The sequence below is a fragment of the Rhodopirellula sp. SH410 genome, from assembly GCF_055811895.1.
On record NZ_CM147949.1, the window covers coordinates 7913328 to 7970998 of the forward strand.

Below are 57671 nucleotides of genomic sequence, written 5' to 3' on the forward strand. Positions count from 1 at the left end.
CGGCTTGGCGTCAGATTGAGCAGAGCCGGCGGTCATAGCTTCGCCACCAGTTCGGCGCGTACGATCGACCAGACTTTCTCGAAATCAGCAACGATCGCTTTTTCATCGTCCGTGATTTCAGAATCGTTGCGCTGCCGATAAAGATTCAGGTAATAGCTCACCTTGCGATCCACCTCCGACAAACTGGACGGATCGCGTCCCCACGCTTTCAGGATTTCCTCCAGCGTTGGCGACCACCATGCCGGCCCCTGCGACCGCGCATACGCCGCAACCTTAGCCGTGCCATCCCAACGGCCTCCGCCGTCACCGGGAGTCGCACCGGCCAGCAGACCACGCACGGATTGGAAGAATGTTTTTGGATCCAAGTATCTTGCCAATGCTTGTTCGTCACGCTCAATACCGGGAGGCGGATCAAGAGGGCATCGCTGAAGCCAAGCCGTTTGCAGATCGCCCAACGACAATCGGCACGCGATCAATTCAGTCGCATCGCCAGGTGTAATTCTTGGCAATGACAATTGTGTTTCACCACGCGTCCAGACGACCCATGGCCCGCTGATAGGAGCAACCTCCAGTTGAATGTCGCCCTGCATTGGATTTGGGTCAGCATCGGCGCTGAGCACAGGAACATCGGTTTGAATCGCTTGGGTCACGCTCCATGACGCGGCCACTTCCGACCTCGCTTGATCCAAACGTTCTTGACTCTCATCAGTCTCCGGCGGCTCGTTCAGTTGGGATGCCTGGACAGTGGTCGCCGACTGTCGCACGAACGCCCACACGCCAGCTAGCACTCCGGGCGTGATTGCGGCACGAGCAATCACCTCGGCGTTCGGACCCGACCAGCCGCGCAAGGTCGCATTGGCACTGCCGGTCCACATCGTCGTTCCCAAGGCATGCTCTGCAATGATGATCTTGGCATGCAGGCCACGAGGCTCCGGCTCTTCGTCTTCGGATTCACCGGTCTCGTCGGCCTCGTAGGGGGACGCCGCGTCATCAAGATCCGGAGACGCCATCATCAACAGGTCTTGAAAACCGTTGAGTGGCTCTTGCGCTTGGCTCGCCAACTTCAACAGCTCTATCTTGCTGGAAAGCAGCATCCTTTCCGTTTCGTTTGTTCCCCATTTGGACAATGTCTTGATCGTTGTTCCATCGAGAAACGGACTGATCACCAATAGCCGATTTAATCCCGCCGGCGGCTGCGGCAAACTTCTGGTGCCCCCGTCGTCATGCAACCGGATCGACTCCACATCGCAACCGTTCGGACAACGCCAATGAACATCGCCTAACTCGTCAGCGATGAACTTTGGTGACACGCCTTTAAGTTCGGCTCGTAACGCCAGCGATTTCGCCAGTTCAATCAAACCGTCGATTGGTCGATCGCCCGCGGGCCCGTTCGATGAGTCAGCGAGACGTCCGACCAGCGTCAGTCCAACATCCCACGACATGTCCCGTGTCAAGTTGCGGCTGCCGATCCATAGCCGCCACTCAACATCGTCGCTCAAATCGGACTGCGTCTTCACCAGTGCGATCTTGGGATGCCACGACAGATCCTTTTCATCGAACGAGACGGTGCGGATGAACTGATCGAGCAGCCCCAGGATCTTGGGAGCCTTCCGAGGCGAGATCAAACGCCCCGATTGAGCGACCAGTCGGAACTTGCCACCGAGCCGCTCGATCGCATTGGCGAAGTCAACCTTGCTTCCACTCCCTCGATCGTCATCCAAGCCAGCCAACGCCATCATCGCTGCCACGACCGCGATCATGTCCGCGGAATAGCTAGCCAGCAACGCGTACTCAACATGCCAACCCAAGTTCGGTCGCAATGCATCCAAATACGATGCACCAGGCCATTGCTTACTCGCCGTTTCACGATCACTCATCGTCGTCACCGTGATCCTCAGCAAACAGGTCTCTTAAGAAACCGCGAGCGATACTCCATCGGTAATGCAGCGGCTGGGCCGCGGGGTGTTCCTCCGCAGACCACTCCAGTCGTTTTTCGCGTGCAAGCAACGTCCGAGGCAAACGAGCACGCGTGCCCTTCCTCTTCACTTCCGCATCGCAATAGATCTGGAACAAGTCCGAAAGATCTTGTTCACCGCGACGAAGCCACGCCTGCGTCCGATCGAGCACCTCCAAAATCCGAACGTCGATCTTTTCCGCATCCAGCCGAACGTCCTCCACCTTCAATCGCAACGCATCACTGCCGTACTTCTCAATCAAGAACTCCATCGCGTCACGATTCTTCGTTGCCGTCTCGACGCCATCATCGACGGCTCGCGTCTGTTCCACCAACGCGGCATACACACCGCGACCGATCGCCGACATCGCGGCCACCTGTTGCGAACGCTCCAGAGCCGCTCGGTCCGCGTCATCGGCGACACTCCGCACGTCGTCGGACCACATCTCCGATTTGGGGTCCAAGACGACGTTAGCCTCCACCAATAGCGACAGCAATGAACGCTCTGCCGAGTCAGGTCGCCGAACCGCCATTAACAGGTTGGTCAGAAACTTCCGTTCCCGGCCGAGTAAACGGAAATCGAGCGGCTCGGAAGTCTTCCCCCAAGCCTTTGGCGGTTTCGGCAACGAAGCAAACAGCGGCGCATCCTCTTGCATCAACTGCTTGTCATCGTCCTTCAACGACAACTGCGATGACGTCCGACCCAACCGCCGATGCACGACGCTGCGTGACGGGTACGAGCCATCCGCTAGTGGTCGCAGCACCCGCCAATTGCCCAGCACGGACCAATACACCAGACAAGGCGGCTGAGTCGTCGTCTTCGGAAAGTTCTCTTTCCCGATGATTCCATTCTCGCCCGACTTGCGAAGCTGATCGACAAGATCAATCTCGGCTCGGCCAACCGCCTCAGGAACCCGTTCGCGAATCCCCGCTTCCGTCAACGATTGATAGATCCACGGCACAAACAGCACGTACCGTAACCGAGTATGCAGCACAGACGTTCCCGGAAAGAAGCGATCCGCATACGCCTGGTGTAAACCCAAGAACCCGATCTCGTCACGAACGCCCTGCACGTCCGTGCGAAGCTGCGTCTCCGCCCGCCGCAAAGCATCGCGAGACAACAACGTCCATCCAAGACTCGGTTCCAAAACAAGTGCCTCAATCGAGTGTTAATTTGCTAGCCCTGCGACAAACGATCAAAAGCGACCGCTGCCCTTAATTGCTGCGGAACAGCTATTCCTGCTCGTGCTCATACTTGTCGAAAGCTGATTTCCAAATCGTTCTCAACTCCGAGACCACGACCAAGGGTTGAACTCGATGACCGTTAACGGTGGATTGTGCCTTTCTAGTAGCTCGACGACCAAATTCTTGACCGATGTCTTCCCGGATCCCCAGACTCCAAGAAGCCCAATGACAAGGCCAGTTTTATCTCGCCAGTCACGAATAACGTTGGCCAATGAAATGCAAAATCGCCCACGACCCAACACATCATCGTCAAGTTGATGGATAGGAGTATCGCCGTCGGTGAAATCTTGATGCTGAAAATTCCTGTTGTCATTCATCGTTTCGTTGCTCGCGTGTGCTATGCAGCTATTCCTACTTTTGGTTTTCGAGACGCTGTTGGCGGCGGGGAAGTTCTGCCGGTCAACAGACTTGCTGAACTGAAAAACCGATCGCTACTTCGCCGCATCCAACGCCAACTCCACTGCATCCAGCGACTTTCGGTCTAGCTTCGCCAACTTCCGGAACAATTCTGGGCGTTGCTGAATTCTTTTGCGAATTGCCGCCGGCACCTTGTCGGCCAGGAGCAGCAACTCATCCTCGTCGGCCTTTAGTTCGTCCGCCAAGCGGTGAATGAATTTCTCCGACGGGTAGTCGCCGAAGTGCAGCTTTCCGTTCTCCACTTTGCTGATGTAGGAGACGCTGACATTCATGCGATCTGCAAGATGTTGCTGCGTTAAATCATGCTGAAAACGCAGCTGTCTGACTCTTTCCCCGAACTGCATCGCATCGCTCGCTATCGAGTGGTTCCTTTGTGCCCCTGATTGTGGCACGCACGCCGGAAGCCTAAGCTGTCGTCACTTCTGGGTCAATATGCGGTGAGGGAGGATACTTCGGTGAGCGAAGCAAACACAACGTTAACATCAGTCCTTTCGTCGGCTCCGCTTGCCGCCGAGATTGATTCGCTGCTGACCGCCCAACTGATCGTTGCATGGGCTGGTGAGTCCGGATCCAGCGATGATCCGACAACGAAGCGATTGGCGTGGTGGCGTACGGACTTGGTTGGCGATGCCGCTGAATATGAGTTGCAGGAGCTGCTGCCCAATACGTGGCGATGGGTCCAGTTTCAATCTGTTCGAGAAGCCGCACGATTGCACGATGCTTCCGTCCGTGCCAAGGATCACGATCCTGACCGTTTGTTAACGCTCTTCTCTTTGGGATTCGTAATCGACGAGAAGGTCGAGGACCGGCTGCGGCAGTTGAAGCTGGCGGGCACGGATCCTTGCGAAGCGTTGCCTGTGTTGGGTGCGATCGTTTCGGGTGGATGGAGTCGTGACTCTTTCGCGGCTTGGGCTGGTGAATCCGGTAGGGAGTCGTTCACCGATGTTCCTGCGGGCCGCCGACTGAAGGGCAAGCCACCTCAGAAACTCGGCGAGTTGACCAGTCGTCTGGTCGCGGGGCTGTCTCCAATCGCTGACAGCTATCCGATGCCGCACTTCAGGAGAGATACGTAGAGATGCAGTACAAGGAGGAAACGCATCCGCATACACGCATGATGAAATGCACCCTCGAAATCGATCCATCGCGTTCGTACTGGCATCTGTGTGCGTCCGCAGACGGTCCCGTGTCGAAAGAGCAGGCTTTCGAGGCGTCCGCTTTTGGCTCAAAGACGCTCCTGAGAGTCGAGCGTTTGATCGCAGACATGCGGCACCGATACGATGCGTATCCCTTCGCCTTGGAAGTGCTTGGGAAATGGCGTCCGATGGAGCTGAGTGACCGATCGCTCATTTGCCATTGGCACACCCAGCTTGCTGACCCCATCTACAGAAAATTCACCGGCGAGTATCTGGTCGAACGGTACTATGCTCCCGCCGGCAATGTAGACAACGACATGGTCAGCCGCTGGATCGAACTGACCGTTCCCGATCGTTGGCAAATCCCCACACGCAACAAGATCGCGAGCAAGATGCTGACCTGCGCCCTCTCCGCAGGGATCATCGGATCTAACCGCAATCCACGTCCAATTCAGTTCCCTCTGGTCAGCGACCTTGCACTCACCTATCTCATGTACCTGTTGCGCGAGATCCAATACGAGGGAACCGCAGTGTGCAATCCGTACTTGGCATCGGTCGGACTGGATAAGGATGAAGCGATCCGTCGGCTCCGTGGAATCCGAGAGCTAGGTTTTTCTCGGCAAGGCGATCTGATTCACTTCGATTGGCCACACGATTCGGTGAAGCAATGGGCGCAGAGTGCCGGTCTGTTCAGTGGTTCAAGTGCTGAGACGGTGACGACATGAGCATGCCGCTATTCGAGCAATCGTCGCTTTCGGATGTGATCGCCGATCTGAAGAGTGATCTGATCCAGGCAGACGGACCACGCATCAGCACAATGCGCAACTATCGCTTTGCCATCGTTTGCTACGACCCCGCTGATGAATTCAAGTTGCGTCGAGAAGTCGTCAGGCTCAACGACGACCTACGCGAGCACGGTTGGTACGTCCTGAGCATCAACCTGCAAAAGCTGTTGCATGATCGGATCGCGGCGCAGGGTGAGGATTGGTCCGAAGCCATGATCCGAATGGAGAGGGCGTTGCAGAAAGTGGATCCTGAACGCGGGCTGCAATACCTCAAGGATCAGATCGGTCCATTGATCGAAGGCCCCGAGGGCATCGCGGCGGACTGCAGTCGGATCATTGATGCGTTCATCGCCGAGAACCCCGACAAAAAAGATCGCACGGTAGCCATGATCGGACGCGCCGGGGGCCTGTATCCGTTCTACCGTTCGTCGGCGTTGCTCAAGCACCTCGACGGCCGTACGCAAAACATCCCCGTTGTCTTGCTGTACCCCGGCGAGCGAAATGGACCCACCGGGCTTTCGTTCATGGGCGTGTTAAACGCTGACAGTGACTATCGACCTCGCATTTATTCCTAGCCGAGCAACATGAAGATCAAAGAGCTATTCGCCGAGGATGTCACTCGCAGCATTCCGCCGGTTGTCTATTTTCACCAGCAGGATCCCGAGCATCTCGCGTCAGAAGTCCGTGAATACATCATCACAGGTGGATGGAACGAAGATCACCCCAACTATAAGCGGGTGCCCGATGGTATCCATGAACAATACGTAAAGCTGCTACGTGGCATCGCTCGTGAGCTTGATAAGCCAGGTGGGCCGGACCTGCCCAACGCATGGATCTCCGGATTCTACGGGTCCGGCAAGTCAAGTTTTGCCAAGTTGCTTGGTCTGGCACTTGACGGCAAGACCCTGCCGGATGGAACGTCGCTATCGAAAGCCTGGCTCGATAGGAACAGGTCTCAGCGAGAGGTGGGTTCACATGAAATGACAGAGGCATGGGCTGATTTGATCGCGAAGATCAATCCGATTTCCGTTGTCTTCGATGTCGGTGCCAAAGCCCGCGACAACGAACACGTTCACGCCGTCGCCATTCGCCAGCTTCAAGAGCGACTCGGCTACGCGACCAAAGATCCGATCGTCGCCGACTTCGAGCTCAAGCTGGAACGCGACGGCCTCTACGATCAATTCCAGGAAATCGCCGAGGCCCAACTCGGCAAGCCATGGTCCGCGGTCAAAGACACCTCGATGGTCGACCAATCGTTCTCGCTGGTCATGCACCACCTCGATAAACAAAAACACATCGACCCGCTTTCCTGGTCGATGGCTTACGCCGGCAAAGCCCCTCCCGGACGTTCGGCCGAAGAAGCCACCGCGGACATCGGCGATATGCTCCGGTTTCGTGCCGCTGACGCGACGCTGTTCTTCGTCATCGACGAAGTGTCCCAGTACAGTCAGTTCAACAAAGACCGAGCCGACAAATTGCGTGCGTTTGCGACGTCACTCGGATCGACGCTGCGCGGTAAGGTTTGGATGCTCGCACTCGGCCAACAAAAGATTGACGAAGAATCCGATGAATCAGTCTTGGCTTGGGCCCGCGCTCGCTTCCCGCCACAATTGCAAGTCCACCTCTCCGCCACCAACATCCGCGACGTCGTTCACCGCCGTTTGTTGCAAAAGAAGACCGAGCACATCGCGATGCTCAAATCCTCGTTCGACGAGCATCGGCCCGAGCTAAAACTGTTCGCCTACGGATGCAGCGAAGTCACCGCCGACGAATTCGTCGACATCTACCCGATGTTACCGGGGCAAATCGACCTCGTTCTCCGAATCACCTCCGCACTGCGAACGCGATCGAACCGGGCTCCCGGCGACGACCACGCCATCCGTGGCTTGTTGCAATTGCTCGGCGACCTATTCAGCGACCTAAAATTGGCCGAAGCCGAATTCGGCAAAGTCGTCAGCCTGGACCAGATCTACGAGATCCAAAAGACCGCTCTCGATTCCGACACGCAATCGAGCATGTCGCGGATCATGAACAAGTGCGTCGAGATCAAAGCCGATCTCGCACTGCGTGCCGCCAAAGCGGTCGCACTCCTAGAACTGATCCAAGAATCCGAACCGACCACACCCGAATTGGTCGCGAAGTGTCTCTACGACCAACTCGGCGTCGGCGATCAGGTGTCCGATGTCAAAGCAGCCCTCGAGCTACTTCGCAGCGAAGGCTTGCTCGGCTATTCCGACAAGCTCGGGTACAAAATCCAATCGTCCGCCGGTGAAGAATGGGATCGCGAACGACGCGACGGCGGTGCGAGCGTCGACAAGATTGGCGACTACGTGTTGATCGCCCTCAAAGAACTGCTGGCGACCATCGAGAAACCCAAACTCAACGAGCGCCCCTTTCCCGTCTCAGGTCTGTTCAACAACGCTCGTCTGCATGACGACAGCAAAATTTTCAACCCCAACGATCCGACCGGCGTCACGATCGACTTCCGCTATCTGCCCAATGAAGACCGCGGCGAATCCGACTGGATCCGTCAAAGTGATGAGGCGGCGCTGAAGAATCGTTTGGTTTGGGTCTGTGGCGATAACGAGAAGCTTCGCGACGAAATCCGCGAACTCGCTCGCAGCGAAGCGATGGTCAAGAAGTACAAACCGCGACGCGAAAACCTGAGCGTCCAAAAACGCACCTGTTTGAACGAAGAAGAAATCAAGCTCGAAGACGGCACCCGCAAAGTCAAAGAAGCCGTCGCGGAGTGCTTTCGTGCCGGCACGTTCTATTTCCGTGGCGACAAGTACGAGGCACGTTCCCAAGGCGAAGCGTTCTCGACGGCCGCCAATCACTGTGCCACCCGAATCATTAAAGATCTATTCGGGATGTTCGATGGCACCATCGTCAGTCCCGCCGAGGTGGAGCAGCTGCTGCAACCCGACCTCGTCGGAGTCTCGGCCAAGTTCATGCGAGACGAACTTGGAATCTTGGATCTCGATGGTTCACGCTACGAAGCCACTTGCACCGGTGTGGTGCCGGTCCGCATTCAGGAAAAGATCACACGTGACAACGGAGTCAGCGGCAGTCTGCTGTTGTCCGACTTCGGCGGCGCGCCGTTCGGTTACCGACCGGAACTGATCAAGGCGTGCGTTGCCGGCCTGATTCGCGGATCAAAAGTCAAAGCCCAGTTGAGCGACGGTGGAGCGGAGATCAATTCGTGGCGTGACGTGGGCATGCAAGAACTGTTCACCTCTGCTCAAGCTTTCCGCCGCGCCGACTTCTTCCCCGCCGACGACGGCGACATCAATCCAGGACAACTGAACAAGATTCGCAAATTCTTTAGCGACGAATTCGACCTCAAACTCGGGCGTGACATCGGCGAGATCGCCGACGCGGTCGAGACGCATTTTCACCCGCTCAATCGCAAGCTTTCCGAAGTCGTCGGTGATCTGAAAAAACTTTCCGTCGTCGTTCCGATTCCACCCGAGTTTGAAACACTGCAGCGGGCCATCGAAAAGTGCCTCGCGAAGGTGCGTCATGCCAAGCCCACTGTCCAACAACTACTCAAGAACCTGGACACGCTCCGCGAAGGCATTCGTAAGGTCAACGTGTACCGGTCAGAACTGCAAGAGACGTCGATAGGCATGATCAACGACGCGGGCGAGGTCATGCGTTATCGGTTTGCTCAACTCGAAGACCTCGGCCCGGTCGATGCCGACGTGGCCGAATCCGCCGAGCGAATCCAAACGCATCTCAAAACGGACCGTCCGTGGTTGGAAGCGGGCGAGTTGGACAGGGATGTCGAAGTGCTCCGAGAAGCGTACAAGGCTCAGCGTCGCGAGTTGCTCGGTGCCCAGGAAGTCGCCTCCGACGTGGCACGCGGGCGAGTTAAGAAACGCCCCGGCTTCAGCACATTGTCGTCCGATCACTCGGCGATCGTGTTGCGAGAGTTCGATTCCGCAGTCACGACCACCGACGAAGACGCCGTGTCGCCCAAGTTGATCGACCTTCGAGATTCCTTCCAAGCTCGGTTGCAGCGATGCGAAGTCGCCGCCAATCGCAAGCTCGATGAAATTCTTAGCGAGTCCAGCGACAAGATCCTACGTCCCGTCATGCTGAACTACTCCAACCGCGTCATCAATGACGAGACCGATGTCGACAAGTTGCTCGCGGAGATTCGCAAGGAACTGATGGAACAACTGGACGCTGGCGTCAAAGTAAGGATTGTTTGAGAAATATCACCATGACGATGACACCTGAGGCCAAAGGCCAACTCTCTAAAACAATTCGTGCTCTTCGGACGCGACTGCTGGAAGACTTCCAGTCCGCCAACGATTCGACGTACAAATACTCGATCCGCCGCATCGGCGAAGCTCGACTCAGCGAAGCCAATGCGACTCGGCGTCGACGCATCGAAGCCTGGACGGCCGAGCAAGTTCGTGGCGAGGCGGGTAAGAAGAACAAACGCGTCGCCGAGGACTTTCGCCGCGACTTGGAGAAGCAAGCTGCCTACACGTTCCTGAACCGATTACTGATTCTGCGGCTGATGGAAGCCGGTGGGCTGCACAAAGGCGATCTGGTCACCAAGGGTTGGCAGAGCGACGTTTTCGGCCAGTTGCGATACTTCTCGGGCGAGATTGTCGAGAACGATGACACCGAGGGCTTTGGGTTCTGGTTGCGGATGGTCTTTGACGATCTGGCGATCGACATGCCCGGTTTGTACGGCGACGCTGGCATGTCGGAGTACATCCCCGTCCGCACACAAACGTTGCGTGCCATTGTCGAAGCATTCGCGGATCCCGAATTGCACTCGTGCTGGACCGATGACATGACGCTCGGCTGGGTCTACCAGTACTGGAACGATCCCGAGCGAGAGAAGCTGGATAAGAAGATCAACGATGGCGGCAAAATTGAACCGCATGAGATCGCCAGCAAGACGCAGATGTTCACCGAGAGATACATGGTCGATTGGCTGTTGCAAAACAGCCTCGGTCCGATGTGGTTGGCGATGTGCCAAAAGCACGACTGGACTCCGCTAGCCGAATCGACCGGCACGCTCGAAACGCTAGAGCAGCGGCGAGTCGAGTGGCGAGCCAAGCGGGATGCTGGCGAGGTCGAATTGACCGACCTGATGCCGCTGGAAACCGAACTTGAACATCGCTGGGCATACTACGTGCCGCAGCCCATTCCGGATGACGCCGTCGAGCACGCGCCTGAATCAGTCCGCGAGTTGAAGATATTGGATCCCGCTGTTGGTTCGGGGCACTTTCTAATCGTCGCGTTCGACTTGCTGCATGCGTTGTACGAGGAAGAGGCGAGGCATCGCGATGAATCAGGCGACGACAACTGGTCACCACAAACGATCATCGAATCCATTCTCGAAAACAACTTGCACGGCGTCGACCTCGACCCCCGCGCGGTGCAGATCGCGGCGGCGGCGTTGTGGATCAAGGCTAAGTTGCGATGTACGGAGGCTCATCCGTCGCGTTTGAATTTAGTTGCGTCCAACCTGGGCATCGCACGATTACCCGACAATGACCCGGTGCTCGTCGAATTACGCGACTCCGTTGAAAAAGAGACGGGTATCCCGGCGGAGCTGACCAATCAGATCATCGAAGCCCTTCGCGGTGCTGATCACTTGGGTAGCTTACTGAAGATCGACAAAGCAATAGACGAAGCGATCGAGAAGTACCAAGTCGACATCGGATGGGAAGGAAATGCTCTGCAGCTGAAGATGTTCCCGGATGGACGCATCGAACAGCAAAACCTGCCGTTCCCAAAGGAGCGTGCGACAAAGAACCTGCTCGTAGCGATCGAGACGTTCTTGGGTAAGCACTCAGGTGCAGACGAACTCGGCTTACGTTTGCACGGCGAGCAATTGGCCGCCGGCGTACGGTTCATGCGAATTGTTAAAGAGGCGCAATACGATCTTGTTGTTGCCAATCCGCCATATCAGGGGGCGAGCAAAATTCAAGACGCGTCTTACATCGAACGACATTACGCTGAGGGAAAGGCTGACCTGTTTGCCGCATTTCTGCTTCGGGGTGCCCAGATGGCGAGACGAAATGGAACCATCGGCATGCTGACTCTGCGAAATTGGATGTTCATTGATCAGTATCTTGACTTGAGGGCAGGATTGATTGCAAGAACGGATCTTCGCGCAATTGGTGATTTTGAAACAGGTGCATTCGAGGAAGTGAGTGGCGTCGTTGTTAGCGTGTCAGTAAGCGTCTTCCGAAATAGCAAGCCAAACGATTGCTCGACAGTGGCCCTGAAACTGCACGATGACTCTTCTTCGAGGGGAAGTTCCAACAGGACTTCACGTAAACGTGCGGCGACAATTTGCCATGCTGATTGCTACACGTTTGCGTTACCCTCGCTATCAGTGATCATTGGTCATCCAATTATCTATTGGTGGGACGAAGAGTTCTTACGCAGTTATTCTGCGTTGCGGACAATTGGTGACGAAAGTCCTGTTCGTGAAGGCATGTCAACTTCAAACAACTCTAGATTCGTCGTCAAGCCGTGGGAAGTTAAAGGCGTCGTGGCGATAAGGTTTCCAGAGGAATTGCCTCGTCAATTCTCTGGAGGCTGGCTTCCAACTGTGATGGGGGCTAAGGACGCGCTTTGGATAGAGCCGCTAAAGGACGTAGTGCGTTGGCATTCCACAGGCTTGCAAATGAAAGTTCTTCATGAAGACAAATATGGGAGTGTTTCTCGCCGCATCCAGAGCCAAGGCTTGTATTACAAGCAAGGTGTCGCCTATACGGCAATCGGGCACAACTTTTCCGCTCGTGCACACAGGTACCTAAGTATCTTTGGGTCTACTGGTTCATCAGTGTTTCCGGAAGATATTGCGGGTGTTACATGCACATTGAACGCGAAAGCTTCCGCGGAAATCGCCTCTGCACTAAACCCGACTATTCATTACACGCAACGGGATGTTGAACGAATTCCGATCGTAAATAGCGGCACTTTTGAACGAGTTTTCCAAACTGTGATATCACAGTTTGATTTGAATGAATGTTCGAGGGAAACATCGGTCGAATTCCGGCGTCCATCACCGTCATCCTGGTCATCCGTTATCGAATGGGCCGAAAACGTAGTCGACGAACTTGAAGATAACCTCAGTCCTTCGTTCAGCGAGACACGGCCGCTTCCAACCGATCAGCTAAGTTTCGCGGTTGGCACCGCATTGGGGCGTTTTGGTGCCAATGGCGATGGAATACTTGATCCTACATGCGATTCGTTGGAGCGCGCATTGCCCAGTGGCATCCTGTTTCTCGATGGATCGCTCAATGAAGGCGACGACCAGGACAGCATGGGACATCCGGCTTCAGCTCCGCTGCATGCTGCCTGGGCGGAGTACGGACCGCAACTGAACACGCGTAGGAACCTGCGTCAGTGGTTGATGCTCGATTTCTTCAAGAGTGTGCACAATGGGATGTACGAGAAACGGCCCATCCACTGGCCGATCTCGTCAAAGAACAAGACCTTCGTTGCCTTCATCAACATCCATCGCTGGAACTCCAACACGCTGCGGGCGTTGCTGGCCGATCACTTGCGGACCGGAGCGTTGCCGCGACTCGATGGTGAACTGGAAGACTTGCGAGCTAATCGCGGCGACAAGGATACCGACGCTCGCTTCGCAAAGGTGAAGGCGTGGAGAGAAGAGCTAGATGAGTTCATCATCATGGTGAACCAATGCAGCGAGAAAGGTCCGCCACCCACCGACGAAGCCTGCCCGAAACGTGAAGTCGACGCTCGCTACGATCCCGACCTGGATGACGGCGTGATGATCAATAGCGCCGCCCTATGGCCGCTGCTCGAACCACAATGGAAAGATCCCAAGAAGTGGTGGAAGCAACTCGCTCTTGCCAATCCGAAAGGCAACAAGGATTACGACTGGTCGCATTTGGCGATGCGATACTGGCCGACCCGAGTCGACGAGAAATGCCAAGCGGATCCATCCCTGGGTGTCGCTCACGGTTGCTTCTGGAAATACCATCCCGCGCGAGCCTGGGCATGGGAACTGCGTCTGCAAGATGAGATCGCCCCCGACTTCCGCATCGAAGAGCAGCCGTATCCGTCTCAATCCAGCCCTCTCTTCGAGTTGAGAGACAAGCAATCCGACGGCGGCGACGCTGAACACCGAGCCGCCTACCTCCGCGACGAACCGCTCGAAGCCATCGCGGCGATCGAGAAAGAAGTCCACCGCCGCCGCAAAGACGCCGAGGGCAAGATCCTCCGCGAGCTAACAATCCTAGAACCCGGCCTCTGGTCCGCCGAATCCGAAGCCTGCTGGGACATGGAAACCCGAATCATCAAGAAACAAGAATTTGGCTTCCGGCTAATTGCCCCCGACGAAGAAGCCGCCCGTGCCAAGCTGCTGAAGGAGACGCCTCAGAAAGCGACCGGACGCAACAAGCTACTGCAAAATCGCGGCGGTGACTCGGGCTACTTGGTCGGATGGCAGGAGGCGGTGGAGTAGCCATGACCGACACCATCACTCCCGCCCGAAGGCACGGCCCCGTTTCCAAAGCACTGGAATCGGAACTGCGTGCGTTGATCGTCGAACACGATATCGTGATCTGGTTGGACGCCGGCAGCATCTACACGGACTTCGTCGACTCGCTTGCCAAATTGCATGCCGATGGCAAGTTGCCGTACGCCGTGCATGCCTTTCGTGGCAGCCATCTGCAATTGCTGTATGACCTGCGATTGGTCAGCAGCACACCGAGTCGCCATCCGATGGTGATTCACATGCCGGGATTCAACCAGGAATCTGTCAAACAAACACCAATCTTGGAATTGTGCCTGGCGGGCCGCCGGTTTGAAAAGCGTTATTCGACCCTGGTGACGGAAACGGCGACGGGTAAGGTCACGCCGGAACAGATCAAAGCGTTCTTGACCGAAGCGGAAACATCGTTGGTCGCCGCGGACGAGTGGCTCGGCGACATGCAACGGTCGGGCGGCAATTCGATCGCCGGCCAATTGCATTCCCTGTCGGCGGAAGCGTTGTTAGACGATCTGTTGAGCACGAACCCGGTGCCCGATTCGGTCGCTGACCGCGTCGATGACGGTGCGGACTTGAAACCGATCTGGAATCGCTTGGGTGCGACCCTGGGGCTGCCTGAACGTTGGCGCACGGATCTGCTGCGCGAAAGCCAACGAGACGAGAAGGAGATCCGTTCCAAGGACATCGCGTTCGTGGCCGCAGCCTGGGCGATGTCGGTCGAGTACGTCGATGACTTGGATCGCGATCCGGTGGATCCACGACTCAGCGAGGCGGCGAAATTGAGTCCGCCGCTGAAACAAGCGTGCCGGGCGTTGGCCAGCTACCTGCGGACAAACTCGGTGAAAGGGCACGTGAAGTTCTATCTGCGTACGGCGAACGACGCGGAGAATTTCTTGGAGGTTGAGAGGCTGGCCGCGAAGGCGGAAGACCTGGGCCAAGTCGATACGTTCGAGTTTGAAGAGCAGAAGATTTTTGAAGGCACACTAGCCGCGATCGCCGAATCGAAATGGGACGTGGCGCGTACCTGGGCAGATCGCCGGCTGAATGGCGAATCGTTTTGGTTGCAGGAGGATCCGCAGCGGGAAAGTTCGTGGCGACTGCTGCAATCGGCTGCGGTCCTGGGTGGGGCGATCGAGAACGCAGGCTCGACGATTGGTGACATCCACAGTCTTGCCGATGCGATGGATGTTTACATCGCCAAAGGTGCGGCGGTCGATCGCGTTCATCGTCAGATGGAACAACAACGTCGCAGTTTGCTGTTTCCCAGCTTGCCGCGTTACTACGACGTCCGTCGACCGCTCGATGCGATGCGACTGCTGTGGCGTGACTGGGCGGATGCGTGGGCGATTGAGTTCAATACGTTCTGCCAAACCCACGGCTTCTTGCCGCCACCAAACCTGCGTCAACGCAATTTCTTTGACGAGGTCGTGGTACCGATGTGCAAAGACGGTGAGGCGGTGGCGGTCTTTGCGGTCGACGCGTTCCGTTTTGAAATGGCGACGGAGCTGATGGAGGACTTCAACTCCGCTAAGGCAACGACGGCTCATCTGAACGGACGGCTGGCGGAGTTGCCCACAGTGACTTCGGTCGGCATGAACGCACTTGCTCCGGTCAACCATAAGGGCAAGATGAAACCGGACGTGAAGAACGGTTCGGTTCGCAGCTTTCACTCGGGCCAGTTCCAGGTGAAAGATCCCGCCACGCGTAAGCGGGCGATGCACGAAAAGGTGGGCGGCCGGACGTGCCCGATGCTGACGCTGCAAGAAATCAGCGGTCTGGATGGAAAGCAGCTTCGCCGCAAGATCGCTGGAGCGAAGTTGATCTATGTGCATAGCCAAGAGATCGACGATGCGGGTGAAAAGGATCTCGGTCCGGTCGTGTTTGACTATGCGATGCAGAGTATCCGAGCGGCTTGGCAGTTGTTGCGTGAGGCTGGCGTCAAACAGTTCGTATTGACCGCCGATCACGGCTTCCTGCTTCGTGATGGTTTATCCGAAGTGCAGTCGCATGGACGAAAGGTCGATCCGAGACGCCGGCATGTGCTGCGGCCACCATCGGCCGATCATGAGGGCGAGGTTCGCGTTCCGCTGTTGGATCTCGGATACGAAGACTGTGATCAGCATTTATTCTTTCCCATAGGAACGGCTGCTTTCGACATCGGCAATAAGTCGCTGAATTATCTGCACGGTGGTAACTCGTTGCAGGAGCGTTTGATTCCTGTCGTCACCATCAGTCACCGGGTCGCTGTCGGTGGTCACAGCGAACGTTATGAATTCACGGATGTGAAGCGGGAAGAAGCCGTCGCTGAAATGCACTGCGTCACGGCGACGTTGACTCATGTGAGCGAGCAAGCTTCGCTGGGCTTCTCGGAAGGCTTGAAACTGACCGCCGCATTGCGACCGCTCGACGCAGACGACATAACGTTGGAATTGGTTCAAGTGCGTGGCGGAGGTGCGAAGCTGAAGAGCGGAACGATCGTTGCCAAGGCGGGAGCGCCCTTCGAGGTATTCTTCCGGCTCAAAGGAAAATCGGACGGTCGAGTGCGGGTCGAGCTGTATCACCCTGCCGCCGATGCCGACGTGACACCTATGCCGCTGCCGGATCGCTTTACGGTGACAGTGGTTGGCGGTGTGGAGGCAAAACCTGAACCTGAGACCGACAAAACTCCGTCCTATCCTATTGCCGACGAAATCGAGGTAAGTTCGTGGCTTCATGAGCTGGAGAATGACGAAGTTCGCCAGTTCTTCAATCACCTAGAAAAGCACGGTACTGTGACGGAGGAAGAAGCGACGTCTTTACTGGGCGGTGCGAGGCAGGCGCGTAGGTTCTCATCAAAGTTTGAAGAATTCGCAGCAAAGGCTCCGTTTGAGGCTCGCATTGATGTGGTCGGCGGTGTGAAGCGATACGTTCGGGAACATGTGACTGAGTACAAGATTATTAAGGGTACAGAAGCACCATGACGGCAATGACGAATCGAGACATTCAGCACATCTTCGAGTCGCTGCGGAAGGGCTTGGTCCCCGAACGCGGCATCGACGCGTTTGCCGTGGGCATCGAAAAGCTTCGCGGCGAGATGGAACGCCAATTGGAATTGGCGGAAGGCGGTGAGGGCACGATCAAGTTTCTGCGTGGCGGTTACGGTTGCGGCAAGACGTTCATGGCTCGGTTGTCCCTGCTGGATGCCCAAACGCACGGGTTCGCGACGAGTTTTGTTGTCGTTTCCGATAACGACCTGCGTTTCCATCGCTTCGATGATGTGTACCGGAAGGTGATGATCGAGCTCGGCACGAACGTTTGTCCGCGAGGTGCGATGGGTGACATTCTCGACCGCTGGATCGGGAAAGTTGAAGATGCACTGATCGCGTCAGGCGAAGACGAGAATGCGGATAATTTCGATGCGAAGGTCCGGAAGCGAATTGACGATGACCTGGCGTCCATGACCGGTGGCCAAGCCCCTCAGGATTTCATCCGTGTTATCCAGACGATCTTTGATCTCAAACAACAGGGCCAATCCGCGGAGGCCGGCTCTTTGATCTCTTGGCTCTGCGGTAGCGGCAATGTGGCAGCGTCGGCCAAGAAGGCGGCCGGTATTAAGGGGGACATCACCAGCCGTGATGCGTTGGACTATCTTCGCGGTGTGCTGGAGATCGTGAAAGCGGCGGGCTACAAGGGCTTGGTGATCGTGATTGATGAGGCGGAGACCATCCTGCGGATGCGAAAGGACTCGCGACACAAGTCGCTCAATGGGATTCGCCAAATTGCCGATGCTGCGGGCTCCTATCCTGGCCTGCTATGGGTCTTTACTGGCACACCGGATTTTTACGATTCGCGGCAGGGCGTTGCGGGGCTAGCGCCACTGCACGACCGCATCCAGTTCATGAAACAAGGACGTTATGCCAGTCTGCGACAGGCTCAATTGGAATTGACTCCGTTCGACGCCGATCGCTTGCGAAGCGTCGCCGTTAAGCTGCGAGAACTCTATCCAACCAACGATCAATCTCGCATCGATAGCAAGGTCAGCATCGAATTCATCGAACGATTGGTGGATGAAGTCACGAAAGGCTTTAAGGGGGACGTGGGCGTTGTACCACGACAATTCCTGCGTCAGTTCGTGACGCAACTGGATCTTGTCGACGAGAACGAGGAATATGACCCCATGACGGAGTACGGTTTCAAGCCGCAAGACTTGTCCTCCGAAGAAGAGTTGGCTCTTGGCAGCGGTGCCGTGGCCGAGGCGTCAGCGGGCGACGATGAAGATGACGGCGAGCCGCCTGTATCCGAGGACGTTTGGTGAGTGTTTTTTCACAGTTTGCCCCTCGACTGCAGGAGGCGATCGTTTCGCGACTCGGATTCACGAGCCTGCGTCCCGTCCAGGAGCTGGCTGGTGAGGTGATCCTTGCGGGCAAGAACGCAGTTGTGCTCGCCCCCACGGCTGGCGGCAAAACCGAGGCGTCCATCTTCCCGACGCTATCGGGACTGGTTAGCGACCCCGTTGATGGCGTCGGTGCGATTTACATCGCTCCGATCAAGGCACTGCTGAACAACCAAGCACATCGCCTCGACCAGTACACCGAAATGGTCGGCCTGCGTCGGTTCGTTTGGCACGGGGACACGCCGAGCAACGAGCGAAAGAAGTTTCTGAAAGATCCAGCCGAGTTGCTGATGACGACTCCCGAGTCGTTAGAGGTGATGTTGGTATCGCAGAGCGTGGACGAACAGACGCTGTTTCGCGAACTGCGGTATGTAATCATCGACGAAGTCCATGCCATCGCTGGCAGCGACCGGGGCGCTCACCTGATGAGCGTGCTGGAACGCATCGCTGTTCATTCCAAGCATGATTTGCAACGCATCGGGCTAAGTGCGACGGTCGGCAATCCGGATGCGATTCTCACATGGTTGAAGGGCAGTTCACAGCGAGAAGGTGTGGTCGTGGATCCACCGAAGAAGCCATCACGCCGCCAACTGCAAATCGTCCACCGAGGTGGGCTGGCATCTATCGCACGGGAAGCTTCTCGGAAGGCTCTCGGTTCCAAGAGCCTATTCTTCTGCCAATCGCGGGCGACTTCCGAAGCGGTCGCCGAACAGATGCGACGTGAAGGTACTGAGGTCTTCGTGCACCACAGTGCAGTTTCCAAAGAGGAACGTCAATTCGCTGAGGAACAGTTCCATAGTGGCAGCGACGCCTGCATCGTATGCACATCGACCCTCGAACTCGGCATCGACGTCGGCGACTTGGACTACGTTCTTCAATCCGAGGCACCGGACACCGTCAGCTCTTTCATGCAGCGGATGGGACGTACGGGGCGCCGAGGCGACACGCCCGCGAACACAACGTTCTATTGCGAGATCAGCGAGGGGGTTCTGCAGGCGATCGCAATCATCGAGCTGGCCAAGACGAGCTGGGTCGAGAGCATCGAAGTGAACGATCGTTGCTGGCCCGTGCTGATTCACCAGCTGCTCGCGATGTCTCTTTCCACCGGCGGCCTGCGTCCCGCACAAGCCTGGGAGCACCTGTCGCGCTTGCCGGACTTCTGCGGCATCCAGCGAGACGAATTCGATCGCCTGATTGCCTGGATGATTCAAGACGGCTCGATGGTTCTATCCAGCGGTCTGCTGTCGCTCGGCCCCACCGCCGAACGCCGATTCGGCCGCCGCAACTTCATGGAGCTTTTCGCGGTTTTCTCGTCACCGAAAACCTACGCAGTGATGACAATCGCTGGTCAACCCGTCGGATCGCTCACACAAGACTTCGTCGACCGGCTCGTCGAGGACGTGAGCAGCTTTCTACTCGGCGGCCGAGCCTGGGCGGTCCACCAAATTAACCACGACGATCGCCGCATCTTCGTCATCCCATCAGCCATGGGGCGGCAACCATCCTGGGGCGGATTCTTGCCACAATTCCTGGGCTACGATTTGTGCCAACAAGTACTGCAAGTCCTCACCTCAACCGAAGACTATCCGTATCTCGAAACTGAATCACGTGAAGTCTTGCGAGAAGAACGCCAGAACCTAGGCGGCTTCCTCACGTCGGATCGCGGAGGCATCGACGGCGACACCCACGAACTCCGCTGGTGGACATTCGCCGGCGGCCGAATCAACTCGACCCTCCGCTACGCTCTAGCGTTCCTAGAGCCTACGTGGACGTTCACCCCCGACAACTACGCCATCAAGATCCGAGGCGACAGCCCAACATCCGCATGGCTAGGCGAAGCCATCAGCCAAATCTCCACTGACGACTTCTGGGCCAATGACGCCCTCCATGCATCCATCACCGCCGCGATTCCCAATTACCGCCTCACTAAGTTCCAACCGCTCATGCCAGATTGGGTCGAACGTGAAACGCTGCAACGCCACCTATTGGACGTCAGCGGTACGCGAGGGTGGTTAGACGACTCGGAGCGTTAGTGGTACAGCTTGTCCGCAACTCAGTTATAAGAGGAAGCTACCTAGGCAATGGGAAACAGCAAACGCAGGCAGCTATATGACCACATCTTTGACGCTAGAAACCTGAGCAGCGCGCCGCCGCTGCGGTATGCTGGTTGCAGCGATCGCTTGAGCAGAGCGTACTGCATTGATAAGGGATCTTGGTGGGATGTAGCTGCCAATATAGAGGTGTCAACGGCGTTGGGAACGCACTGGTTTCCTGACGCAAACGTGGCCTTTCTTCCCGCAGCCGAAATCGTCTGGGAGCAGTTCCGCAAAAACTCGCAATTGCTTGGTAGGCCACAAGCGATCATCACAGAACCGATCGTCTCGGAAATGGAGGACTGGCTTTCTGAACCACATCACCAACCGGAGCGAGCGAACCAAATTCGCCAGGCCCTGGAGAAGCAGTCGTGGCTCCGCGACCTTCCATGCGATTGGGAGCCGAGCTGCACGCTCGCGATGCTAGGTTACTTACGGATACTAGCGATACGCCGAACGCTTGCGTTGCCCACTGCAGACGGAACTACGTTGCTTGGCACGGATCCGGACGATCATGCTAAAACCATGAAGGAGATTGGTCGAAGGCTAGGACCACGAGCTCAGGGGCTCGCAAGTAAGGGACGACAGGATATGAAGAAGCGTGGTGAGATCTCTGTTAACGATGAGTTCCATTGCCTGCTTGCGATTTCGCACGCATTGTTGACAGAGACTGAATCAGTCATTTTAACCACGGATATCGATTGCCTTGAAATATTCCAGAAGTTGTTTTGGTTTATCGACTCACATTACCGCGCGATGCTTGCGGCGGATCTCATCGCGCAAGGGAAATACGGTCAGCCGATCGGAACCCTAGAAGATACGCAGGGGTATTTCCTGAGCCCTATCACGCTCTACCGCAGAGTAAGCGACGAATTGAGTGAGGTGCTGCCCCATATTTATCGGACGGTTCCTGTTAGCGTTGTCTATATTGCACCAGACGGACACGTCCATCGTTTTGGAGCGCAATTTGAGATAGGCATGCTCAAGATGCTGAAAGTCAGATCTCGCACGAACGGACGATGCAGCGTAGTTCTAGGCGACAGCAAGAACATACATGTTGATCTAGGGCCATTGAAGACACAAGCACCAGAGCTGTGCCTCGGCGTAGGGACGGACGCGGGTGACACAGCCAGCCTCTTCGGAAGGGACGTTTTTCGAGCTCGGTTGGATGCCGAGCATGCACTCCAGTGCCGGGAAACCGCCACACGGGTCAACTAGACGACCTTTCTTTCAGGTAACGATCTCTGCAAGCATCGAGGAGACTTTGCCCCAGTTCCCACGCCTGCTCCTCACCAAGGGAGTCCAAAAGTTGGTCGGCGGAGACACGGCCGTCGCCTGATGCCAAGAGCAAGTCGACGCCAAGCGACGAAGCACCCTCAAATGACATATCAAACCTGAATTCAGATATCCGATCATAGCTCTTAGGTGGCTCTTGCCCTTCAGAAACGCTACGGTCCTGCTCAGCTTTGATCACGACGCGCCGCCCATTGCCGCGAACAAGAAAATGCTCAGTCGGACTCACACGCATCCTGTAGTGGCGATTGTGCTCTCGAGGCACCGTGCCACTGTGTAGTGGTCTTCTGTGAAAGTTAGCTGTGATTGGTACATTTGCGGGCATTGCAGTGACTCTGCGAGAGACTGAATATAACGATTCCATACATTAACGAGACTCGACACCTCAGAATCCCGATCATGACATGTTCTCCAGGACGTGTTTAGCGAGTCATCCTCGATTTGCCGATAGCCACTGGGCGTGACGAGCTACAAATCTAACAAAAAACTCACCACCGGGGCAAAGAGCGAAATTTCGATCACCGGCTGCCGCTACTACATTGCTGCGACTATCGCGACAGCTGCCTCGAATGTCTGGTTCGGCGACATCACGTACATTCCAGTCGATGGCATTGGTTTTGGCTATCTGGCTACCCTGATGGACCGCTGTACGCGCCGGATCGTCGGATGGGACTTCCGAGACGACATGACCGAGCAACTTGCAGTCGGGGCGCTGCAAGGAGCAATACGAACGGTGCAACCAGGACCGGAATTGATTCATCACACGGACCGAGGCGGCCAGTACGCTGGCCGTCGATACCGCGCGATCCTGTCGCGTGCGGCAATGCGCCAAAGCATGAGTCGAGCTGGCGACTGCTACGACAACGCATTCATGGAATCCTGCTTTGGAACGCTCAAGACCGAGACGGGCATGGACGAATACAAGAACATGGCGACCGCACGACGCGATTTGGCAGAGTACATCGAGTACTACAATACGGAGCGGCGTCACTCTTCGATCGGCTACCTCACGCCGGCACAATTCGAAGCCACCGCCTGAGCGGCGCAAGCTTCCTGGTGGCCCCCAAAAGCGGCACCACCTCAAGTCAAGCCGAGAAGCAATCTGCGTCGCTTATCTGTTATGAAGTAACCCAAGCTACGGCCCCCTATTCTGGATAATGCTCAGTCCGACGATTTGGACGCCCGGATGGACCTCTCCGCAACCACAAGTATCGACTCGCCGTCTTGCGTCTTTGCTTCAGAAACAATCCAGCCTAGACTTTTGATTCGTGAAACATGGGAAGGCAGCTCGCCATCGCCGGTGACCAAGTGAAGGATAGCACCAGAGAAATTTGCGTCAGTAAGACTGCAGCCGTCTAGCGCAGCCCCGACAAGGACGGCATTCGAAAAGTCAGCGCCCTTTGCGTTGGCATTTCTCAGGTTTGCTCCGCTCAAGTCGGCATCAGATAGATTGGCATTCCTCAAGTTTGCGTCGTTGAGGTAGCTCCGGCTTAGGTCCGATTGATGAAGATTGGCGCCCGTTAAATCTGCCCTTATGAGCGCTGCACCTCCCATTCGAGCATTCCTTAGCGTTACGTCTTGAAGATTGGCGTCGATCAAGTGGGCAGCGATAAGGTTTGAGAGCCCCAAATCAACCCCTGAAAGATCAAACCCCGTCGCGTCTATGTGGTCGAGCAACGCGTACGTTACATCGATTCGTCGATCCTGTTTGCTTTGCAATCTTCGCCTCTCCATTGCCACGAAGGCTCGTAGTGCTTCCGCGCGCACGCGGTGACCATAGGCAGCGATTCCTAGATCTGCGCTGGGAAGTGGGAAATCCCGTTCTGCTTCGTCTACGGTCGATGGGGCGGCATGTTGATACAGCTTCTCGAGTAACTGCATTCGTAGGTTCGCTTGCGCATCCTCAAGCATGATCTCTGTTTGGTCACGCAGGATGCTATTTGATTGATTGGCAAGATACAGACTGAAAACGGCTGCAAGTCCGGTTCCGCCGACCGCGACTGTGGGGAGCAAAGCAAATGCGAGTCTCCACCAAAAGACGTAGGCAAACGCGTCATATCGAGGGTCGTCGCGACTGAAGTTCTGCCGATCGCAAAAGTAGCCTTTCAGAATCCTGAAAAGCCTGTGCTCTTGCTTGATCAACTCAGCTTCAAATTCCGGCCGAGTCACGACCTGATCACGTCGTTCGTCTAACTCTTTGGTCTCCTCGTGGTTGTCTGATTTACGCACGCGTAAAAAACCTTCATTTTTGGGTCTGGTTCATCCGGCTGAAGCATAACGTAAATCTCACTTGTGCGATCCCGCACTACAGCTAGTCGACTCAATTTCTAGGAACACCGACGCGAGTTGGATCGCCCCTGAGCTGCCCGGAGTTGGACAAACATCGTTGACTTGTCGAATCCGAGAGTTGCTTTCGGCGCCCAGTGCCGACGCGGCTTTCGATGCACCGGTGGCCGACGCCGGAGCATCTCATCATTCGTCGACGGCACGCCGTCTTCATCGACAGACACGCCAAGTCGCGGGACTCTATTTGAGAAGTTTGCACATGCCCGGGCACCATATGCCATCCCCTTCCCCATTTCGTAATCTCGTCTTCGGCTAACACGGTGGCTCCGGCTTCGACTGCCATCTTCGCGATAGGCTGAAATCGACGTACACGGCTGAATTATTCCCCATTCCACGCTACATATAGGTGACGGTGGCGTTGTAGCCACCGGAGTTTACCTATTTTCTCTTTGAGGAGGTGCGTATGTCGCACGTGGTGCAGATTTCCACTCAGGTCCGGGACGCTGCGGCGGTTCGGGCGGGGTGTGTTCGGCTGGGACTCGATCAGCCGGTCGAAGGCGAGGTGAAGCTTTTTAGCGAGACCGTGACAGGGCTCGCTGTTCAGCTTCGGCAATGGCGGTATCCGGTCGTTTTCAATACGACCACCGGTGAAACCAAGTACGACAACTATCAGGGCCACAGGGGCAAGCAGGAGCGGCTCGACGAGTTCCTGCAGGCCTACGCCGTCGAGAAGACGACGATCGAGGCTCGCCGCAAGGGCTACTCGGTGACGGAGCAATCGCTCGCCGATGGTAGCGTCAAACTCTCTCTGAGCACGGGGAGCTAAGCGATGAAAACCATCGAAGTGATTGTCGGCCCCGATGGCGAATCGAGGCTTGAAACGAACGGCTACGGCGGCAGTGATTGCCGGCAAGCCAGCGAGTTCCTGGAGCAGGCTCTCGGCTCGCGGCAGAGCGAGCGGCTGAAGCCTGAGTTCTACGCTCAGGCTGACGCCCGCGAACAACAACAAGCCCGGCAGCGGTGACACGCTGACCGGGCTTTTCTTTTGTCTACCTATCACTCAAACAAGAAGGAGGCCAGTGCATGACACTGACTCAAAAACTACGTGAACTCGTCGATGCCTGTTTCACCGGCATCTGGATCGAGTCTCAAGAGCACGAGGACGCGATCGCCGAACTCGGGCGGTTATGCGTCGATGAAGCTTGGCAGCTGACAATGTGGGACGTCGACCGAGGACTCTATCGTCCTGGTGGCGGCGACCTCGAAATCGAAGCTGCCGATCCGTTGTCCGCCGTGGCGTCCCTACGGACCCTACCGACCCTGCGGCAAGCCGATGGCACGACGATTTTGGTACTGCAGAACTTCCACCGATTCTTGCAGTCGGCGGAGATCGTCCAGGCGGTCTACCGAGTAGTCATCGAAGGCAAGTCAGCACGAACGTTCGTGGTGGTCCTGTCGCCGATCGTGCAGATACCGCCGGAACTCGAAACACTGTTCGCGACAGTGCCTCACCAGCGGCCGGACCGGTCGCAGCTTGGGGAGATCGCCGCTGGCGTCGCGACGGCGGACGGAGAATTGCCTGAGGGCAACGAACTGGACGCTGTGCTCGACGCGGCGGCGGGACTGACTCGACTGGAGGCCGAGAACGCGTTCTCGCTGTCACTGGTTCGGCATCAGCGGTTACAGCCTTCCGCGATCTGGGAGATCAAGACTCAGACGCTGAAGAGCTCCGGACTGTTGACGCTGCATCAAGGTGATGCGGATTTCCACAGCCTGGGAGGACTGTCCGCACTAAAGGCGTTCACACGGCGGACGATGTTGCGTTCACGCGGTGGTCGTACGCTGCGAGCCCGTGGCGTGATGCTGCTGTCGCCGCCGGGATGTGGCAAGTCAGCATTCTGTAAATGCTTGGGCCGTGAGGTCAATCGTCCGGTACTGAGCTTGGACGTGGGCAGCCTGATGGGATCGCTCGTCGGTCAATCCGAGGAGCGGACGCGTCAGGCGTTGCAGACCGTCGATGCGATGGCACCGTGCGTGCTGATGATCGACGAGGTCGAGAAGGCGTTCGCCGGTGCCACCGGCGGTGCCAACGACAGCGGCGTGTCCTCACGGATGATGGGCACGTTTCTGACCTGGCTCAACGATCACGAATCCGATGTGTTTGTCGTCTGCACAGCAAATGATGTGCAGCGACTAACTGGCACCCAGTAGTACATTCTAAACTCGATCAGTTACTGCCAAGAACATTTGGCTGATAGCTAAAGAAAAGCTCACGATGCCCAACCGGATGTGATCCGGCTGGGCTCGCGAGTCGGGGTGTGGTAAACGTTATTTCGACGCGGGTTGTTTGCCTTTCAGCTCATCGATCAACGTGGACGCCTCACTGATGGCCAGATCGGACAGTGACGATACACCAAACCGATCGTGAAGCGTGCGGTCGAGCGTGATGCCTTGTCGCTTTGACATGATGGCGATCGCGTTGATCTGTTTTTCAGTCGCAAAACGTTTCATCGATGGTTGGTGACCGGTCGGTGCGGTTTGCGAGGGATCCCGCGGCGGCGGCTCGTTCGGAAGCGATTGTTCTGCCAGCATCCGGCAACGCCGGACGGCAGCAAGAATCGCGTCATTGCTCGCCTGAGCGTCCAGGGGCACGGACACTCGGACGGCTTGTCCTGACTGCCCATGTGAGCTTTCGGCCGTAATGCCGAGTGTGATTGCACTAAGCAAACGTGTTCTCCTGAATGGAAGGTGTGAATTCGCCAGCGACGTTCAGTTCGCTGGCGAGTAGGTTAAGGGTAAAATCGCTGTCCAGTGGCATATCACGAAGCCAGCGTGTGAATTGATGAACGGACAAGCCAGCGGCAATCGACGCTGCGTAGATTGTCGATTTTGCCGTGCAGGTTCCTGCGTGAGCGTCACCCTGGGCGAACAACGTCGATTCGTAACGGTGACGTGATTTGCTGGGCTCAGCTGTTAGTAAACGAATCGTCTCGCCGTTCATCCGGGTATCGATCAGCAGTTGGATCCGCCTTTGAAGGCATCGCCACACCGTTGCCCGCGTCGCGATGCTGTCGACGCAGCAGAACACGACGTCACCGACGCGGTGCATTGAGCGGAAGCGGTCAATGATGAAATCGATCTCGATCGACGGATCGATGCGTTCGACTTCCAACATCGTTGCCGTCACCTTGGCTTGCCCGATCTCATCGGCCCGGTAGCCTTGCGTGGTCACGTTGGTCAGCTCGACGGTGTCGAAGTCAATCAATTGCAACTTCGTGATGCCGATCGAGGCGAGTTGCAGTGCGACTTGACGACCGATCGCTCCGACGCCGATCACCGTGACGCTGGTTTCCCGGATACGATCTCGCGGAACGAGACTCGCTTGACGTTCGAAACGATCTTGGTTGGTATTCAAGATGCCACCCATTCACTTTCCGACCAGCCGGTGTCATCCCGCCACTCAAAGGGATCACTGCTCAGTGTCCTCGGACGCCGAGTAAACGGATCATGAACCGTGACAGCGGCTTCGTACTCAGATTCCCAAAGATCTTGATCCGCCTCCGGGAATTCCGTGTCGTAGTCAACTTCGACGGCAAGCCGCTTATTGCAGCCCGGACCGACGTTCATTCGCAGCCGAGCGTAAGTGGCGCCGCCGCGTGCGACGATGAACATCACGGCCCAGTCCGGGGTGCCAAAGGCACGCTGAAATGTCTCTTCGTCCGTGCCGCTGGGTAGCGGTGACGAGCCGGGATGCGTGTGCAGCCAAATTCGTCCACACGTTTCCGGCGTGTGCCCCTCGTCGATCTGATCGTCGAAATAGTCCGCCACTGCGGAATCATCGAACGATACCGTAACAGGCGTGCAGATCTGTTGGACCATCGCCACCGACTCGATCAGCAGTAGATCGTCGGGACTGGTGATACCGAACATTCCGACCTCCGTGTTTCCCAGGTCACGCAGGAATAGCAATTTGGCCCACGCATAGGGCGTGAACCGTAGGCTCTGACGATTCCTCGCTGGGATCCGACGTCGACTCCCCTTCTTCTTCGTTAACGCAATCATCGCATGTGTCCTCCGTTAGACAGTCTTGGCAAAAGGGTTTGTTGCATCGGTCGCAGCTTGAAATGCAGCTTCCGCAAAATTGGTCTCGGCAGCCTTCGCACGTCGTCACGCAGTCGTCGCAGTGAGTTTCACTGCAACCATCACATGAGCACGTACAGCCGCTGCAGATCTGGGCGTCACATTGATTACACGAGCAAATGTCGTCTTCATCAACGGTGCTGCCGCAGTCCCGGCACTCGGTACCCGACCAGTCACCCAGCGTTGTGTAGGCGCTGTGTGGGTTGTAGGTGTGCAGGATCTGGTTCACGATCGTGAAGAAGTCATGCAGTCGTCCTTCGGTCAGAGCCAGCTTGATCGGTCCCTGGCCCTCGCCTTCGCAGAGAACTTCCGACTGCACGTGCGGATGAGTCGTCGAGTCACAGCAGGTCGCTGGGTTGGGATCAACTGCGACCACGCGGTAGGGACACGACTGTCCCAGATACTTCAGCTCCAGTTCGATTCGGAACGCACCGAGGTCGGTGTACTCGATCTCGATGGGTTCAGTGGTGACCGCGATGGTTTTCTTCGTAAAGTCTAAATCACAGGCGGGAAACTCGGCTTCGATCGTCAGCAGGTCGCCCATGATGTCAGCGATCGCCACGCTGCGTGATGCCTCCATCGACGCTGATGCCACGCAGCTGGCTGCGTCGACATCGCGTTGCAGATCGTTCAAAGCATCGAGCAGTCGCTTGGTCAGGACCCTCGCCGCACCGTGATATTGACGCGACTTAGCCACCGAGATCATCCGCTGCCATCGCATCACCCTGTCCACTGTTGGTGTTCGAAAAACCTTCGGGGGTGAGATGCAATGACGATCAACGGCCGCCTTGACGAGTCTCGCCATCCGCCACGCACGCTTGACGGTGCGGCGGGCTTGTGGTGTAAGGCGATTCACGATCCGGCACCTTCGATCTTGGTTGGTGTGATCGAGACACGATCTCCTTCGACCAGAATTTGGTCTGCCGAGACAGGCTGGCGGTTGACGCGAATCAAGTAGTTCGATTCCCTGCCTTCACCGATGCGTTGATTGAACAGAGACTGCGCCGTCGTGTCCGCTTCGATGTCGATGTGGTTGGCGAATCCGGCTCCGTCGTTGTTGATAAAAAGGATCTTCATGGTTTGTGGTTCCTGGGTTTGTTGTGATGGGGATGTGCGGTCGTCGCCGGCGTGTGTTGGTGTCGTCGCCGTCGGGTTCCGCGTGAGACAAAAGAGCGACCGGCGACACGTTCAGAGTGCCGCCGGTCGGGGATCGCAGTGGTGAAACCGGTGTCCGGTTTACAGCGCTGCAAAATCGAATGATGTGGTCGCATCGAAGTCCTCTTGGTGGGCCTCGAACTCGTCCCAGTCGATGACGTGGGGGCCGAGGTGTTCGGCTTCCGGATCGCTGATCGGCTGCGAGGGATTGGCGATCAGAAAGCCGAGACGCTTGATGGTGGAGACAGAGTCGCCGGTGGTACGAGCGATGTTGCGGTACATTTCTGCTTGAAACATTGGGATGGTTCCTGAGTTGGAAGATGTCAACGAAAAAGCCCTCGTCGGTTGGCATGGTGCCAATTCGCGAGGGCTAGGAAAGAATCAAATCGATTGGTGAAGGCTTAGCGGGACGCTGGCAGTAGCCAGTGCTCGTTGAGCCATTGAAGTTCGGCATCGAGTGCCTCACTACGGATGTCGAACGGGCCGAGCATCGGACCGTCAACGGGTGAAAGGTCGGCCATCCATTGGCCGTCGTCGGTAGGTTCAACGTGCGAACCGCGGCGTATATCGATGCTCCCGAGTTTGTGAAGCTCGATCGCTTCGCAGTACACGGTTCGCACAAGCCCAGCCGGCGTGACGACAATTTCCATGTCACCGCTCATCGGGGGCGTCGCTGGATGTTACGGCGTGGACGATCAACCAGCAGTTGATCCAAACCAGCTTGCACCGACGCCATTCGAGTGGAAACACTCTGGCGAAGTTGTTCACTGGTTCGCAGTTCTTGCGGCCCGACGCCGCTCACTGCCGCACGGGCCTGGCTGACCAAGTGATCGAGTTGCTCATTGGATCCGATGTTGAGAGATCGGAATCGATCGAAGAATTCGTTCAAGTTCGTCACAGCCGAGTCGCGGAACACTTTCGGTTTGCCGTCCTCTTGACCGGCGATTCGCTCGGTCAAGTGCTCGACGAGCTTCGCGAGCTCTTCCAAGAACGCTTGTTCGGCAAGTTCGACAGCCTCGACGAAGCGAGACTGCACGCGACGACATTCCGATTCGTAGACTTCCGGGTTGAGTTGCCGCAAATAGTTGGGCGGCTCAACAGCCGGAAAGTCATGCGTGATCGCGAACTCATCGACCAGCGTGGCTGGGTAATCGCTCACATCGAAAAGGTCGCCGAGTCGGTCACGAGCGGCTTCACGCATTTCAGCGAAATGCAGATCGAGTTCGGAAACGGCAACAGCCAACTCATCGCGAAAGACTTCCATCTGCGAATCGAAGTCACCGATGGTTTCACGTTTGATGAGCCGCAATCCCGGCTCGGGATAGGGAAGCGACACCGTCTTCCAGTACGACACCGCTCGCGATCGCACCGACGTGACGGCTTTGTACGCGGGATGGGTCGTATCGATCAGCTTCTTCGACGCCGACAGGTATTTTGACTCAGCGTCGAAGGAATCGGCAGCCTGAGTCTTCTGTTCCGACGTCAGCGTCTTGCGAACGCCCAGCCAGTTGAAACTGAGTCGGGCCGCAGCCATCGTTGACCGCAGTCGATCACTGGATGTGGTGACGCTTTGGGACGTCGGCTCTTCGAGGACAGTGGACATGTCAAAAATCTCCAAAAGAAAAGCCGGAAGCCGATCGTGATGATCGACTCCCGGCAGGGGTGGCAAAAAACGAATGGAAAGAACAGCTAGCGGTCGCTAGTTGTTCGGGGATTGCTGTCGCAATCTTGGGGGCGAATCTACTTCTCGATGCGGCTTTGATGGCCTACTTCTGGGACAAGCTCAGTGACTTACGAACGACCCGCCAGTTGAAGATCAGCCGGACGGCATCCCACATGAGGACACCGTCCGGCCATGGTTAAAATCCGGATTTTAAAAGCCGGATGTTAGAAAGGGATTTCAGTTGTTCGACGGTTCTCGATTGACGCGGCGACGAGCCTTTGGCGAACCGTTGGTCTGCTGATAGATGCCGGAGCGACTGGCCGACAGACATCGACCGCTGGCCCAGGAACGCAGTTGACCTACGGACTCTGCCGCCGTCACCGCCACCGGCACCACGTTCTGCGCGGACTGATTTAGTGGCAGATCAAGCAACGCTGCCAGACGGCAGCACGACTTGATTTCCGCCCCAGTCCAGTTGGTGTCATTGGGAGCACTCTGTGCGGAGTCGATTTCATAGAGATCCCGATAAAGCTTCCAAATCGCATCCTTCTCTTCACGACTTGGTAGGTCGAGAAAGAACACACCGTCGAAACGTTCGCTGCGGCTGAACTCAGGTGGCAGCTTCGAGACGTCGTTCGCTGTGCAAACCACGAACACATCCGACTCGTGATCATTGAGCCACGATAGGAACGTGCCGAACATCCGTGATGCGACTCCTGAGTCTCCACTGCCGTTCATCCCAGCAAACGCTTTCTCGACTTCATCGATCATCGCCACGCAGGGCGCCATCGCATCGATGATCTTTAGTGCCTGGCGAGTTCGCTCCTCCGACTGCCCGACGAGTGAACCCATCAGGCTGCCGACATCGATATTCAACACCGGGCGACCGACCTCCTTGCCGAGGGCTTTGCAGAATTGTGACTTGCCGCATCCTGGTGGGGAGAGAAGTAAAACGCCCCGCGGGCGATAGCGTGAGTTGCCTCGGTGCGACTGCAGCATGGCCCGTTTACAGAACGCCTTCAGTGCCGACAGGCCTCCCAGGCTGCTGAAATCCTCGCCGCCGCGGTATAGCGAAAGCAATCCGCTTTTCTTTAGCGTTTGGGTCTTCATTTCCCAAACCGCATCGGCAGTGATCCGTTCCTGACGAACCAGTGACAAACTGAAAGCGTTCTCCGCTTCCATGCGAGTCAAGCCCGCCGCAGCGTCGATCACCGTTTCAAGTTCGGAGTCTTTCGGCAATTCTCCCTCTTCGGTGGCGATTCCCCGGGCGATCTCATCGAGTTCCTGGCGGTTGGGCAGGTCATGCTCCATCACCACGAACATCTTTTCGAGTTCCGTCGGGATCTGCACCACCGGTGAAAGCACGACCACGATCGTGCGGTTCTGTTTGCCAGCCACGATCTGCCGTGCCAGCGCCTGGACGACTTCAGCGGACTGCAGGAACCGATGAAAGTTCTGCAGCACGAGTATCGCCGTGCTGTCGGGCGTGGCGAGTGCGCTGATCGACCGGATCGTGGTCAACGGATCGTTGCCGATCGTATCTTGCTGCGGTTGATCGGGAACGTTCAAGCCGGATTCAATGTCCCAGGTAGCCAGTTGCCACTGTTGATCGCGGCAGAGCTGAGCGATTTCGGTGAGGGCATCCTGGTGTTCGTGGGACTCGATCCAGATGCCGGTAAAACAGGCTCTCACGTACTCCGTGAGACGAGTGTTGAGTTTCAAGGTTGATCTCCTTGTTAGTGATGTTGTTGGTTGGATTGCTGCTGACTTGCCGATTGATGAAATTCAGCAGTCAGTTGCTCGCTGGTGCGTTGACCAAGTGCCTGTTCGATGAACTGACTAGCCTGACGGCATTGGCTGCCTGTAAAACCCTTGGTCTGGACCTGTGTTTGGCCCGTGGGCGAGACGACGATTTCGATGGTTGGCATCATGCGGCACCTCCCACCGTGACGGTTAACTTGATGGAGCCGTCAGCGAGTGACATCTCCGTGACGGTGTGGCCCTTCAGGTGGGCTTCCCGTTTTGCCTTCTCGACGGCGTAACCTTGCAAGAAGCGATCGAGTTGAACCTGCTTGCCCCAGTGGCCGCCGTAGTTGTCGTAACGGGCCTCGCCTGTCTGTGTGTCGAACACAGCCGGGTATCGCCAGCCGGGAAGGTTGACGATCACGCCGGTGGCCTCGCTGCTGAACAGCTTGACCGTGCCCCGCGTGGGTGGATCCAGTTTGAGACGCTGGCAAGCGGAACCGATAGCGACCTCGTCTCGAACTTCCGTTTTGATTTCCACAATGTGGCTCATTGATTGGTTCTCCTTTGCTTGAGTGAAATGGTTAAATCGGTGGCTCGACGTCATCCGTCGAGTCACCACTGAACAATGCGTGATTGGTTTCCTCGTCGTCGTGTTCCAACGCTGGACGCCGAGTCACAGGCCCCGGCAACAACCGTGGTTCATCTGAGGTCAGTTCGAGAATGAGCATCTCAGCGACCGCGGCATGATCTGGTTCCTGCGATTGCATCTGGCGGATCACAAACACCGCCACGACGAGTGGCAGCACGCACGCAATGGTCAGTCCCAAGTTCTGAATCACCGTCGCGATGATAGGATCTCGGTGACGTTGCGATGCGATATCGCGACGATCCTGTTCGAGCTGGTTATGGCCCGAGTAGATGACCGACTGCTGGTCATTAAGCTGCGAAGTCATCTCAGTTTGGGCGGCGATCAGTTCCCGGCGAGCTTCGGCGTCGCTTTTGACCAGTTCCTTCGCGGTTTCCGCGAGTTGGTGGCTTTCTGCGACGACGGCTTGGGACTGATCAGCGAGCCTTTCGTTCTGCATGCGTTGTTCGGCCATCGATTGTTGAGCGAACTCAGCAAGCCGTTCGTCGGATGAGTCACTGCACCCGACGACGCTGAGAATCAGCAGAGCCAGATACATCACGACGCACCGTGGACGGTTCATTTGCTTCACGAGGATTTCTCCATTGGGAAAAGACTCGGGCCAGGAGCGACTGCAGAGCACGTCTGAGTCGGATCTCCTTCGCCCAAGCTAGGGTGAGTAGCACGACCAGCACGCTGCTGGCCGCAAGAACGGCAAAGGCCATTGGGTCTCCTTCAAAATCGATGGGATAGAAACGAAAAAAGCCCCGCAATCCAGACATCTCTGAGTGAGATGACTGAACAACGGGGCTTGGAAGTGGGTTACGGGGACTCAGAAAATCTAAGTCTTCCCAATTAATAGTGACACCAAAAACGCCGAAATTCGATTTCTGACGCGGGATTTACGTGTTTTCTACGCTAATCAAGCTGTTTTCGGCTTTTCAGACTAAGTGGCTGAAACCGGAGCCTCAGAGAAAGAAGGCTATCGCTGTCTCTTTGACGCCAGCAGCCAGAGCATCCGTGATGTCGGTGCGGCAACCAAGAGCTTGAAGAGTGGGGCAAGCTGATCGGTGACATGCCCAGCGCGACAGCGATCCTGGACCGCTTCCTGCACCACAGCGACGTGATGCAAATCACCGGTCGGAGCTACCGGATGGGAAATCAGCTAAAAAGTTCAAACAGTACCAAAGCGCCAACCGGGTCGGCGACCGAAGAAGCTTAAGTCAAACAGTACCACCGAGCCGCTCCACGGCCCGGCCTCACCAACTGGTACCGTTTGAAGCGCCAATGAGTGGTACTGTTTCAGACGCAAATTGACAGCTAATCCCGTTCACGGTCACAGGGCTACCTGTGATCCATTCACCCTCACTACCTTTCTGTGTACGCTTCAACCAACGACTTCGGCAACACGCCTTATACGTTGGCTGCAACACTCGATACCGGGCGTGTGGCTAGCACTTACCCGGGCGGGATTCACACCCGCTTGTCAATCAGACCTTGCCAGTCCGCACGTGCACCGTTTGGTTCTGCTTCAGGTTCCGGATCGCACGCGGGGAGATTACTTAGCTCCGCGATCCTCGCTTTCCGTAGTTTGAAAGCTTGCTTTGACCCTAGCGTCTCGCCAGATTTTGAGATCATGTAGCTTAGGTTCCACGTACCATCGGCACCGAGAACGAATTGCACCATCTCCGCATTGAATCTAGTGGCAGCAGTTTCGGCAGTTTTACGTACGCGAGCAAGATCGGAAAACTCGAATGCGTGGACGATCAGATCCGCATCACGCGACCGCGCGACAAATTGAAGGTTTGGTTGTCCCTGAACATTGAGCACATAGGTAACAGGCCGATGATTGGGGACCATCTCAACGGCAGTTTTACGTATGGCAGCAAACATCGCCTCGAAGAAACTCTTTAGCTGCGGGTCGAGCGCATCAGCAGCCGCCTTGGTGATTCGATACCCAACCCAAAGCAATGAGGCATTTTTGCCGAGGTCGAAAATGACCTGTGGGTCAGGAATCTCAGATCGTCGCTCGCTATAGCCCGCCGTGAATCCATCGTGGCCTGACGCTCGTAGTTCGTCAAAGAATGCAGATGCCTCTTCAACGCCGCCTAGGTTGATGGGTTCAACACGAATGCAGTTCTCGTCAGTTGAATTGCGATGTATCCCAAGTGACAACGGTGCCGTCGTGGTTTCACTAGCTACGCGATACCCGTCGAGTCCGTCCGGAAGTGGCGCAGGCGTTGGTTCGTCGTACATTTCAGACACAACCACGAGCGAGTGGTAGCCGTCGTCAATCTCGCGGACCTCGCCCGCAATTGTGACGCCAATGGGCGGGCAGAGTATGTCGTGTTCGACCATTACGACCGGCTTGCGCTCCTTGGTGTTGAGATCGTCCGCCATTCCGCGCAACGCATTCTCCGTGATGATGGATTGTCCCACCAAGTGTGTCGTGGCGATTGTCTGTTGAATCAGTCGATCGTCGTCCATCAATCAATCCTCCATAGCAGAACGGCGGCGGTAACCGAGTCGCCGCCAAAAAACTATGACTTCAGAAAACACGCTGTCGGCGACTTCGGGAGAGTAGACCGGGGTCTCTTTGGTTTAGGTTACGCTTTGTGTTCACTGTTTGCCACTGGTTTCCCGTTGTGGTGTCATAATATTTGAACCTTGCCTCATTGACCCTCGGCCCCTCGCAGATCCGGACGTGCCGCGTTACAGCATCCGGCTCCCAGATGTCACCTGGTATCGCCCAGGCAAACGGGTGGCCACACTCTGTCGTGGTCAATCCGCGCGGGGGCGTACGCGCGGAAAAAACAACGTGGTGCGATCCAGACTCCCATTGCAAGAGAAATACTGCGATCCAGCCGAGTTAGCACCGAGTCTCCGTCACTGAGTACGGTCGGTGCCCGGTCTGGACCGCGTGTCATCCCGATCCGCTTCCCTGCTCCGATATTACTCGGCATGTCGCGCCCCGATTGGCATTCGGGCCGCTGCGGTACTACTGGATCGTCCGATTCCCTGAAAGTCATTTGTCTTCGTTGTTTATTCCACTTCTAGGACATACTCGATCGATCGAGATCGGAAGTCGCGAACCGATCAAGAACCTCAGGGCCTCACTGGTTGCCTGACTGACATAGTGTGTAGCGCGAGCGGGGCGCCGACTCCGGATCTCCACTCACAGCTTGCCGGTGGCGCTGTGAGCGATGTTGCCTTGGGGTATGCACAAACCTTGGGCAGATTCAACAGTTACAAAATTTCGGAGCTAATCCCGTTCACGGTCACAGGGCTACCTGCGATCCATTCACCCTCACTACCTTTCTGTGTACGCTTCAACCAACGACTTCGGCAACACGCCTTATACGTTGGCTGCAACACTCGATACCGGGCGTGTGGCTAGCACTTACCCGGACGGGATTCACACCCGCTTGTCAATCAGACCTTGCCAGTCCGCACGTGCATCCATTGGTTCCGCGGTGATCTTTTGCAGAGCTCACGCCGGCTCACGAGCCAGTCGTCTTGCATCGGTCAAGCTTTCAGCAAACAAACCTGCTTCACCACGCAATCGAGGCTCACGCATAGATCAAGCAGCATGAACGTCCAGAACGCGATGAGTGCGCAGTCGTGTTACGGCCAAGCGTCGATGGCCTGCGCGTCATCGAACCAGCACCGGTCGGCTTCACTGAGTTGACCGGTGACGCTCAGCATGAACACCATCTGCCCCGCCTCCGGTGGAACCTGCACGAGTCCGACAATTTCATGCATGCCTCCTGTCTCACTCGCCGGACTGGTGCCGACAAACTGCCTGTTCCGGGCGTGAGCGGTCCATGCGCCCTCGGCCGTCTTCCAGCCGATACCGAGTTTGGCGAGCCCGCGTCCCTCGGATTTGGCGCGGACACGCACCGCGTAGTAATGCCCCGGAGACACCTTTGGAGTGTGACCGACGACGCCGTCGAGCACGCCGCGCAATTCGACCTGGCCGTCGGTGCTGCGCACCTGGCCGTGGGAATCTTCTTCCTGCCATTGCCACCAGCCTTTAGGGACGCCGTCAGTGGCGGCGGCAAAGTCGCCGTTCGGCAGCAGATTCGGTGGGGACTCTTCCTGGCGAAACAGTTCGCGCGCGAAACCGACGGGATCCTTGGCGCGCTGAAGAGCGCTAATGGCCCCGGGCAGGCGTTCCGGCCACATCGGGTACTTGGGGTTGCCCGCTGGCCACCACCGAGCCGACTCCCCGTAGAGCCAAACGACCCCATCGCTGGCCGCAAGCGCCGAGGTGACATTGGCGGCCAGCCTGCTGGCGGGGGTGCCGCCCAGGCGGTCGATGTGCCACGAGTGGTCAGGTGGGTTGACGTGGGCATCCAGATACAGACTCTGGCCGACGCGGAACTGACGCTCCACCTTGACGCGGTGTTCGGGCGCGGCGAACTCCGGCAGCCGCAGCTTGAGCCGGGTGAACGCACCGTTGTAGGCCTCGGGTGAGTTGGCGCGATAGCCGATATCCTCGGTGCCCTCGATAATGCGCACCGTGGGCGGCATGACGTCGAGCCAACCATCGACGAAGGCCGGCAGCAGACCATAGGTCTCCGGCTCCAACGCTTGTTCGATATTGCCACTGTCCAACACGGCCAGCATGTCCGAGAACAGTCGATAGCTGAAGATGCTGATGTCGGGGAACTCCTCAGCCACAGCGGTCATCACCTCGCGGCCGCGCTGGCGGGCTTTGACCCCGTACTCGGCAAAGGTGTGTTGGTCGCACTCGGGCTGAGCGCGGTAGAGAAACTGCGAGTGGGGCTTGGTGTACGGTTCGGCATCGAACAGAAGGCCGCTCAGGCCGCCCTGCTTTGCCAGCCGCGCCAGCAGCCGACAATGCTCGACAATGGTTCGCCAACCGTCGTCGTCGAACCAGTCCACATCACCGGGGTTGGAGTACAGCATCAGGAAGTTCACGCGACAAGTCGTCGGCTTTGCCGCCTGCAGGTCCGCCAGCGCTCCGGCAAATTCACTCCAGGCCCACGTCTCGTCGGAGAAGGCATTGATCGCCGCCACCTCGCCCTTGTCGGCCGTCTGGCGTGTCGCCCGGAGAGTGGTGCCGTCGAACACACCCCAGCCTTCAAAAGTTGTGAGTCCTTCGCGGAACTGGCGAGGATTCGGCGAATCCCAGCCGGTGGCAATGAGCGGCGAGCGGGTGCGACGATTATCCGACTGTGCCACCGCGGGGCTGATCGATCCCTGTAACAGGGCTGTCAGCAGACCAATAAATACCAAGTGCGATTTCATCAGGTGTCATTCCTTGTGGGATTCAAGACCTAATCCGGTGTGGACATGGACTTGGGCAGCAAATCCGGCTATGTGCATTGGTTGCCTCACGAACTCGTGTTGGTTGCCGCGACAGACCACGGCCTTTCCGCACCGCGGGCCACGCCCGCCGCTGTTGTCGGTAGTTGTCTTCCAGTCGTCAACCGATTGATTAGATCGGGGAACGGCGGCGATATGCGGGCGGCGGCGAGTGACTTGCAAGCAGACGAAAAAGCGTGCCACCGCCGCTCCGTCATCATCGCATGGTTATCCGCCGATATGAATTCAGTCAATGAAGTGCGAAAACGTGCCGTAGGGATCGAGTACCAAAACGAGCACTGCAAGCGTGCAGCATGCGGCGTAGCCTAACGGATGAAAGAGTCGAAATCGACCAGAAGTACTGACGCCAGACAGAAGAATCGACATGAACAAACCAGCGGGTCCCCAGAGCAACGAAGTCATGTAGAGATATGCCGCAATGGTAAATAGCGAACCGATCAAGGTCGAAAAGTCGTGTAGCGTGGCACCTTGGTAGCCGAGAGTGCGGTGGAGGAACACGACGACGAAGATCAACAGTGTCGTGGAAATCGGAAGCAAGCAAGGCAATGCGGCGATCACATGCCGATTGGGTTGCTGGTTGTTTTCCATGGTTGTGGGCGAAGCTGTCGTTGACGTGTGCGCACCGCTCATCGTTCTGTCGGATAACGAATTGCGATCTAACGAATTGCGATCTATCCGCATGTCAGGCGTAGAAAAAGCTCAACTTTGTCGGTTGGGCTGCTCGCCTGACGTGCGGATAGATCGTGCGTTGAACTTTGTCGCCACACTGCTGGGCTCGCGTACCGAGTGATGCGGCGGTGGCGACCACGAACTCTATTCTATCGCGTAGTAGCCACCGGATTCTAGTCCTGGGAGCATTGCCTGGCTGCTTGGGGCACTCACTGGATCCAGCGTCACCGCCGCGACTGCGTATGCACCTTCTACCTGATGTTTCAGGTACCAGTCGTAAAAACCGTCACCATTGGCACCGTCCCAGAACGCTCGATCTGACCCTTGCAACGAACCGGAGTACCAGGCTGGCACCGTTTTGCTGCCACGTGAAAATATCTCTCGCCAAGATGGACGCGGAGTCGTCGATACCACTCGCAGGGTCGCCTGCTCGCAACGCGGGCACGTTGGCTGCGTCGATCTTGGTTCGATGGCCTCTGGTTCCGCGGGTGGAAACTCCATCGCGCCGACGGCATACGGTAGCTCGGCGGCGTTGATGTCATCGATGCAACGCTGCTGGTAACTCGCTTGTTGGCTATTGCTCCAACCACCAAAGTATCGTGTCTTCGTCAGCTGATCAGGCTGGATATGGATGCACCAACTACGTACGAATTCGAGTGTGGTGAGCGTCACCGGAACTTGCCTTGACTCACCGCCCTGCTTGGTTCCCTCGCGAGCCATGAACATCACTTCATCTTCATCCGCCGCGACGACGCGTGAATTGCTGATCGGACCGCCCGTTAAGTAGCGAGTCAGGTAACGCACCAAGTCGCTCGGCCCGCTCGATCCCGAGGGCGGCGGTTGGATGTAGCTGACCCACTCCAGCGACGAAAGATGTTCTAGCAGCAAATTCCAGGCAGCATCTTCCCGCAAGTCGCCAAACTCACTTTCTGTGTCGAGTTTAAGCTCGCCACGTTCTCGTAACCGTTCCAAGTGCGCGATCGCAAACTTACGAAACGACGCGCGAAGGTTGATCGCATCGACCAAGTAGTGACTATCACTGTTGTTAGAATCTGGCGGCGCCGTGCTGGTTTGCCAACCGGTGTTGTCAATGCCCGGTCCCGATCCGGGAACGAGAGCATGGACGTGCCAATGGGATTCCAGTTTTTGATTCCAAGTGTGCAGCACCAAGATCGCCGCAGGGTCATATCCCTGTTCACTGCGGATTGTTTTCTGAAGACTTTTCCAAGCCGATCGAAACAGCAAGTCCGCGAGCGACTCGCGATTGCTCAGAGCCAACCGCGAAAGTTGGCTCGGTAACGTGAACACGACTTGGTAGTAATCCACTTCGTCGAGCAGCAGCTTGCCTGCCCGCTCGGCAAAGTCATATCGTTTGCTGCCGCTGCATTGATTGCAGTGGCGGTCACCACAGGAATTGTGAACAAGACAAGTAGACTCGCATGTGTCGCACTGATATTTGTGCCCGCCCAGTGCGGAGGTGCGGCACAGCGACAGCTTCGCCAACACACTCTGCACGTTGTAGCAGGCTCCGCGATCACGATACTCGGCGACGTACTGGGCGGCACCGAGTCGAATGATTTGAGCTACGCTGAGCTTTTCTTCTGCTGCCGTTACTCGGCTGGATCGCCAGGCGGCTTGCTCTTCGGTTCGTTGGCCGGCTCCTCCTTGGGCGTCTCGTTGGTCTCCGGCTGGCAGTTCTCCGCGGGTGGTTGATACGTCGGCAGTTGCTGCACCGGTAACCAATCCAGTGGACTGGGCGTCGAGATCATGTGCTCTCGCCGGCAATGCAGATAAATCATCGTCGTGACGAAGCTCGCGTGACCGAGCAGCTTGCTGATCGTCAGCAAGTCCACGCCCGCTTCGAGTAAGCCGGTGGCGTAGGAGTGACGAAGCGTGTGAGGTGAAATTCGTTTGCGAAGCTTCGCCATACTGCCCGAGTGCTTGATCGCCTTGAGAATCGACGTGTGATTGTAGGGCCTGTCCGGCAGGTTGCCGGGGAACAGGAGAATGCTCGGTTTGTAGATCTGCCAGTAATCTCGCAGCTCGGTCAAGAGTCTCGGTGAGAGCGGTACTTGTCGATCTTTGCCTCCCTTGCCGTGGCGGATGTGAATTTGCATCCGCTGCGAGTCGATGTCGACGAGTCGCAGATTGGCCGCTTCGGAAAACCGCATCCCCGTCGCGTAGAGCGTCGTCAGGAAAGTTCGCTGTTTGAGGTTCTTGGTGCACGTGAGCAGCTCGTTGACTTCATTTCGGCTGAGCACAACAGGCAGCGTCTTAGGTCGTTTCCCAAACGGCACCATGGAGACCGGCCAGGGGGACACGGATCGAATGGGTGTAGAGAAACCGTAAAGCACAAACGGCTTGGTTGAAGCTGCTATATGCAAGATTCCTGTTTTCGATCAGGTAAAGCTGGAAGGATCTAACGTCTTCCGGGGTTGCCTGGTCCAGCGGCTTTTTTATGAAGTCACCAAACCGCTTGGCATGGTAGGTGTAAGCGTCGATCGTGGCGCCCGCCATGTGGCGGATCTTCATGTCTTCGGCGAGCCGCTGGGTCAGTGGGCAAAGACGTTTTTGGTAGGGAGTCATGCGTGGTATTCAGTAGTAGGCAACCTGCCAGCTCACGAAGTGCGAGTGGTCAAGCAGGAGACCCAGTACAATTGCCGTCACAAGAAGCGCAACCTCTTTAATCCCTTTAATCGTTAAACGGAAGAAATAGCTGTCGGTTACATCCCCTATAACCGGCCCGGTTACCGACGCCCTGATCCGCACCGACTTGACGGTGCAGGTGGAGCATCAGCCAAATGAATGGCCCGCGTGCTGATGGAGAATCGCATCAGGGGGACGCCACGGTGCGTCGGAGGCATCCCCGCGAAGACTCAGCGAGCGAAGCTGATCAACTCAGCCCACCACCCGCAAGGATGCGGCCAGCCAACTGGACACCTCACTCCAAGCACTGCACCGGAGCAATTCGATTAAGTTCAACGTTTACGATCAGCCGGCGGCGACGGAAGATCAACCATTTCAAAACGCCCGACTTCGCCGCTCGGTTGCATCGTTTGGTTCGCCGCTTTTGTGACCGACGTACAAACGTCAAGACGCGAGCCAAAGTAATACGATGATAATCGTAGGGGCGAGTGAAAACCATCCAGCAACCTGGAATCGCATCGCGTTGCCGGACGAATCCTGATTCACGAAATCGTTTCGATGCCCGCGATATGAGATAAAGGCCCCAGCGAATCCGGTCCCAAGAGTTGCAGGAAGCAGCATAGAACCGTACCAAGGATCGTAACCAAGTTTTAGGTTTTCGATAGCGACGCGGTAGAGCTGACCAAGCAACCACCAGCTCGTGATTCCAAAGCAGATCGATGCCAATAGCAGAACAATGGCACGCTGCAATTTCGCAAAGGAGATCAGGACCGAATGTGGGTTTGAGGTAGCCAAAGAATGAATCGATACGTACGTCGGCGAACGCCACCGATCACGGGGCGGCGACGAGAGAGTCTCTGGTGTCAAAAACGTGACTTCGCCGCTCCCGTGCAGTACGCCCAACGATGGGCGTGATCTTGTGGGGTGCAAGTCCCCTGTACTTAGTTCCGGTTCCTTCGAAGGGAGTCATCATACCAGATGGATAGCTCATAAGAAGCCAGTACGAGGCGAGGGCAACTGCGGCGAGGTGACAGACCGTGGGGAGGAAGCCTGCGAAGATGATCGATAAGCCAGCGAACCACACGTGCTGGACGTCTTCTCGCCAAGACCTGCCAGGTTACGAACAGAAACCTCATACGAGGCCGACGACTCCAGGCGAGCGGGCTGCTGACCGCGAAGCCGAACCGGAAGAAAGAGCGGAGGTAGATGAGGAGCTTGGGCAGGGACAGATCACGTGTCTCGGTGCGATCACATCAACCCGAGGCGTCCCTTATTTGGGGAGATCTCGATGCGTACCCGTGAGTAGGGCTTGCCCGAAAGGCGGGGCGGATGCGGCAACGCACTTCCGTGCAAAGAGAAGTCAGCAAACGTCGTAGTACCGAGCCTTCGCAAACCAGCGAAGACGGGAAGGACTGAACGTCACAAAACAAGGAACGAACCACCGATGACCTCTGAAGAGCCGAACGAAACGTGTCGCCAACTTCGATTGTTTGAAGACGGCGACGCATCGCAAAACATCCAGCGAGATGATTCGACTCGGGCGGGCATCGAGAAGTCAGCCTTGGGCGATGACGCCAACGAACTGATGGAGGAGATTGTCGACGATGTCATCATGGAGATGGCTTGGGCGAGAGTGAAGGCCAACCGTGGAGCCCCAGGGCCCGACGGGATTACGGTCCAAGACTTTCCCGAGTGGATCGCTTCGTGTTGGTCAGGCGTTCGACAGAAACTTCTCGATGGGACTTATCAGCCCTCAGCGGCGCGACGAGTCAGCATCGATAAACCCGATGGCGGCACACGCGAGCTCGGCATTCCAAACTTGCTCGATCGTGTGATCCAAACAGCCATTGTATTAGTCCTCACGCCGATCTTTGATCCGGAGTTCTCCGATTCAAGTTTCGGCTACCGACCCTATCGCTCGGCTCAAGATGCAGTCCGGCAAGTGCAGAAGATCATCCGCGGTGGTCGTCGCCGATGCGTTGATATGGACCTTTCAAAATTCTTTGACCGAGTCCAACACGACGTATTGATGGCTCGCGTGGCCCGCAAGGTCCGCGACAAACGACTGCTGAAGTTGATCGGACGCTACTTGCGAGCCGGCGTGATGGTCGATGGTTTATGCCAAGCCAGCACGAAAGGAACGATGCAAGGTGGCCCACTTTCGCCACTACTGTCGAACATCTATCTAGATGATTTGGATAAGGAACTGGAGAAACGGGGTCTTTCGTTCGTGAGGTATGCGGATGACTTTGTGATTTTCACAAAGTCCGAAGCTGCCGCACAGCGTGTATCGTCGAGCGTCGAACGTTTCTTACATGAGCGACTGAAATTGACCGTCAACCGCGACAAGAGCTCGATCCGCAAGACGGACGGGCTGGAGTATGTGGGCTACGAGTTTCGTGGCTACGGCGGCCAGATTCGCGTGAGTGCTAAGAAGCTCGACACATTCAAGAAACGCATTGCGGAGATCTTTCGTAAGAGCCGCGGTGTGTCGATGAAATCGCGATACGCGGAGTTCCGTTCTTATGCTATGGGTTGGCTAGGTTATTTCGCACTGGATCAGGTCAAGACAACGTTCGCAAACTTGGATAAGTGGCTTCGGCGACGGGTCCGAGCTTGTTACTGGAAGCAGTGGAAGAAGTCGAAGACTCGACTGAAGAAACTGATTTCGTTGGGCTTGTCTTATCGTGTCGCTCGCGGCTTTGCGATGAGCGGCAAGGGTGCCTGGCGTCTTTCCATGACGTCCGGCGTCCAGCGGGCCTTGTCCATCGAGTACCTGACTACCGAGGGCTTGTTTAATCTTGAAGAGCGTTGGAAATCGCTTGCATCCTTGAGGCGAACCGCCTAGTGCGGCCCCGCATGCTAGGTGGTGTGGGAGGGGTCCCGGGCAACCGGGCCCCTATCCCGATCGGGTTGGTTATCCGCCGTCATGAGGTTTCGCGTCCGCTCGACGGGCGATCCAGGAGGCAATCGTTGGAAAGCTCAGCAGCAAGGAATTCCTAATAACTTGTGACGTTGTTAATCGTTGAGTCTGGCGTCCGAGTGTTGGGTCGTCGTAGTTCTCTTTGTTTCGTGTAACGACAACCTTCCAGCCGATCTCAAGCGTGTTGAGGTCTTCATAGTACGTTTTGACATGGTGCCAACTCGGCAGCATACGCCTTAAGTGTTCCTCGATTTCCTTTGCGTCAGATTCGTGGTGAATCGCGGTGACCTCTAGGCCGTAGTCGTCGTGTCGAATATCGACGGCTCCGTAGTCAGAAAGCCATGTGTATCCATTCTCGGCCAATTCGTTGATCACGGTCATCCGAATGTCGAAGAGTTCCCCGTGGAAGTTGAAGCGTGGATTCATTTCAGTCGGATAACGATGGCCATCAGCGGGCACGAAGCGTGGACTTTCCACTGCAAAAGACCGCGCAAGCCGTGCTCCGTTGCATGGCTTGGTTCAAGTAAGCCGCTACCGCGGCGGGGAGGTTGTCGGTGATGCTGCGGCTACGCCGCAATTTCATTGGATCAACCTGGCCAGGAGGAACTGTTCGCTGTGAACAGCTCACAAACTCCTCCTGATTACAGGAAAATCACAATGTCTAAGTCACAGTCTAAACTCTCCGGAGACCAGTTTCCACGCGGTCACTTCTTTCCAGCCGATATTCGTCAGAAAATGAGTGACGATCTCAAGCTGACGGGCAAGTCCGAGCGGACGCACACTGCCTATCTGCGGGCGATTCGCCAGCTCTCCGATTTTGCCCAAAAGTCGCCCGACCGCGTCACCGAACACGATGTGCGGCAGTTTTTTCTCTATCTCAAAGATGATTGCCAGTTCGCCTATGGTTCGCTCCGGGTCGCACTCTCGGGCGTCAAGTTCTTCTTTGCTTATACCTGCAGGCGGAATTGGGATATCTTTGCAATGCTGAGACTACAAAACGTTAATGCGATACCCGAGGTGCTCTCGATCGAGCAAGTTGGGCGGTTGATCGGTGCGGCTACGAAACTGAGGATGTTCGTCTACTTTTGGACGGTCTATTCGATGGGCCTACGTTTGAACGAGGCTCTGCATCTCGAAGTCACTGACATCAAGGCGGATCGGGGCGTGGTCCACGTTCATCGTGGTAAGGGGGCCAAGGATCGTTGTATTCCCTTGCCGCTCTCCACGCTCGCGCTGTTGCGTTCTTACTGGCTGACCCACCAGCATCCCACGCTGCTCTTCCCTGCTGATGGTCGCAATCACTCGCTGGGAAAAGATAGCGTCAGTCAAGCCACAAACACGATGAGTGAATCCGCGGTTCAAGGGGCGATGAAGAAAATCGTCAGAGAATTGAAATTGGGGAAGGGAATCTCCATTCACACGTTGCGGCACTCTTATGCCACGCATCTGCTTGAAGGAGGCGTGAGCTTGAAGGTGATCCAACGGTATCTCGGTCATTCGTCACTGAAAACGACGATGATCTATTTGCACTTGACGGATCTTGGGGAAAACAACGCTCGTGAAATTATCGAAGCACTGTTCGGTAAGTTGCCTGGAGAAACCGGCGACGCCATCGAGAAAGCCGCCAGAGAGAAAGCTGCCAAAGATGAGCCTGGCCCGAACGATGTGGATCAGGTGAACGATGATGAAGACGACGATCATGACGGGCCCGCCGGTTGCATCGTGCGGGTGTAGCGTCGCCTGAGCGATGCCCACGGTCGCGGAGGCCTTGCGGCGATTCGCACCGGCATACTTGAAGCAGCATTTCGACTCAATCTCGGTCGCTCAGGACAAAGTGCTCGGCGCGATCACGCGTTGCCGCACCGGCGCTCTCGGTGGTGTTCACTACGAGTGTATGGGTTGCAAACGTGAGCACTGGGTCGGTCGTTCGTGTGGCAATCGGCATTGTCCGAACTGCGGTCACGAGAAGACGCAGGTCTGGATCGAAAAACAGTCTGCCAAGTTAATGCCGGTTCATCACTTCCTGGTCACTTTTACGGTGCCTAGGGAGATTGGCTGCGTGCTGCGCGGGTCTCAGCGAGAAGGCTATCGCTGTCTGTTCGACGCCAGCGCAGAGCATCCGCGACGTGGGCGCGGCGACTAAGAGTCTGAAGGGATGCAATCTCGGATTTTTCGGTGTGCTACACACTTGGGGTCGTGATCCCTCGATCTATCATCCACATATTCACTACGTCGTTCCTGGCGGCGGGGTGAAGCTGGATGACCAGGGCCGAGCGGAATCGTGGCAGAGCACGCCGAAGAACTTTCTGTTTCATCACGGCACGTTGGTGAAGGTCTACAAAGCGAAGCTGGCTGACGAACTACGTGCCGCGGGTCTCTATTCGCAAGTCGATAGTGCGGTATGGACAAAGAAGTTTGTGGTCGACATCCAGGCCGTCGGCCATGGTGTGCCGACGCTGAAATATCTCGCTCCGTACGTTCATCGCGTTGCGATCAACAACAGTCGGATCATGGACGTCAATGAAGAAACAGTGACGTATCGAATCCGCCGCAAGGGTAACCGGATGGAGACGAAGACGGTTGCTGGTGGGCAATTCGTGGAAAACTTCCTGCAGCACGTGTTGCCAACGAATTTCATGAAGATCCGTCACTACGGCTGGATGAGCGGTAACAGCAAGATCTCGCTGACGGAAGTGAAGTGGCTCGTGTGGATCATGTTGGGCTGGACGTTCTGGCTGGCGAGTGGTCACGCGCCGCAACCCGAGAAGTTGACTACACCGATGAAGTGCATCGACTGCGGTGGCGAAATGCGTGTCGTCGAAGTGACGTATCAATCACTCAACTCTCTTGGCGTCCGTCCCGAACACGCGTTGACGTATGACGACAGCGGATAAGCGATGAGCCATCGAGTTGACATGACCGTGAAAATCAAAACGTCTGCAGGAGGGCGACGGGTGGAGATATGTCGAAACAGTGTCCGAGTCAGGGGAAACCACTGTTTCGTGTCAATCATCCTGGAGTACTCACGTGCGAGCATGCATCATTGGCTACAGTGGAGCTGGGTAATCATACCACGCCACTCACCATGGACCGCCATCGCGTGCGCCAGAGAGATGGGTGCGACAGCAAAGCTCAAGGGGCATTGGGCAAGCACCGGGCTTCTTGAACATAGGACTTGAACTTCGGCTAGACGCTCGCGGTTCTAACTGCGACGGACGAAGTAAATCTGAATAGAAAGTGACTCAACCGTCGCGTCTACGCGAAGTCAAATCTTTATTGGTTACCCGTTCTCAATTGCCTTCGTAAGCGTACCGCGATCGCTAGTGCTCGCAACCAGTGAGGCAGCAAACAGCGCGACGAGTATACCAAAACACGGATTGACGACCGCAGCCACTTCGTAGTCCCAGCCGCTTCCAACCGGGACTGCATTTGGTCCATCGTAAGTGACGTTCTCTGCAATCCAGTACGACCAAGACGTCGGGAATGATTGCCAATTCGCGGTTGCCATGGCGAAAACGCCGTACGTTAAGGTGTAACTCTGAAGTCTTCCCTCAGCGTGAAATGCGGTCACGAGTCCGGCGCATGCGGTCATCAGGTGAATCAAGTGAGCCACGTCGCCTGCAAGATGCGATGGATTTACAACCAACGCGAAGGCGGCTGCAAACGCAGTAATGAGCAACAGTAAGGTGAGGAGGGTGAATCGCACAAGTGTTTGAACTGGGCGGGCGAAAAGAAACTCAGTCGGGTAACGGCACCAATCACGCGGTTGCGGCGAGTGACCTTACCTTTGGAAAACGCGCGACCCGCAACTCGCGTGCATTGGATTGTTATTTGGCCATTTCGATCAGTTGCTGAATTCTACTGTGTGCCAGTCTCGCATTCTCAGTACCGACGTCGCTCGTCTTGATTGGAAATCCCGACGGCCCAGCTAAGAAGACGAACAAGTATCCGCCCGTCAGAACGGAACGGTCAACGGCATTCCAATTGTATTCAGCATGACCAGTTGGTCCATCAGATACGAGGTGGTCATCATTGATTTGCATTGAATACTCACCGAAAGACTTCGCATAAGACGATTCTTTCATCTGCCTTTGTGCATAACGGCGAATTCTCGCGTCAAAACGGCGAGGAGCCACAATTAACCACCCGATCATTGCGACAAGGAAAACCGCGCTTGATGGCAACGAGAATCCAAACTGCCATGTAAAAAAAAGCAAGATCGGTAACAAGAGTACCGGAAGAGCCCATCGCGTTCGATTTCGCATTCGTTGATGTGACGGAGAGTCTTTGTAGAACTGCTCGGTCATGGCAAGCGATTCCGGTTCAGACAGAGTGAAGGTCAGTTTCATCGTGAACTTGTACGAACCCTATAGAGGCGACATCAATCCAAATAACGGCGGCGATATGCGGGCGGCGGCGAGAGAGTCAACCACTGCGAGAACGGCGACAACGCCGCTCCGTCATCATCGCATTGTTATCGCCCGCTTGCAGTGGAATTCGGGTCATTTGTCTGTGTTTCTTACCTCGCATACGTCCGCGCATCAATCTTCGTCGCTCGTGTTCTCGTCCCAAAAAGAGTCAGTGTCAGGCGGTGTAATCCAGTCATCGCCGAATAGATTTAGGTCAGGAGAGGCAATGCAATCCGTACCTGGATAGTTCAGAACCCAGCCCTCGGTCGACATCCCTTTGAGTCGTGCGCGTATGAATGAGAACGCTAAAGCAAGTGATTGAAGCGAACCGTCGCCACGGATGTATCGCGGTTTCAATAGTCCGTCAAATTCGACGAGTGTCCGATACGTAGTGTCGTTTGGAGAGTGAGGATCGGGTTCAGGTTGCGAGACGGCGATTAGGATCACACGAGGCGATTCCGAAACGTTTGTGGCACCAAGCTTACATTCCGCGATGCGTGTCATGTGGATTTTTCGATGCGATAACGATCGCGATAACCGAGTCGCGGCGATTGATTCTCAATTGTCAAAACGGCGGCTCCGCGACTTCGGTTCATCGCATGGTTCCCCGCCTAGTTGCGTGTTAGCAGAAGTTTTCCCGGACTATTCTCGGCAAACCGCAGCACTAATTTAACAGACGTTGAGTCCTTTGTGCCGGAAGCCAAAACCCAACCGGTACCATTCGTTTTTGGTTGACCTTGAATCGAAAGCGAATTTGAGTCCACGATGCCATCGAGGTCAGCCCCGTAATAGCCGTTGTCAAGTGCGTCGAGCTTGAAGACTACGCGACCGGTTAGCATGTCATCTTGCAAAAAGACGGCGCGCACGACCCGACCGCGTTCAAAGGTCAGCACCGTAGTTGTGCCATCGTCTGTAACGGCATCAAGGGTTATGCCGCGATCGTAGTCGTCAAGAATGCGCCATTCGTGTATCCCAAAGGCTGCCTTGGTGCGAGAGTCCTTCGTGCCCTCAACCTGGTGTTTGCCACAGCCAGTAGCGGAAAGCCCGGCAAGCATGATCGCGAACAGTACGGTCTGGCGATGAATTGTCATTGCGGAGAGTCGCGTCAGTCGGGGAACGGCTGCGATATGCGGGCGGCGGCGAGCGACTCAACCACTGAGCCAACGGCGACCAACGCCGCTCCGTCATCATTGCATTGTTACGAGTCGTTTAGTGTAGCGTAGTGCCCACAGGCTTCCCCGCAGCTTCGATCCGACACGAGCACTGCGTTACAGTCACCAATTGATCAGGCGTCGAACAATGCCCCGCAGGGCAGGCGTTGGTTGATGCCCCGCAGGGCAGTGTTGCTTCATGCCCCGCAGGGCTGGCGTTGGTTGTCACGACTCGGCGTCGGACGATGCCCCGCAGGGCACACTTGGCTTCAACATCAACTTGATCTCGTAACGTCGACGATCAGCTGGCGGCGACAGTTGATCTGCCACTTCAAAACGCCTGACTTCGCCGCTCGGTTGAATCGTTTTTGTTACCCGCCAGTTTGAGCGAAAGTTGATTCGATCGCGGGCGGTGGAGCAATGTCGATCGCCACGGCATCGTTGGGAGCGGCGAAAGCCATTGGGTTGATCATCCAGGCGGTGTAGATCACGCCAAGCACGGCAACAGTAAGCAGAACCAAGTTTGATGCAACTGGAAGCCACGCCGATGCGGTGCGTTTACGCCGATAAAGGAAGAACAAGTAAATCGACGCCAATCCGATGAACACCCAGGTGAACGACGATAGATAGTCGGAGATTACATGAGCACGACTGAAAAGTGGAGTCTCAGGAATCGCAAACCGAGAGTAAAAGTCAACTACGGTCGGGCAGATGAAGACTGGGACGAAATACAGCGTGAGCAACGCAAGGGCGTGGACCATCGTCAAACCAAGCGACGAAAGACGGGATGGCGTCCGATCAGCATGAGTGTCCATCGGTGTATCCAGTTTGAGCTAGGAAGAGCATTGGATTTTTGTCGGGTAACGGCGGCGATATGCGGGCGGCGGCGAGCGACTCAACCACTTCGAAAATGGCTACCAACGCCGCTCAGCATCATCGCATTGTTACGAGTCGTTCAGTGTAGCGTAGTACCCGTGGGCTTACCCTCGTCTTCGGTCCGCATTGAGCACTGAGTCCCAGTCACCGATTGATCAGGCGTCGGACAATGCCCCGCAGGGCAGGCGTTGGTTAATGCCCCGCAGGGCCTGCGTTGCTTCGTGCCCCGCAGGGCAGGCGATGGTCGTCACAGCTCGGGCGTCGGACCATGCCCCGCAGGACACACTTGGCGTTTCATCCACACTCGTCTTCAGTCCGGCTTGGTCTCGTAACGGCGGGCATAACCGAGTGGCGGCGAACGATCTTCGACTTCAAAAACGATGACTCGGCCACTTGGGTTCATGCCATGGTTCGTCGAGTCATTTATCGACATCTTGAATTGCGTGGCAGGTGGAAAGCCTCCGTTGAGTGTCATTTCTGAATTCTAGCAAGCTGACGTAGTGTAAACCACCGACCGGTAGTAGAAGCAACCAACATTTGAACGCCAAACGTAGCAAGAAAGCAGGCAAGCAAAAGGTTGTTCAGGTTGATTGGCAAAGCAAAAGACCAGCACATCCAGAAACATGCGAATCCAAACGCTGCAGCGATCACTCTAAATGGCCATCGCGTGTTCGCAGTGTTTGGTGGTCCGAAATTTGAGTTAACATTCATCCTACGCGTCGCGTCCAGTTCAAACATCTGTTTGTGTTCAGGTGGCATTGTGAGACTGGCCATCAACTATCGTCGACGAACGGCGGCGATATGCGGGCGGCGGCGAGCGACTCAACCACTGATCCAAAGGCGACCAACGCCGCTCCGTCATCATTGCATTGTTACGAGTCGTTTATTGTAGCGTAGTACACGTGGGCTTACCCGCAGCTTCGATCCGACACGAGCACTGCGTCACAGTCACCAGTTGATCAGGCGTCGGACAATGCCTCGCAGAGCAGGCGTTGGTTGATGCCCCGCAGGGCAGTGTTGCCTCGTGCCCCGCAGGGCTGGCGCTGGTTGTCACGGTTCGGGCGTCGGACCATGCCCTGCAGGGCACACTTGGCTTCAATACCAGCTTGGTCTCGTAACGTTAGTGATCACGGGGTTGCCGCGATCGATGTTGATTTCAAAACCGACGACGCCGGCAACTCCCGTGCATCACCGTTGTTCAAGTAAGCCGCTACCGCGGCGGGGAGGTTGTCGGTGATGCTGCGGCTACGCCGCAATTTCATTGGATCAACCTGGCCAGGAGGAACTGTTCGCTGTGAACAGCTCACAAACTCCTCCTGATTACAGGAAAATCACAATGTCTAAGTCACAGTCTAAACTCTCCGGAGACCAGTTTCCACGCGGTCACTTCTTTCCAGCCGATATTCGTCAGAAAATGAGTGACGATCTCAAGCTGACGGGCAAGTCCGAGCGGACGCACACTGCCTATCTGCGGGCGATTCGCCAGCTCTCCGATTTTGCCCAAAAGTCGCCCGACCGCGTCACCGAACACGATGTGCGGCAGTTTTTTCTCTATCTCAAAGATGATTGCCAGTTCGCCTATGGTTCGCTCCGGGTCGCACTCTCGGGCGTCAAGTTCTTCTTTGCTTATACCTGCAGGCGGAATTGGGATATCTTTGCAATGCTGAGACTACAAAACGTTAATGCGATACCCGAGGTGCTCTCGATCGAGCAAGTTGGGCGGTTGATCGGTGCGGCTACGAAACTGAGGATGTTCGTCTACTTTTGGACGGTCTATTCGATGGGCCTACGTTTGAACGAGGCTCTGCATCTCGAAGTCACTGACATCAAGGCGGATCGGGGCGTGGTCCACGTTCATCGTGGTAAGGGGGCCAAGGATCGTTGTATTCCCTTGCCGCTCTCCACGCTCGCGCTGTTGCGTTCTTACTGGCTGACCCACCAGCATCCCACGCTGCTCTTCCCTGCTGATGGTCGCAATCACTCGCTGGGAAAAGATAGCGTCAGTCAAGCCACAAACACGATGAGTGAATCCGCGGTTCAAGGGGCGATGAAGAAAATCGTCAGAGAATTGAAATTGGGGAAGGGAATCTCCATTCACACGTTGCGGCACTCTTATGCCACGCATCTGCTTGAAGGAGGCGTGAGCTTGAAGGTGATCCAACGGTATCTCGGTCATTCGTCACTGAAAACGACGATGATCTATTTGCACTTGACGGATCTTGGGGAAAACAACGCTCGTGAAATTATCGAAGCACTGTTCGGTAAGTTGCCTGGAGAAACCGGCGACGCCATCGAGAAAGCCGCCAGAGAGAAAGCTGCCAAAGATGAGCCTGGCCCGAACGATGTGGATCAGGTGAACGATGATGAAGACGACGATCATGACGGGCCCGCCGGTTGCATCGTGCGGGTGTAGCGTCGCCTGAGCGATGCCCACGGTCGCGGAGGCCTTGCGGCGATTCGCACCGGCATACTTGAAGCAGCATTTCGACTCAATCTCGGTCGCTCAGGACAAAGTGCTCGGCGCGATCACGCGTTGCCGCACCGGCGCTCTCGGTGGTGTTCACTACGAGTGTATGGGTTGCAAACGTGAGCACTGGGTCGGTCGTTCGTGTGGCAATCGGCATTGTCCGAACTGCGGTCACGAGAAGACGCAGGTCTGGATCGAAAAACAGTCTGCCAAGTTAATGCCGGTTCATCACTTCCTGGTCACTTTTACGGTGCCTAGGGAGATTGGCTGCGTGCTGCGCGGGTCTCAGCGAGAAGGCTATCGCTGTCTGTTCGACGCCAGCGCGCAGAGCATCCGCGACGTGGGCGCGGCGACTAAGAGTCTGAAGGGATGCAATCTCGGATTTTTCGGTGTGCTACACACTTGGGGTCGTGATCCCTCGATCTATCATCCACATATTCACTACGTCGTTCCTGGCGGCGGGGTGAAGCTGGATGACCAGGGCCGAGCGGAATCGTGGCAGAGCACGCCGAAGAACTTTCTGTTTCATCACGGCACGTTGGTGAAGGTCTACAAAGCGAAGCTGGCTGACGAACTACGTGCCGCGGGTCTCTATTCGCAAGTCGATAGTGCGGTATGGACAAAGAAGTTTGTGGTCGACATCCAGGCCGTCGGCCATGGTGTGCCGACGCTGAAATATCTCGCTCCGTACGTTCATCGCGTTGCGATCAACAACAGTCGGATCATGGACGTCAATGAAGAAACAGTGACGTATCGAATCCGCCGCAAGGGTAACCGGATGGAGACGAAGACGGTTGCTGGTGGGCAATTCGTGGAAAACTTCCTGCAGCACGTGTTGCCAACGAATTTCATGAAGATCCGTCACTACGGCTGGATGAGCGGTAACAGCAAGATCTCGCTGACGGAAGTGAAGTGGCTCGTGTGGATCATGTTGGGCTGGACGTTCTGGCTGGCGAGTGGTCACGCGCCGCAACCCGAGAAGTTGACTACACCGATGAAGTGCATCGACTGCGGTGGCGAAATGCGTGTCGTCGAAGTGACGTATCAATCACTCAACTCTCTTGGCGTCCGTCCCGAACACGCGTTGACGTATGACGACAGCGGATAAGCGATGAGCCATCGAGTTGACATGACCGTGAAAATCAAAACGTCTGCAGGAGGGCGACGGGTGGAGATATGTCGAAACAGTGTCCGAGTCAGGGGAAACCACTGTTTCGTGTCAATCATCCTGGAGTACTCACGTGCGAGCATGCATCATTGGCTACAGTGGAGCTGGGTAATCATACCACGCCACTCACCATGGACCGCCATCGCGTGCGCCAGAGAGATGGGTGCGACAGCAAAGCTCAAGGGGCATTGGGCAAGCACCGGGCTTCTTGAACATAGGACTTGAACTTCGGCTAGACGCTCGCGGTTCTAACTGCGACGGACGAAGTAAATCTGAATAGAAAGTGACTCAACCGTCGCGTCTACGCGAAGTCAAATCTTTATTGGTTATCCGCGACTCTGTATCACGGCCCAGTGATGTGAGCGGTGTTTAGCAAACGAGAAGTCCTCAGAGTCAATCAAAACGACGTACGCAGGAGTATCCGCTAGTTCATGCTTGATTGTCGCGTGCAGTTTACCAACGACCGAAGCGTCGCCGGAGTCTGCGAATCCATAAATCCGTACATGGATACTTGGTTCAGACGCTGCGTGTGCAACGAAAGTGTTTACGACGGAACGCACCGTTTCCCAGTACGGTGAATTGTCGTCAAAAGTCTTTCCAGCGAAGGATTGAAAATCCAATTCGAGCATGGCGTCCGAGTTCTCCAGAAACTGCGGTTTGCCCCCACCGCTAGGTCGCAAATCGACGGGCGTCCGAATCAAGATCGAATTCCGTACCGAGCGCGCGTCGATGACTTGGCAAACTGCCGACGTGCTGGACAAAGCGAGGGCGATTCCAAAGATTGCAATGAAGGCGTTTGTCTTAAGGTTCATCTGAATTCTCCAGTAGGTATGAGGACCTCAGTCGGATAACGGCAGCAATATGCGGGCGGCGGCGAGCGACTCAACCACTGAGCCAACGGCGACCAACGCCGCTCCGTCATCATTGCATTGTTACGAGTCGTTTAGTGTAGCGTAGTACCCGTGGGCTTACCCGCAGCTTCGATCCGACACGAGCACTGAGTCACAGTCACCAATTGATCAGGCGTCGGACAATGCCTCGCAGAGCAGGCGTTGGTTAATGCCCCGCAGGGCATGCGATGCTTCGTGCCCCGCAGGGCTGGCGCTGGTTGCCGCTGCTCGGGCGTCGGACGATGCCCCGCAGGGCACACTTGGCGTTGCATCCACACTGGGCTTCAGCACGGCTTGATCTCGTAACGGCGGCGATATGCGGGCGGCGGCGAGCGACTCAACCACTTCGAGAATGGCTACCAACGCCGCTCAGCATCATCGCATTGTTACGAGTCGTTCAGTGTAGCGTAGTACCCGTGGGCTTACCCTCGTCTTCGGTCCGCATTGAGCACTGAGTCCCAGTCACCGATTGATCAGGCGTCGGACAATGCCCCGCAGGGCAGGCGTTGGTTGATGCCCCGCAGGGCCTGCGTTGCTTCGTGCCCCGCAGGGCGTGCGATGGTTGTCGCAGCTCGGGCGTCGGACGATGCCCCGCAGGGCACACTTGGCTTTGCATCCACACTCGTCTTCAGTCCGGCTTGGTCTCGTAACGTTAACGATCACGTGGTCGCCGCGGACGACTGACCACTTCAATAAACTCAACTCGGCGACTCACGTGCATCGTCTGGTTCCCCGCTCGTCGTATCGCCAACCCCAATAGCGGAAAGCAAGTTAGGGCAAGCAGCGAAATCAGCAGGTTGCGATCGGCACGAGTTTCGAATCCACCGCAACCCTGAGTATATCGCGGATTGAGCAATTGGGCTTAGCGATGATGAAGAACTTGGAATGTGCGGTTCGAGCGAATAAAGGAACGGGTCAATGCATTGTAGCGAGTTGTCGGATTCGTAATGCGATGCGACCGGGTAGAAGTAGAAGAGTAGGCTGGGGAAATCCATGTAGGAAAAGCACCACGCGTAGAATTCGAGGTCGGCGCGGGTGACGTCGTCGACAATACGATGAGTGATGTCGCGATCTGTAAACCTATCGTCACCATACGGCGAATCCAGGCGAGCAGCGGAACGCAGATTCATCCGCGGAGGTGCAAACATCGATGAAAGGTCGCGAACGGCGGAAGCGTTCATGATTCAGTCGGGGAACGAATTAGATCACCACGCGGCGTCGATACGATTTGACATTCAGACAAACTTTCCTCGCCGCTTTGGTGCATCGTCTGGTTGTACTCTCGTGGTACAGCATTGAGTCAGCCTGAGTCCACGCCGCCCTCGCTCTGCTTAGTGTTTTACCCTTCGGCAAATGTGGTTGCAATGCCTTGGCAGACCCCATTCGCATTGCCCACCCAGAGCTCACGATGCACCCCCGGCCCTCTCGGTAGCTCCGAGTCGTGGATCGATCGGCTGTGTCAACGTTCGTCGGCGTCATGCCCGCTCCCTCCTCTGTTCCCCCAGCAAGACTGAAATTGGCGGACTGCGTCCAGGATCAAAATGATGATGCGAGACCAACTGCTTGCCACACTGAGGGCAGCAGATCTTCTCACCCCAACCGGATTCCTCACAGTATGTCTGCCAGTTCCGGCCGTCCTCACATTCAGCAGGCCGGTCAACCGCCAATGCTATCCAAGCCTCATCAATGCGAGAATGTTGGTTGGCACTG

The 57671-nt window shown here is 56.3% G+C and carries 52 protein-coding genes and 2 pseudogenes (2 of these 54 cut by a window edge); 19 read left to right on the forward strand and 35 right to left on the reverse strand.

Annotated features, from left to right (window positions below; genetic code table 11):
• From SH410x_RS29145 to SH410x_RS29165, 5 genes are all read right to left on the reverse strand, one after another.
• On the reverse strand, positions 1-36 hold the 5' portion of the coding sequence (locus SH410x_RS29145; RefSeq protein WP_473673219.1) for a helicase-related protein. Its footprint begins 3009 nt before the window's first position; 36 of the gene's 3045 nt are visible here — the first part of the coding sequence; the start codon lies at positions 34-36; its stop codon lies off the left edge, out of view.
• Positions 33-1877 carry a phospholipase D family protein gene (locus tag SH410x_RS29150; protein WP_473673221.1) on the reverse strand — a complete coding sequence of 615 codons (1845 nt, stop codon included), beginning with the start codon at positions 1875-1877 and terminating at the stop codon, positions 33-35. Before SH410x_RS29150 ends, SH410x_RS29145 begins: the two co-directional genes overlap by 4 nt.
• Positions 1870-3102: a DUF6361 family protein gene (locus SH410x_RS29155; protein WP_473673223.1), complete on the reverse strand. Its 1233-nt coding sequence runs from the start codon at positions 3100-3102 to the stop codon at positions 1870-1872. The genes SH410x_RS29150 and SH410x_RS29155 overlap by 8 nt, the downstream gene beginning before the upstream one ends.
• 135 nt (positions 3103-3237) lie before the next feature.
• Positions 3238-3516 carry a P-loop NTPase fold protein gene (locus SH410x_RS29160; RefSeq protein ID WP_473673225.1) on the reverse strand — a complete coding sequence of 93 codons (279 nt, stop codon included), beginning with the start codon at positions 3514-3516 and terminating at the stop codon, positions 3238-3240.
• A gap of 114 nt (positions 3517-3630) precedes the next feature.
• The gene (locus tag SH410x_RS29165; protein WP_473673227.1) at positions 3631-3960 is read right to left on the reverse strand and encodes a helix-turn-helix domain-containing protein; all 330 of its coding nucleotides are present in this window, start codon (positions 3958-3960) and stop codon (positions 3631-3633) included.
• Between the two features lie 111 nt (positions 3961-4071).
• Between SH410x_RS29165 and brxE the strand changes: the two genes are divergently transcribed.
• The 10 genes from brxE to SH410x_RS29215 all read left to right on the forward strand — a co-directional run bounded on the left by brxE (position 4072) and on the right by SH410x_RS29215 (position 22834).
• Positions 4072-4689 carry a BREX-6 system BrxE protein gene (gene brxE, locus SH410x_RS29170; protein WP_473673229.1) on the forward strand — a complete coding sequence of 206 codons (618 nt, stop codon included), beginning with the start codon at positions 4072-4074 and terminating at the stop codon, positions 4687-4689.
• 41 nt (positions 4690-4730) lie between these two features.
• Positions 4731-5474: a hypothetical protein gene (locus SH410x_RS29175; protein WP_473673232.1), complete on the forward strand. Its 744-nt coding sequence runs from the start codon at positions 4731-4733 to the stop codon at positions 5472-5474.
• On the forward strand, positions 5471-6109 hold the full coding sequence (locus SH410x_RS29180; RefSeq protein ID WP_473673235.1) for a BREX protein BrxB domain-containing protein: 639 nt from the start codon (positions 5471-5473) through the stop codon (positions 6107-6109). Before SH410x_RS29175 ends, SH410x_RS29180 begins: the two co-directional genes overlap by 4 nt.
• A 9-nt stretch (positions 6110-6118) precedes the next feature.
• On the forward strand, positions 6119-9751 hold the full coding sequence (brxC, locus tag SH410x_RS29185) for a BREX system P-loop protein BrxC (RefSeq protein ID WP_473673237.1): 3633 nt from the start codon (positions 6119-6121) through the stop codon (positions 9749-9751).
• 11 nt (positions 9752-9762) lie between these two features.
• Complete coding sequence (pglX, locus tag SH410x_RS29190) at positions 9763-14010, forward strand: BREX-6 system adenine-specific DNA-methyltransferase PglX (RefSeq protein WP_473673239.1); 4248 nt, start codon at positions 9763-9765, stop codon at positions 14008-14010.
• A gap of 2 nt (positions 14011-14012) precedes the next feature.
• Entirely contained in the window at positions 14013-16997 is a 2985-nt protein-coding gene (gene pglZ, locus SH410x_RS29195; protein ID WP_473673241.1) for a BREX-6 system phosphatase PglZ, read from the forward strand.
• The gene (gene brxD / locus SH410x_RS29200) at positions 16994-18331 is read left to right on the forward strand and encodes a BREX system ATP-binding protein BrxD (protein WP_473673243.1); all 1338 of its coding nucleotides are present in this window, start codon (positions 16994-16996) and stop codon (positions 18329-18331) included. The genes pglZ and brxD overlap by 4 nt, the downstream gene beginning before the upstream one ends.
• Complete coding sequence (locus SH410x_RS29205) at positions 18328-20442, forward strand: DEAD/DEAH box helicase (RefSeq protein ID WP_473673245.1); 2115 nt, start codon at positions 18328-18330, stop codon at positions 20440-20442. Before brxD ends, SH410x_RS29205 begins: the two co-directional genes overlap by 4 nt.
• Positions 20443-20490: 48 nt before the next feature.
• Positions 20491-21720, forward strand: a complete 1230-nt coding sequence (locus tag SH410x_RS29210; RefSeq protein ID WP_473673249.1) for a hypothetical protein — start codon at positions 20491-20493, stop codon at positions 21718-21720.
• 535 nt (positions 21721-22255) lie between these two features.
• Positions 22256-22834 (forward strand): IS3 family transposase, encoded by a 579-nt coding sequence (locus SH410x_RS29215; protein ID WP_473673251.1) that lies wholly within the window; start codon positions 22256-22258, stop codon positions 22832-22834.
• A gap of 122 nt (positions 22835-22956) precedes the next feature.
• On the opposite strand, the gene SH410x_RS29220 is transcribed toward SH410x_RS29215, so the two are convergent.
• Positions 22957-24024 carry a pentapeptide repeat-containing protein gene (locus SH410x_RS29220; RefSeq protein ID WP_473673253.1) on the reverse strand — a complete coding sequence of 356 codons (1068 nt, stop codon included), beginning with the start codon at positions 24022-24024 and terminating at the stop codon, positions 22957-22959.
• Positions 24025-24544: 520 nt separating this feature from the next.
• Here SH410x_RS29220 and SH410x_RS29225 point away from each other — a divergent pair.
• The 3 genes and pseudogenes from SH410x_RS29225 to SH410x_RS29235 form a co-directional block, all read left to right on the forward strand.
• Positions 24545-24907, forward strand: a complete 363-nt coding sequence (locus tag SH410x_RS29225; RefSeq protein ID WP_473673255.1) for a hypothetical protein — start codon at positions 24545-24547, stop codon at positions 24905-24907.
• Positions 24908-24910: 3 nt separating this feature from the next.
• Positions 24911-25105, forward strand: a complete 195-nt coding sequence (locus SH410x_RS29230; RefSeq protein WP_146392951.1) for a DUF2997 domain-containing protein — start codon at positions 24911-24913, stop codon at positions 25103-25105.
• A gap of 59 nt (positions 25106-25164) precedes the next feature.
• A pseudogene (locus SH410x_RS29235) lies at positions 25165-26277 on the forward strand (AAA family ATPase); the annotation flags it as partial.
• 132 nt (positions 26278-26409) lie between these two features.
• Here the strand turns inward: SH410x_RS29235 and SH410x_RS29240 are convergent.
• From SH410x_RS29240 to SH410x_RS29295, 12 genes are all read right to left on the reverse strand, one after another.
• Positions 26410-26808, reverse strand: coding sequence for a hypothetical protein (locus SH410x_RS29240; protein ID WP_473673257.1), 399 nt, complete (start codon positions 26806-26808; stop codon positions 26410-26412).
• Entirely contained in the window at positions 26801-27496 is a 696-nt protein-coding gene (locus SH410x_RS29245) for a ThiF family adenylyltransferase (RefSeq protein ID WP_473673259.1), read from the reverse strand. The genes SH410x_RS29240 and SH410x_RS29245 overlap by 8 nt, the downstream gene beginning before the upstream one ends.
• Positions 27493-28011 carry a hypothetical protein gene (locus tag SH410x_RS29250; protein WP_473673261.1) on the reverse strand — a complete coding sequence of 173 codons (519 nt, stop codon included), beginning with the start codon at positions 28009-28011 and terminating at the stop codon, positions 27493-27495. Before SH410x_RS29250 ends, SH410x_RS29245 begins: the two co-directional genes overlap by 4 nt.
• Positions 28012-28033: 22 nt before the next feature.
• Positions 28034-29077 (reverse strand): hypothetical protein, encoded by a 1044-nt coding sequence (locus SH410x_RS29255; protein WP_473673263.1) that lies wholly within the window; start codon positions 29075-29077, stop codon positions 28034-28036.
• The gene (locus tag SH410x_RS29260; RefSeq protein WP_473673265.1) at positions 29074-29298 is read right to left on the reverse strand and encodes a MoaD/ThiS family protein; all 225 of its coding nucleotides are present in this window, start codon (positions 29296-29298) and stop codon (positions 29074-29076) included. The genes SH410x_RS29255 and SH410x_RS29260 overlap by 4 nt, the downstream gene beginning before the upstream one ends.
• Before the next feature lie 159 nt (positions 29299-29457).
• Positions 29458-29673, reverse strand: a complete 216-nt coding sequence (locus tag SH410x_RS29265) for a hypothetical protein (RefSeq protein WP_146409758.1) — start codon at positions 29671-29673, stop codon at positions 29458-29460.
• A 104-nt stretch (positions 29674-29777) separates the two neighbouring features.
• Entirely contained in the window at positions 29778-30038 is a 261-nt protein-coding gene (locus SH410x_RS29270) for a hypothetical protein (protein WP_473673267.1), read from the reverse strand.
• Positions 30035-30979 (reverse strand): hypothetical protein, encoded by a 945-nt coding sequence (locus SH410x_RS29275; protein WP_473673269.1) that lies wholly within the window; start codon positions 30977-30979, stop codon positions 30035-30037. Before SH410x_RS29275 ends, SH410x_RS29270 begins: the two co-directional genes overlap by 4 nt.
• A 297-nt stretch (positions 30980-31276) precedes the next feature.
• On the reverse strand, positions 31277-32761 hold the full coding sequence (locus SH410x_RS29280) for an AAA family ATPase (RefSeq protein WP_473673271.1): 1485 nt from the start codon (positions 32759-32761) through the stop codon (positions 31277-31279).
• 14 nt (positions 32762-32775) lie between these two features.
• Positions 32776-32967 (reverse strand): DUF2997 domain-containing protein, encoded by a 192-nt coding sequence (locus tag SH410x_RS29285; protein WP_473673273.1) that lies wholly within the window; start codon positions 32965-32967, stop codon positions 32776-32778.
• On the reverse strand, positions 32967-33335 hold the full coding sequence (locus SH410x_RS29290; RefSeq protein ID WP_473673275.1) for a DUF1257 domain-containing protein: 369 nt from the start codon (positions 33333-33335) through the stop codon (positions 32967-32969). Before SH410x_RS29290 ends, SH410x_RS29285 begins: the two co-directional genes overlap by 1 nt.
• Positions 33336-33366: 31 nt before the next feature.
• Complete coding sequence (locus tag SH410x_RS29295; protein WP_473673276.1) at positions 33367-34002, reverse strand: hypothetical protein; 636 nt, start codon at positions 34000-34002, stop codon at positions 33367-33369.
• A 483-nt stretch (positions 34003-34485) separates the two neighbouring features.
• Here SH410x_RS29295 and SH410x_RS29300 point away from each other — a divergent pair, with 483 nt between their 5' ends.
• A complete protein-coding gene (locus SH410x_RS29300; RefSeq protein ID WP_473673278.1) occupies positions 34486-34632 on the forward strand; it encodes an ATP-binding protein in 147 nt (48 codons plus the stop codon).
• A gap of 251 nt (positions 34633-34883) precedes the next feature.
• Here the strand turns inward: SH410x_RS29300 and SH410x_RS29305 are convergent, their stop codons facing one another.
• The 6 genes from SH410x_RS29305 to SH410x_RS29330 form a co-directional block, all read right to left on the reverse strand.
• On the reverse strand, positions 34884-35897 hold the full coding sequence (locus tag SH410x_RS29305; protein ID WP_473673280.1) for a hypothetical protein: 1014 nt from the start codon (positions 35895-35897) through the stop codon (positions 34884-34886).
• A gap of 1137 nt (positions 35898-37034) precedes the next feature.
• Positions 37035-38684, reverse strand: coding sequence for a hypothetical protein (locus SH410x_RS29310; RefSeq protein WP_473673282.1), 1650 nt, complete (start codon positions 38682-38684; stop codon positions 37035-37037).
• A 303-nt stretch (positions 38685-38987) separates the two neighbouring features.
• Positions 38988-39350 (reverse strand): hypothetical protein, encoded by a 363-nt coding sequence (locus SH410x_RS29315; RefSeq protein WP_473673284.1) that lies wholly within the window; start codon positions 39348-39350, stop codon positions 38988-38990.
• Between the two features lie 225 nt (positions 39351-39575).
• Positions 39576-41126 carry an IS91 family transposase gene (locus SH410x_RS29320; RefSeq protein ID WP_473677435.1) on the reverse strand — a complete coding sequence of 517 codons (1551 nt, stop codon included), beginning with the start codon at positions 41124-41126 and terminating at the stop codon, positions 39576-39578.
• Positions 41042-41752, reverse strand: a complete 711-nt coding sequence (locus SH410x_RS29325; RefSeq protein ID WP_473673286.1) for a tyrosine-type recombinase/integrase — start codon at positions 41750-41752, stop codon at positions 41042-41044. Before SH410x_RS29325 ends, SH410x_RS29320 begins: the two co-directional genes overlap by 85 nt.
• Positions 41706-42017 carry a site-specific integrase gene (locus SH410x_RS29330; RefSeq protein WP_473673288.1) on the reverse strand — a complete coding sequence of 104 codons (312 nt, stop codon included), beginning with the start codon at positions 42015-42017 and terminating at the stop codon, positions 41706-41708. The genes SH410x_RS29325 and SH410x_RS29330 overlap by 47 nt, the downstream gene beginning before the upstream one ends.
• A gap of 1504 nt (positions 42018-43521) precedes the next feature.
• Here SH410x_RS29330 and ltrA point away from each other — a divergent pair.
• Entirely contained in the window at positions 43522-44925 is a 1404-nt protein-coding gene (gene ltrA, locus SH410x_RS29335) for a group II intron reverse transcriptase/maturase (protein ID WP_473673290.1), read from the forward strand.
• Between the two features lie 69 nt (positions 44926-44994).
• Here the strand turns inward: ltrA and SH410x_RS29340 are convergent, their stop codons facing one another.
• Positions 44995-45426 (reverse strand): hypothetical protein, encoded by a 432-nt coding sequence (locus SH410x_RS29340; RefSeq protein WP_473673292.1) that lies wholly within the window; start codon positions 45424-45426, stop codon positions 44995-44997.
• A 231-nt stretch (positions 45427-45657) separates the two neighbouring features.
• Between SH410x_RS29340 and SH410x_RS29345 the strand changes: the two genes are divergently transcribed.
• Entirely contained in the window at positions 45658-46734 is a 1077-nt protein-coding gene (locus SH410x_RS29345) for a tyrosine-type recombinase/integrase (protein WP_473673294.1), read from the forward strand.
• Between the two features lie 13 nt (positions 46735-46747).
• Positions 46748-47894 (forward strand): annotated as a pseudogene (locus SH410x_RS29350) (IS91 family transposase).
• A gap of 386 nt (positions 47895-48280) precedes the next feature.
• Here SH410x_RS29350 and SH410x_RS29355 read toward each other — a convergent pair.
• The 7 genes from SH410x_RS29355 to SH410x_RS29385 all read right to left on the reverse strand — a co-directional run bounded on the left by SH410x_RS29355 (position 48281) and on the right by SH410x_RS29385 (position 52698).
• A complete protein-coding gene (locus SH410x_RS29355; protein ID WP_473673296.1) occupies positions 48281-48706 on the reverse strand; it encodes a hypothetical protein in 426 nt (141 codons plus the stop codon).
• Positions 48707-48827: 121 nt separating this feature from the next.
• Positions 48828-49043, reverse strand: coding sequence for a YcxB family protein (locus SH410x_RS29360; RefSeq protein WP_473673298.1), 216 nt, complete (start codon positions 49041-49043; stop codon positions 48828-48830).
• Between the two features lie 498 nt (positions 49044-49541).
• Entirely contained in the window at positions 49542-49913 is a 372-nt protein-coding gene (locus SH410x_RS29365) for a hypothetical protein (protein WP_473673300.1), read from the reverse strand.
• 107 nt (positions 49914-50020) lie between these two features.
• Positions 50021-50500: a hypothetical protein gene (locus SH410x_RS29370; protein WP_473673302.1), complete on the reverse strand. Its 480-nt coding sequence runs from the start codon at positions 50498-50500 to the stop codon at positions 50021-50023.
• A gap of 431 nt (positions 50501-50931) precedes the next feature.
• Entirely contained in the window at positions 50932-51375 is a 444-nt protein-coding gene (locus SH410x_RS29375; RefSeq protein WP_473673304.1) for a hypothetical protein, read from the reverse strand.
• A gap of 371 nt (positions 51376-51746) precedes the next feature.
• Positions 51747-51911 (reverse strand): hypothetical protein, encoded by a 165-nt coding sequence (locus SH410x_RS29380; protein WP_473673306.1) that lies wholly within the window; start codon positions 51909-51911, stop codon positions 51747-51749.
• A 652-nt stretch (positions 51912-52563) separates the two neighbouring features.
• A complete protein-coding gene (locus SH410x_RS29385) occupies positions 52564-52698 on the reverse strand; it encodes a hypothetical protein (protein ID WP_473673308.1) in 135 nt (44 codons plus the stop codon).
• A gap of 74 nt (positions 52699-52772) precedes the next feature.
• On the opposite strand from SH410x_RS29385, the gene SH410x_RS29390 reads away from it, so the two are divergent.
• Both SH410x_RS29390 and SH410x_RS29395 read left to right on the forward strand, forming a co-directional pair.
• Entirely contained in the window at positions 52773-53849 is a 1077-nt protein-coding gene (locus SH410x_RS29390; RefSeq protein ID WP_473673294.1) for a tyrosine-type recombinase/integrase, read from the forward strand.
• A gap of 13 nt (positions 53850-53862) precedes the next feature.
• Positions 53863-55011, forward strand: coding sequence for an IS91 family transposase (locus tag SH410x_RS29395; RefSeq protein ID WP_473673310.1), 1149 nt, complete (start codon positions 53863-53865; stop codon positions 55009-55011).
• A gap of 386 nt (positions 55012-55397) precedes the next feature.
• Here SH410x_RS29395 and SH410x_RS29400 read toward each other — a convergent pair whose 3' ends face one another.
• From SH410x_RS29400 to SH410x_RS29410, 3 genes are all read right to left on the reverse strand, one after another.
• Complete coding sequence (locus SH410x_RS29400; protein WP_473673312.1) at positions 55398-55883, reverse strand: hypothetical protein; 486 nt, start codon at positions 55881-55883, stop codon at positions 55398-55400.
• Between the two features lie 207 nt (positions 55884-56090).
• Positions 56091-56324, reverse strand: a complete 234-nt coding sequence (locus SH410x_RS29405; protein ID WP_473673314.1) for a hypothetical protein — start codon at positions 56322-56324, stop codon at positions 56091-56093.
• A 1112-nt stretch (positions 56325-57436) separates the two neighbouring features.
• Positions 57437-57671, reverse strand: partial view of an IS91 family transposase gene (locus tag SH410x_RS29410; RefSeq protein WP_473673316.1) — the 3' portion only. Its footprint extends 950 nt past the window's final position; only the last 235 of its 1185 coding nucleotides appear in the window; its start codon lies beyond the right edge, outside the window; its stop codon occupies positions 57437-57439.

Excerpts from the sequence above, each read along its gene's own strand:
- brxC (WP_473673237.1), top strand. The coding sequence starts at position 6,119 with ATGAAGATCAAAGAGCTATTCGCCGAGGATGTCACTCGCAGCATTCCG.
- SH410x_RS29180 (WP_473673235.1), top strand. The coding sequence starts at position 5,471 with ATGAGCATGCCGCTATTCGAGCAATCGTCGCTTTCGGATGTGATCGCC.
- SH410x_RS29285 (WP_473673273.1), bottom strand. The coding sequence starts at position 32,967 with ATGCCAACCATCGAAATCGTCGTCTCGCCCACGGGCCAAACACAGGTC.
- SH410x_RS29360 (WP_473673298.1), bottom strand. The coding sequence starts at position 49,043 with ATGCAAATCAATGATGACCACCTCGTATCTGATGGACCAACTGGTCAT.
- SH410x_RS29385 (WP_473673308.1), bottom strand. The coding sequence starts at position 52,698 with ATGAAATTGCGGCGTAGCCGCAGCATCACCGACAACCTCCCCGCCGCG.
- pglX (WP_473673239.1), top strand. The coding sequence starts at position 9,763 with ATGACGATGACACCTGAGGCCAAAGGCCAACTCTCTAAAACAATTCGT.
- pglZ (WP_473673241.1), top strand. The coding sequence starts at position 14,013 with ATGACCGACACCATCACTCCCGCCCGAAGGCACGGCCCCGTTTCCAAA.
- SH410x_RS29210 (WP_473673249.1), top strand. The coding sequence starts at position 20,491 with ATGGGAAACAGCAAACGCAGGCAGCTATATGACCACATCTTTGACGCT.
- SH410x_RS29345 (WP_473673294.1), top strand. The coding sequence starts at position 45,658 with ATGTCTAAGTCACAGTCTAAACTCTCCGGAGACCAGTTTCCACGCGGT.
- SH410x_RS29380 (WP_473673306.1), bottom strand. The coding sequence starts at position 51,911 with ATGACACTCAACGGAGGCTTTCCACCTGCCACGCAATTCAAGATGTCG.
- SH410x_RS29400 (WP_473673312.1), bottom strand. The coding sequence starts at position 55,883 with ATGAACCTTAAGACAAACGCCTTCATTGCAATCTTTGGAATCGCCCTC.
- SH410x_RS29270 (WP_473673267.1), bottom strand. The coding sequence starts at position 30,038 with ATGAGCGGTGACATGGAAATTGTCGTCACGCCGGCTGGGCTTGTGCGA.
- SH410x_RS29365 (WP_473673300.1), bottom strand. The coding sequence starts at position 49,913 with ATGACACGCATCGCGGAATGTAAGCTTGGTGCCACAAACGTTTCGGAA.
- SH410x_RS29300 (WP_473673278.1), top strand. The coding sequence starts at position 34,486 with ATGCCCAGCGCGACAGCGATCCTGGACCGCTTCCTGCACCACAGCGAC.
- brxD (WP_473673243.1), top strand. The coding sequence starts at position 16,994 with ATGACGGCAATGACGAATCGAGACATTCAGCACATCTTCGAGTCGCTG.
- SH410x_RS29225 (WP_473673255.1), top strand. The coding sequence starts at position 24,545 with ATGTCGCACGTGGTGCAGATTTCCACTCAGGTCCGGGACGCTGCGGCG.
- SH410x_RS29260 (WP_473673265.1), bottom strand. The coding sequence starts at position 29,298 with ATGAAGATCCTTTTTATCAACAACGACGGAGCCGGATTCGCCAACCAC.
- ltrA (WP_473673290.1), top strand. The coding sequence starts at position 43,522 with ATGACCTCTGAAGAGCCGAACGAAACGTGTCGCCAACTTCGATTGTTT.
- SH410x_RS29340 (WP_473673292.1), bottom strand. The coding sequence starts at position 45,426 with ATGAATCCACGCTTCAACTTCCACGGGGAACTCTTCGACATTCGGATG.
- SH410x_RS29310 (WP_473673282.1), bottom strand. The coding sequence starts at position 38,684 with ATGAAATCGCACTTGGTATTTATTGGTCTGCTGACAGCCCTGTTACAG.
- SH410x_RS29250 (WP_473673261.1), bottom strand. The coding sequence starts at position 28,011 with ATGTTCGGTATCACCAGTCCCGACGATCTACTGCTGATCGAGTCGGTG.
- SH410x_RS29265 (WP_146409758.1), bottom strand. The coding sequence starts at position 29,673 with ATGTTTCAAGCAGAAATGTACCGCAACATCGCTCGTACCACCGGCGAC.
- SH410x_RS29150 (WP_473673221.1), bottom strand. The coding sequence starts at position 1,877 with ATGAGTGATCGTGAAACGGCGAGTAAGCAATGGCCTGGTGCATCGTAT.
- SH410x_RS29305 (WP_473673280.1), bottom strand. The coding sequence starts at position 35,897 with ATGGACGACGATCGACTGATTCAACAGACAATCGCCACGACACACTTG.
- SH410x_RS29230 (WP_146392951.1), top strand. The coding sequence starts at position 24,911 with ATGAAAACCATCGAAGTGATTGTCGGCCCCGATGGCGAATCGAGGCTT.
- SH410x_RS29160 (WP_473673225.1), bottom strand. The coding sequence starts at position 3,516 with ATGAATGACAACAGGAATTTTCAGCATCAAGATTTCACCGACGGCGAT.
- SH410x_RS29390 (WP_473673294.1), top strand. The coding sequence starts at position 52,773 with ATGTCTAAGTCACAGTCTAAACTCTCCGGAGACCAGTTTCCACGCGGT.
- SH410x_RS29315 (WP_473673284.1), bottom strand. The coding sequence starts at position 39,350 with ATGGAAAACAACCAGCAACCCAATCGGCATGTGATCGCCGCATTGCCT.
- SH410x_RS29330 (WP_473673288.1), bottom strand. The coding sequence starts at position 42,017 with ATGACTCCCTACCAAAAACGTCTTTGCCCACTGACCCAGCGGCTCGCC.
- SH410x_RS29175 (WP_473673232.1), top strand. The coding sequence starts at position 4,731 with ATGAAATGCACCCTCGAAATCGATCCATCGCGTTCGTACTGGCATCTG.
- SH410x_RS29165 (WP_473673227.1), bottom strand. The coding sequence starts at position 3,960 with ATGCAGTTCGGGGAAAGAGTCAGACAGCTGCGTTTTCAGCATGATTTA.
- SH410x_RS29275 (WP_473673269.1), bottom strand. The coding sequence starts at position 30,979 with ATGTCCACTGTCCTCGAAGAGCCGACGTCCCAAAGCGTCACCACATCC.
- SH410x_RS29370 (WP_473673302.1), bottom strand. The coding sequence starts at position 50,500 with ATGACAATTCATCGCCAGACCGTACTGTTCGCGATCATGCTTGCCGGG.
- SH410x_RS29395 (WP_473673310.1), top strand. The coding sequence starts at position 53,863 with ATGCCCACGGTCGCGGAGGCCTTGCGGCGATTCGCACCGGCATACTTG.
- SH410x_RS29375 (WP_473673304.1), bottom strand. The coding sequence starts at position 51,375 with ATGGACACTCATGCTGATCGGACGCCATCCCGTCTTTCGTCGCTTGGT.
- SH410x_RS29290 (WP_473673275.1), bottom strand. The coding sequence starts at position 33,335 with ATGAGCCACATTGTGGAAATCAAAACGGAAGTTCGAGACGAGGTCGCT.